Below are 57,223 nucleotides of genomic sequence, written 5' to 3' on the forward strand. Positions count from 1 at the left end.
GGCGGCGTCCCCGCGCAGGACGACGGCGAAGTCGAGGCGGCGGCCGACCCAGCTGCGGCTGGCTTGGGCGGCGAGGAGCACGACGGCGAGCACGCCGAGCTTGACCAGCAGGGTCTGGCCGTAGGCGGTGCTGAACACCCGGCCCACGCTGCCGATGGTCTGCCAGGCGAGCACGACGCCCGCGGCGACGACCACGGCGACCGAGGTCATGGCGAGCTTCGAGTACCGGGGGATCACCGTGGCCAGCTCGCCGGGGTCGCGGCGGGCCAGGACGCCGAAGAGCAGCACGGCCAGGCCGCCGATCCACGCGGAAGCCCCCGCCAGGTGCGCGAAGTCCGCGAGCTGCGTCAGCCACGGCGAGGTGCTCTCGACGGCGTGGCCGGTGAGGCCGGTCGTGCGCAGCAGCCCGAGCAGGACCGCGCCGGTGCCGACGCGCCAGGGCAACGCCGTCGCCGCGTCGTGGCCGCGTTGCAGCAGCCAGGCCAGCACGACGCCGCCGAGCAGCCACAGCAGGGCCCGGGCGAACCAGATCCGGCCGAACTGGCTGTCCAGGGCCTGGCCGAGGAGATCCCAGGCCAGGAAGTCGCCGGCGGGCCGCTGGGCGGCCCACGCTGCCTGCAGGCCGAGCCCGGCGAGGGTGCCGAGCAGGCCGAGGAGCCAGCCCGTCACCAGCACCGTCCGGGCGCCGCGGTGGCCGGCGCCCGCGGGCCAGAGCACGGCCAGGAACAGCAGCCCGCCGGCGAACAGGGTCAGGCCGGTGTAGTCGACGGTGCGCGCGAAGACGTACCACGCCTTGACGGTGTCCACTGTTCACCGTCCATTCGGGACGGTGCTGGAGGGATCCCGACGGTGCCGGCCGGGACCATCGCGGGTTCGAGGCCGCCGTCGGTGGTGCGGCAGTAGCCGAGGACGAGCGCGCCGACTCCGTCCGGGCCGGTGACGCCGAGGCCGGTGGTCACCGCACCCAGGAGCGGCAGCCCGCCGACGGTGTCGAGGACCTGTTGCGCGGCACCGGGTTGGCAGGCGGGCACGTCCGTCCCGGGCGGGGGGAGCGGCGGGGTCGTTTCCGGCGGCGTGGTCGGTGCGGAGGGGCCGGGATCGAGGGGCGGTGCCACGACGACGTCGCCGGGCATCGACGGCATCGACGGCATCGACGTGACCGGCTGGTCGCCGACCGGGACCGCGGGAAGCGGGGACACCGGGACGTCCGCCGGGGGAAGCGCGGACGGAAGGGGTTGCGTGGCGGGGGTTTCCGGGGTGACGGGGTGCCCGCCATCCGCGACTACGGGTGGGGTGGCCGCGTCGGCGGCGCCGCCGGGGCGCAGACCGATGCCGGACGCGTAGCCGACGACGATCACGACCGCGCCGGCCAGGCTCGCGGCGATGACGTGGTCACGGCGCAGTGCGGGTCCTCGCACGGTTTCGTCCTCCAAAGAACGGGAATCCACCCGCCGGGAAAGGGATTGCTGCGGAATGCGGGAACGGGATGTGGGGAGCAGAAAACCAGCTCTCACGTTTCCGGGCGTGGTCTTCACATGAAGGCTGGGTAAAGTCCGTCGGCCTCCGGGAGGCCCGGTGCGGTGAGTTGCTACGCTGGATGCCGATCCCGCTAGTACGGCAGCCGCAGTGTGTGACCTGGCGGCGTGTCGTGGTCATGAAGGCGGCCACCGCGTGATCGACTTCAAGGTGTGTTGGATCTCGAAGAAGACGCGGTGGCCGCGTCGAGAACTGTAGTTGATGATCGTCTGGCTCGGTGGCAGGCCGGGTTCGATGACGTGTTCGCGCTGGTCGCGGGGCGTTTCGCGCAGGCGGACTCACGGCGGCGGGCCCGGATGTATGTGCTGGGGCTGCTGTCGAAGGCGGAGCGGAAGAACTCGTGGACGATCGCTGAGCAGGCCGGCGACCTGTGCCCCGACGGTATGCAACGGTTGCTGAACTTCTACCGCTGGGACGCCGACGCGGTCCGCGACGATCTGCGCGGCCATGTGCTGACCCACCTCGGCGACCGCAGTGGGGTCGCAGTGGCCGACGAGACCGGATTCCTGAAGAAGGGCACCAAATCCGCCGGAGTGCAGCGGCAGTATTCCGGCACCGCCGGACGGATCGAGAACTGCCAGCTCGGCGTGTTCCTGACCTACGTCTCGGTCAAGGGACGCGCGTTGATCGACCGAGAACTCTACCTGCCCAAGTCGTGGACCGAGGATCCCGAGCGCTGCCGTGAGGCCGGGATCGCCGACACCGTGACGTTCGCGACCAAACCCCAGCTCGCCCAGCGGATGCTGGAACGGCTGCTCGACACCGGCTCCGACCTCGAGTGGTTCACCGCCGACGAGGCCTACGGCGACAACCCCGGACTGCGCAGCTGGTGCGAACAGGCCGGACTGAACTACGTCATGGCCATCTCGTGTGATCACCGCTTCGGCACCCCGGCCGGGACGTTGCGGGCTGACGAGCTCGCCGCTGCGGCACCGCGCAAGGGCTGGCAACGCCTCTCCGCCGGGATCGGCAGCAAAGGACACCGGCTCTACGACTGGCTGCTGCTCGACCCCGCCACCACCGGCGGGCATCAGCTGCTGGTTCGCCGCTCGATCAGCAAACCCACCGAGCTGGCCTACTACATCTGCCACTCCACCTACCCCGTCCCCGTTGCCGAGCTCGTCCGGGTCGCCGGATCCCGTTGGGCGGTGGAGGAAACGTTCCAGTTCGCCAAGAACGAGACCGGCTTGGACCACTACCAGGTCCGCAAATACCAGGCGTGGTACCGGCACATCACCCTGTCCATGCTCGCCGCCGCGTTCCTCGCCACCACCGCCCACGATGAACGGTCCCGCATCGAAAAGGGGGCACCTCCGACACTGCAGAACAGTTAATTCCCTTATCCTGCAATGAAATCAGACGACTCTTGGCCACCGGCACCGACCCCGTCCACCCACCAGAACACACCGATCACTGGTCACTGTGGCGACGACGCCACCAAACCCGCGCCCGCCACGGCCACTACCAGCGACAACGCGACAAACATCCCAGACTGCGGCTGCCGTACTAGGCCGTCCGGGTGGTCGACGCGGCAAACCGATGGAGCAGGTGACCGTTTTGCCCAGTTCGGCGTCGGAGCAGTGAGAATTGCTTTACGCAGCTGTTTCACGGTTCACGGCTGTGTGGCCGATTGTGCTCGCTACGGTTCGCGTGCCGCTCGAATTCTCGAGAACGCGAGGAAATCATGACTTCCCGGTTGTCTTTCCCCCTGCGGACCGCCGTGGTCCTGGGGGCCGCCGCGTGCGCCACCCTGCTGGGCGCGCCCGCGTCGGACGCGCACAGCGTCCTGCTGTCCAGCTCACCGGCCAGGGACGCGGCGATCGCCACGTCCCCTGCCGAAGCGGTGCTGGTGTTCAACGAGTCCGTCGAGAATTCCTTCACCGAGCTCGCGGTGCTCGGACCGGACGGCGGCTCGCACTGGGAGGCCGCGCCGGCGTCCGTTGTGGACGCCCGGGTTTCCGTGCCGCTGCGCCCACTCGGCCCAGCAGGGGCCTACACGATCCGCTACCGCGTGACGTCCGCCGACGGCCACCCGGTCTCCGGCACCGTCCCCTTCCGGCTCACGGCCGCCGGTCCGGGAGCGGCGTCGCCGCCCGCCGCGACGGCGGCAAGCCAGGGTGCCGACGGCACGGTACCGCTCTGGCCGTGGATCACGGGAGGCGCTGTCCTGCTCGGCACGGGCTTCGCGGTGGCCCGGCGCCTTTCCCGCGGTTGATCGACACAGCGTCCGTGGCTCGGGTGCATTTCCCGGTGCCGCCGAGTGGTCGTCGCGTCAGGCGGCACGCTCGTCGAACGGGGTGGCGTAGGAAGGGATGCGGGCCCGCAGGGCGAGCCGCAGGGTCAACCGGATCCGGCTGGACCGCGGCAGATCCACGCGCAGCCACGGGCCGTCGAGATCGATCGACGCGGACGTCACGACCGGTTCGCGGTGGCCGTAGTCGTACAGGTCGCCGATCCACGACGGGTCCTCGCACACGCTGTACTCCACGCTGCGGATGTGGTGCTCGGCGAACGCACCGGCCTGCACGACCACCGACCGCGGCTCCTGCGGGTCGAGGTTGACCAGGTCGACGACTGTCGCCTCGGGGTCGATGCCGGAAACCAGCGCCGCCACCGACGGCGGCAGGCCCGGCCGCCGCGCCTGCGCGTCGTAGTAGCGGACGCGGGCCTGCTGCAGCCCGCCGTTGTAGACGACCTGCGGAGCGCCCCAGGTGAGCTGGACGAGAGCTTCGGTGACCACGGGGTTGGACTGCTGCCACAGGTGGATGTCGGCCTCGGGCACGGCCTGGCCGCGGTACCGCTCCATGCGGGTCAGCCGGTGCCGCACCTGGGCCTGGGCAGCGGCCAGGACGCGTTCGGGGTAGTCCGGGTTGTCACCCGCGAGGTAGGCGAACCACGGCTCCTCGTGCCCGGCCTCTTCCTTGCTGCGGAACGGCCGCACGGTCCGCCAGTCGTGGCCGCCCGCCGCGCGCAGCCGCTCGAGGCGTTCGCGGTCTTCCGGCGCGGCCGTGTGGTGCCACAGCGCGACGGGGACGCCCATCAGCATCGGGTTGTAGTCGAACCACCCGCGGTCGTCGTAGCGGAAGGGGACGTGCAGGGTCGGGGTGTCCACGTCTTCCCGCAGCTGCACCGACCACTTGGAGGCGAGGCTGGAATCCGCCTCGGTGAACGCCATGACCTTGCCGTGGGCGAGGATTTCGTCCAGCGTGGGGCCTACCAGGTCGGTGAAGGTGTCGTCGCCGGTGGCGAGCGCGGCGGAGAGGGCGGCGACGACGGCGGCGTGTCCGACGCTGTACCAGCCGTGTGGCCAGGACCAGCCGTAGTGCCCGCCGTACCAGCGGCCCTCCAGCAGCCCGCCCACGGTGCCGTCGGGAGCGACGTTGTCGGGGAGGACGCCGCCGTTGGCGGCCGCGCGTTCCCGCCAGGCGCCCACGTACTCGGCGAGCCAGTCGCGGTAGCGCGGCTCGCCGGACAGCAGCAGGGCGTTGAAGACGAGCCCGGCGGCGGCCAGGTTGACCGCGGTGTCTCCCACGCCCGTCCGCCGCCGCATCTGCTCGCCCAGCCGCGGGTCGCGGTCTCGCGGCGGCTCCTCGGCGTCCGCGGGCAGCAGCCACTGCAGCGGGAAGCCGTACGTCGCGGCTTCGTGGGCCAGCCACGGGTACGAACCGCGGTCGAAGAGCCCCTCGCGTCCCGGATCGCTGCCGTTGTGCGGACGGCGGATGATGCGGTGCCCGGGGTCGTAGTTGCCGTGGGCCGGGTCGACGTAGAGCTCCGCGAACCGCAGCGCGCGCTCCCGCCACCGCCCGGGCGCGGCCATGCACAGGAAGTACAGCAGCAGCAGGCTTTCGCCCTGGTGGAACCAGTCGTAGCCGCGTTCGTACTCGTCGTGCAGCATGCCCAGCTCGGTCAGTTGCCGGGTGACGCCTGCCCAGTGCCGCTCCGACTCGGCGAGCAGGTCGTCGGCACCGCCGAGCAGGTACAGCTGAGGCCAGTTGAAGAACGTTTCGTAGAAGTCGTCGACGCCGTCGCGCGTGGTGAGCCCGTCGTCGTAGGCCAGCCGTCCGTCCGGGCCGGTGAAGTCGCGGGCGAACCGGCGCCACGCCTGGTCGAGCAGGCCGAACAGCTCGCGTTGGGCGATCGCCCAGCCCGGTGGTTCGAGCAGGGGCACCGAGGCCGTGATGACGGGGTACATCGGCTACTCCTTGGTCGCGCCGGCCAGCATCCCCGCGACCAGGAAACGCTGGGAGAAGAGGAAGACCACGAGGACCGGCGTGATCGCCAGCAAGGTGGCCAGCGCCAGTTCCGGACGCTGCACCGCCGCGGTGCCGACCGTCGGGTTGAACTGCGGCACCGAGTTCAGCAAGGTGCCCAGGCCCACCTGGACCGGGAACTGATCGCTTTCCGGCAGCAGGACGTACGGCAGGAAGTAGTTGGTCCAGTTGGCCACGAAGCTGAAGAAGCCGACGAGGGCGACGATCGGCGCGGCCAGCGGCAGTGCGACGTGGCGGAACGCCCCGAACTGGGAGCAGCCGTCGAGCTTCGCCGCGTCGATCAGGTCCCGCGGCACGGCGGTGCTGAAGTAGATGTAGGTCAGGTAGACGCCGAAGGGGTAGAACGAGTACGGCAGGATGATCGACCACATCGAGCCGATCAGGTGCACCGCGTTCACCTCGAGGAACAGCGGCACCACGAGGGTGGCGTTCGGCATCAGCATCACCACGAGCGTCGCGACCAGCAGCGTGCGCCGGCCGCGGAACTCGGTCATCGCGAGGGCGTAGCCGGCCGGGATCGCCACGCACAGCGTGATCGCGAGCGCCACGAACGAGTACACCGCGGAGTTGCCCAGCCACTGGAAGATCGCGTTGTCCTGGAAGGAGGTGAGCGCGTGCCAGTTGTCCGCCAGCGCGCGCCACGACCCGAAGGACAGGGGGTTGCCGTGCACGAGCTGGTCGTCGGTCTTCGTGGCCGCCAGCAGGAGCCACCCCACCGGGAGCACGAAGAAGACGAGGAACAGCACGAGCACCAGGGCCACGAGCGGGTTCGGCAGTGTCCACGAAGCGCGCCGCCGCCGTGGCGCGGCCGCGCGGCGCACCGGCTCGTTCACTCGCGCGGGCACGCGGATGTCAGTCGGCATCGAAGAACCCCGATCGGGCGACGAACACGCCGGCGACGACCAGCCCGACCACCAGCAGCTCCACCGAGATCGCCGCGGCGGTGTTCACGTTGTCGTTCTGGAAGGCGAAGTCGTAGGAGAGCTGGTTGAGCGAGTAGTCGCGTCCCGCCACGCCGACACTCGCCTGCGACAGCAGCTGCGGTTCGACGAACAGCTGGGTCCCGCCGGCGAACGCCAGGATGACCATGTAGACGATCCACTTGCGCAGCAACGGGATCTGGATGCGCCAGGCCGTCTGCCACACGCTCGCGCCGTCGATCCGAGCCGCCTCCAGCAGGTCGGGCGAAATGTTGTTCAGCGCGCCGTACACCACCACGATCCAGCCACCTGCCCCGGTCCAGAAGGCGATCAGGGTGAACAGGACCGGGAGGTGCTCCGGCGCGACGACCTGGCCGAAGGTGTCGAACCCGAACGCGCGCAGCAGCGCGCTCACCGGGCTCACCGACGGGTCCAGCATGAACAGCCACACCATGACGCTCGCGGCCCCGGCCAGCGCTCCGGGGATGTAGTACAGGAAGCGCACCGCCTTGCTCGCCCCGCTCGAGGTCAGGCGGTGCAGCAGCAGCGCCAGCCCGACCACGAACACCACCAGGGAAACCAGCCAGAACACCAGGTAGAGCGCGACGTGCCCGACGGCGGCGAAGTACCGGAAGTCGGTGGCGGCGTCGACGAAGTTCGACAGGCCGGCGAAGGTGTCCCCCGCGTCGGTGAAGGCGAAATACACCGCGTACACCGTGGGCACGACACCGAACGCGATCAGCAGCACGACGTAGGCGGTGACGAACAGGTGCCCGGCCCGGCCCGGCCAGAACACCCGCCGCCGCGACGGGCTCCTGGCCGGGGCGACGCTGGTCACTGGCTGACCTCGTACCCGTTGGACCGCGCGTAGTTCGTGATCGCGGTCTGCCACTCGGGGAGCAGCGAGACGATCGTCTTGCCCGCGGTCAGCCCCGGTGTCACGGTCGCCGCCCAGATCGCTTCCTGGCTGAACTGGCCGTAACCCCACCCCGGCCACACCTGCGGGGCGGCCGCCTGCAGCGGGCCCGCGATGTCGTTGGCGTAGTACTTGCCCGAGGACTGCTTCGCCAGCCAGGTCTTCGCCGCCGACTTGTAGGCGGGGTACCCCGGAGCCACGGTGCCCTGGTAGTCGTCCGAGGTGGTGACCCAGGTGAGGAAGTCGGTGGCGTCCTTGAGGTTGGCGCTGTGGGCGGACAGCAGCCAGGTGCCGCCGCCGACGTTGCCGACGGACGGGGACGGGTCCCCGGCCCACTGCGGCAGCGGGGCGGCGGCGATCCGGCCGGCCGGCGTCTTGAACGACTCCTGGAACACCGAGCCGCCGAACCAGGACGGCCCGGGCATCATGAGGATCTTGTCCGCGGCGTTCTTGGCGAAGTCGGAGCTGAACACGCTGCTGGTGGACATCGTGTGGTTCTTGACGAGCGTGTCGAGCAGGGTCGCCATCCGGGTGCAGGCCGGGCTGGTGGTGTTCACCTTGACCGACTTCGGGCCGGTGATCTCGTTGGCCCCGCACTTGGCGGCCCAGAGGTAGATCTCCGGGGTGAAGTTGTCGCCCGCCGTGCCCACGAGGTAGCCGGGGTGCTCGGTGGCGACCCGTCGGCCCAGTGCCTGGTACTCCTCCCAGGTCTTCGGCACCTGGTAACCCCACGACTGCATCAGCGGCGCGTCGTACCAGAGGACGGTCTGGGCGAGGTCGTTGCGCAGGCAGTAAAGCGTGCCCTCGACCGTGCACGGGTCGTTGGCCCCGGCGGTCCAGCCGCTCAGGGTGGCCTCCGGGATCTGCCCCTTGTTCAGCGGCGCGGTGAACCCGGCTTGCACCGCCCAGCTGGTCTCGTTGTTCTGGGAGCTGAACACCACGTCCGGCCAGCCGCTGCGGGTGCGGTTGAACAGGCTCACCTTGGTCTGCAGGTAGTTCGAGCCGTTGGCGTCCCCGTCGTAGGTGACGATGTCGATCGGCACCGACGGGTGCTGCTTCTGGTAGAGCTGGGCCGCGGGCAGCCGCGTGGAATCGACCCAGACGGTGATCTTCCCGCCCGTCTGCGGCGCCGGCTGGAACCCGCCCTGGGCACCACTGCCGCTTCCGCCGTTGCCGCAGGCCGTGACCGCGGCGAGGACGGCCGCGACGCCGAGGACCAGCCCCGCGTACTGCCTGCGGCGCCCGGACGACCCGCTGACTCCGGTGGCGCGCACATGAACTCTCATGAGGAACTCCACTTCGTCGTGGCACCCGCAGGTCGCACCTGATGAGGCAACGGCACCTCATATGTGTCATACACATTGCTGCGAGCTGTCTCTATCGTGCACCATCACATCTGGCTGCTGTCGCGCCGTCAAGGGGTCGAGGTGAGAAAATAAGTACTACACATTGTTGCCAGAGTGAGGCGGATGTGGGTTCATGGCCCTGAGCCGCGACGAGGGAGACAACTGGGTGGACGAGACGCGCGAGGCCACCTACCGGCCCGGGTACGAACGCGTCGCCGAGCAGGTCCTCGCGCTGATCGCCGAGCTGCGGCTGCAGGCCGGCGACCGGATGCCGACGGAGAACGAGCTCGCCACCCGGCTCGGTGCCTCGCGCACCGTGGTGCGCGAGGCGATCAAGATCCTCTCCGCCATCGGCCGGGTGCGCGCCCAGAAGGGGCGCGGTCTCTACGTGACCGACGACGAGGGGATGCTCGGCTCGGCCCGGTGGTCGGGCTTCTTCCTGCCGGCCGATCTGGACCACGTCTACCTGCTGTTCGAGTTCCGCCGCGTCCAGGAGATGGCCGCCGGCAGGCTGGCCGCCACCCGGGCCACCCCGGTCGAGCTCCGGACGATCGAGGCGGCCGCGGAAACCTGCCGCCAGGGACACTTGACCGGCGAAGCGCCGCTGTTCGACCGCGGGGACGAAGACTTCCACCTCGGGATCGCCGCGGCGTCCCACAACCAGTTCCTCCTGGCTGCCGTCCGCGAAGTCCGGCGGCTGCAGCACCAGTCCAGCACCATCGGGCTCCACGGCACCATCGGCGGGCACGCCGCGGAGGCGGTCGAAGAGCACGCCGCGATCTACGCGGCCATCCGTGACGGCGACCCGGAAGCGGCCGCCGAAGCCGCCGCGGTGCACCTCGACAACACGCTGGAGGGACTACCGCCGCGAAATCCAGCGACGCGTTTTCGGCTGACGCCCACTCACTTTCGCCGGTCAGGAGCCGTGCCCGGTCGAACCGCCGGCACCCTCGTTGCTCACCTCGGCGGCGGATCGCGGTGAGGTCGCCCGGCCCGCAGACCGAGTCCTGCGCACGCGACGATGATCGCCGCACCCAGCAGCCACCACGGCCAGAGCGTCGGGTGGGTGGCCGTGGCACGGGCCGGCTTGACCGCTTGCTTGTCTGCGTAGCGGTCGTGGACCTGGCGTTGGTAGTCGGGCAGCGGCACGAACGCTCCCACCGGGCTCTGCGGCAGGCTGGCACGCAGCAGCCGGACGCCGGTCGCGCCGAGTTCGTACCAGCCGTTGATCTGGGGTTCGTCGAGCAGCACCGTTCCCGGGTGCAGCTGCCGGGCCAGCTGCGTCTCGTCGTCACCGGACAGGACGCTGTCGACGCGCCAGCCGGAGTCCGGCCTGCCCGCCGTCGACGGGGCTGCTTGGATCGTGCTGGTGCGCCCGTCCGCGGTGCGCGCCACGACGGCGACGTACTGCAGGAGCGCGGTGGGGCCGGTCCCGTCGCGGACGAAGTCCGGCGCGAGGGTGTACGCCGGGATCCCCGTGTCCGCGACGGTGATCCCGGTGGGGTCCGGCCGGCCAGGCCTGCGCAGGTTGGTTCGCGCGTAGCTGAGCGCTCGAGGGGAGTGAGCCGTGCTCACGGCCGCCGAAAGCTGGGCACTCGTGGGCGGCTCCCACGCCGGTGCCGAGGCCGCCGCCGGGCTGACCGCGCCCAGTCCGAGCAGGGCCGCGGCCACGACGCACCACGCAGACCTGGTCACGGCTACCTCACCGGCCGCCGGCGATGCCGACCACCGTGTCGCCCCAGGTGAAATCGCTGTTCTGCAGGTAGCTGTCGTAGGACTGGGTGCGGTAGCGCTGGTAGGTCGGCCACGGGTCGCCGACGTCCATCGACTGGTTGGACGCGTCGTAGCCGTAGATCACCTCGGCGTGGCCGCCGCCCGAAGTCCAGTAGATCCCGGTCAACGCCGGATCGCCGGCGTCGATCTGCCGAGTGATCGTCGAGTACGACACCGCGCCCCCGGCGCTCTCGGCGGAGAAGCCGGTGCCGTGGAATCCGTTGACGATTTCGTCGATCTGCGCCGCCTCGTTCGGACAGTATCCGGGAGTGGTTCCCTTGCCCGCCGCGCAGAAGTCCTCTTGCGAGGTCGACGCGCCGTGGAACTGCTCGATGCTCGCGCCGTCGGCGGCCCAGCACCACTCGTCGTTCTGCTGGACCTGCTGGCTGTAGTCCAGGCTGACCGCGGCCCTCGCGGCCCGGACGCCGGCCGTGCCCAGCTTGAAGTGGCTGTTGTCGGCGAGCGGGTGGGTCAGGATCAGGCCGTTCGGCACCGGAGCGGCATGGCCGTCCATCGTCGCCGCGCCGGCTGCCGGGCACAGGGCCAGCGTGACCGTCGTGACGGCCACGCCGCACGTGAGCGCCATTCCCATCAGTTTCTTGTCGAGCGCGATGACCATGGATTTCTCCTTTGCGGCCAAAAGGGGGGAATCGATTTCAGGCGGGAAACCGTGTCCACCACCTTGCGACGCCGGGAAATCGCCAACAACCGACCAAGGTCGGTAAACGATGGGTAAAACAATCGTCCGATTGTCAGCAAAAGGCCAGGTCAGTGCGCTACTGGACGACCGTGGGCAAGCCGATGTTATGGCAGCTGTTATGGGCAAGCCGGCGCAGGTCGCCTATGCGGCACCCGAGTTCCGGCCCGGCTGCACCATCATGGTCGGCTGAGCGGGGCCAGTTCGGCGTAGGGCCGACGTACCCGGACTTCGGGGCCGGACAGGTCGATGTCTTCCCAATCGACGTAGCGGCTGTGCCGATGCAGCCAGCGGATGAGTGCGACCAGCGGCGCGGGACCGCGCTGGTCGTGACGCTGCAACCCGAACAGCCGTACCCGGCTTCGCCCGACGACCACGCCGCGCACGACGAGTTCGGGCAGTCCGTTGCTGTCCGGCGTCGCTTCGGCGCGGATGCCGCGAACGGCTCCGAGGTCGCGGCCGGTCGCGTCGCGGGCGGGCCGGCCGATCAGGTCACCGGCCCGCATTTCCGGCTCCCGGGATCCGGTCGATGATCTTGCGCCGCAGCCAGTCTTCGGACGGACTGCCGGTGGCGTGGGCGACGGCGGTGGTCACGACGATGGTGGGTTTCGCCCGGCGGACGGTGTTCATCGGGATCCGTTGCGGTGCGCCGGCGCGGAATCCGTGGCCGAGCCGGTGCAGCAGCCTGCCGACCGGGGCGCCGATGCGGTCGGCCAGTGCGCCGGGGCCGACCAGTAGTGCGTCGACGACTTACGTTCCGTCTCGTTCCCGGAGTTCGAGGTCGTCGACCTTGCCGACGACGGTGCCGTCCTCGCCGGTAATCTGCCGGTCGAGCAGCGAGTCGGCGAGCTCGATCGGGTGGGCGTCGTCCCAAGGGGTTCATTGGCCGACTCCGGTGAAGATCATCAGCGGGATCGCCGCGAGTGCGGCGACGGCGATGACGACGAGCATGCCGATGCCGAGGATGTTGCTGAAGTGGCGGTTGGCTTGCTCGCCGAGGTACTCGCGGTCGTTGGCGACGATGAGGACCGGCAGGTAGGTCAGCGGCAGCGTGACGGCGGAGAAGATCAGGGAAACCTCGGTCAGCTCGACCGGGTCGATCCCGGTCTGCACCACGAGCACCGCGAGCAGCAGGCCGGCACCCACCGTGACGTGGAACCGGGCGGCGTTGCGGGGCCGGCGGCGCTTGCCCCAGTCCCAGCCGAAGTACTGCGCCAGCATGTACCCGGACGACAGCCCGGTCTCCAGCGCCGCGCCGAAAGTGGCGGCGAAGATGCCGATCAGGACGATCACCAGCCCCGCGGTCCCCAGCGCGAGTGTCACCGGCAGCACGATCTGGCTGACCTGACTGACGTCGACCCCGGCCGGGAACAAGACCACCGCGGCGCAGGCCATCACGGCCAGCGCCAGCAGGCCGCCGAGCGGGAAGCCGAGCAGCACGTTGGCGCGCTGCACGGGAAGGTCCTTGACGGTCCAGCCTTCTTCGACGCCACCGGAGGAAAAGAAGAACACCTCGTACGGTGTCATCGCGGACGCGAACAGCGCCACCGCGTGGTAGGCGTAGGTCGGCAACGCCTGGTCCGGCGGCGGCGCGAACCCGGCGATCTGCGCGCCGAGGGAGGACCAGTCGGGGTGCAGGAAGAACACCGCGACGGCGAACACCCCGATCGCGAGGCCGGCGAGGCCGAAGCCGGTTTCCATCTTCAGGAAGCCGACCTTCCAGACCACCAGCCAAATGAGCACGCCGATCGGCAGCACCCAGACCAGCCGGTCCACCCCGGAGGCGAGCTCGATGGTGATCGCGACGCCGCCGATCTCCGCGCTCACCGTCAGCAGCGTGGTCAAGAACGATCCGACGAGGTTCAGCAGCGCCATGCGCGGCCCGAGGCGTTCGCGGATCAGATCGAACACCGGGCGCCCGGACACCGCGACGACCCGCCCGGACATGTCGGCGTAGACGCAGATGCCGAGCACGCCGAGCACAGTCACCCAGACCAGGGCCATCCCGTAGCGCGCGCCGACGACGCCGCTCTCGACCAGGTCGCCGATGTCGACGAACCCGCCGACGGCGGTGAGGATGCCGAGGGTGATGGCGAGGAACTTCTTGTTCACGACGTCACGCCCCAGCGGGCGAGCTCGCCGACGATGCCCCGCAGCTGGGCGTCGATCCGGTCGAGGCCGGCGTCGGTGCCGTCGCCGAGGCCGTCGTCGAGCTGGTGGGCCAGCCCGACGGCGCGGTCGGTGATCGACGCCAGCGCCGCACGAGCGCGGTCGTCGGTCAGCGCGCCGACGTCTTTCCCGGCGGAGCCGAGCTCGTCGGCGGCGTCGCGCACGGTGACCGAAAGGCTGGGCACGGGTGGCACGGAGTCGCGGTCGGCGGTGACGACGAGCCGCAGGAGTTCGATCTGGCCGCGGATCTCCCGGCCGGCGTGCACGGTTTCCGCCTCCGGGCTCGCGCCGCAGCCCGCGGCAACCGTGACCATCCCGATGATTGCGACCGCCGTGCGAAATCGGGCTGTTCGCGGCGGCCGGACGAGTTCACTCAGCGCAGGTATCCGCGCCGCGGACGCCCTAATCCCGCCGCGATGTCCACCGTGGACATAGGCACTGGGTTACCGAGTTTGCCCGATCCGGCGGAGGGTAGTCGTGATCCGAGTCCCCGCCGATCGAGAAGGAGACGTTCGTGTGCCGTCTGTTCGGGCTTTCCGCCGCGCCACACCGCGTTCACGCGACCTTCTGGCTGCTGGAGGCTCCGGACAGCCTCGCCGAGCAGAGCCGCCGCGAACCTGACGGGACGGGTCTGGGCACGTTCGACGCCGACGGCACTCCCCGAGTCCGCAAGCAGCCACTGGCCGCCTACGAAGACGAGGACTTCGCCCGGGAAGCCAAGCAGTGCGACTCCACGACCTTCCTGGCGCACATCCGTTACGCGTCCACCGGGGGCGTCGACCCGCGCAACACCCATCCGTTCAGCCAGGACGGGCGGCTGTTCGCCCACAACGGCGTGCTCGGCGACCTGCACCTGCTGGAAGAGGAGCTGGGCGAGTACCGCGAGCTGGTGTCCGGGGACACCGATTCGGAGCGGTTTTTCGCTCTGGTCACCAAGTACGTCGACGCCCGCGGCGGTGACGTCGGCGCCGGCCTCACCGCCGCCGCGCGGTGGGCTGCCGAGCACCTGCCGATCTACGCCCTCAACGTCATCGTCACCACACCCGGCGAGCTGTGGGCACTGCGCTATCCCGACACCCACGATTTGTACGTCCTGCATCGCGCGCCCGGCGGCCCCCACGGCGACCGGCACCTCGAACACGCCAGTGCCGCCGGACGTATCCGGGCGCGCTCCGGTCAGCTGGCCGATCACCCGGCCGTCGTCGTGGCCAGCGAGCGCATGGACGAAGACCCCGGCTGGCGCAATCTCGAACCCGGGCAGCTGCTGCACGTCGACGGCGACCTGGTCGCGACCCGCCGGCAGATCCTCGACCGGCCACCACGGCAGGCACTGCGGCTGGAAGACCTCGGCGGCCGGGCCGCCGCTTCGCAAACCGGCAAGTAGAACGATGGTGGCGGGCCGCCCGAGGTGAGACCAGGATTCACGTCGCCGTGGACAGGCGCGGCTCGGCGAACGCCTACCAGGGCAGCTCCCCGTTTTCGTCCTGGAAGGTGCCGGTGGGGCCGTCCGCGCCGAGGGTGGCCAGCCGCACGACAGTCCGGGCGCTCTCTTCCGGGGAGCGCCCGATGCCGAAGGCCGCGGTCAGGTCGGTGGCGGTGGTGCCGGGCTCGACGGCGTTGAACCTGATGTCCGGGTGGGCCTTGGCGTACTGGACGGTCAGCATGGTGGCCGCGGCCTTGGAGGCGGAGTAGAGGGCCAGCGGCAGCTGGTATTCCGGCCGGTCGGGGTTGTTCACCGCCCAGAAGGATCCGGCGCTGCTGGAAACCGTGACCACGGTGGGGTCGGGCGATTTGCGCAGCCAGGGGAGTGCGGCTTCGGTGACGCGCACGATCCCGACGGCGTTGGTGTCGAATGCGCGCAGGGCGGTGGGGCCGTCGAGCGCTTCGCCGGCGAGGATGCCGGCGTTGTGCACCAAGACGTCGAGCCGGCCTTCGGCCGCACCGACTGCGGCCAGCGCGTCGCGTACCGAGGCGTCGTCGGTCACGTCGAGTTGCACGAATCGCGCGCCGAGGTCGGCGGCGGCCTTCGCGCCTCGCTCGACGTCACGGGCGCCGAGGTAGACGTCGTGTCCGTGCGCCAGGAGTTGTTTCGCGGTCTCGAACCCGATGCCCTTGTTGGCTCCGGTGATCAGGGTGACGGTCATGGGTCTCTCCTTCAGGCGGTCAGCTGCCGGCGCAGTTCGCCGGCGTCGTGCAGGGCGGTCATCTGGCTGAACCGTCCATTGTGGACCTGGTAGCCGACGTGCCGGTGTTGGTCAGGCGGGCGGCAGCCGGTCGCCGTCGGACATGGCGCCCCAATCTCGTCGAGTTTCGCACCGATCGATGCATAATCCGACTGTAGCAGATTCCGCATCGACCGATGCGAAATATGGGCAGGGTTACGTGAGCGGCCAGCCGCGCAGGGCGGCGTCGGCCATCTGCTGGAGTTCCTCGCGGCCGACACCTCCGGCGGCCTGCACGGCGATGCCATAGCCCAGTGCGGTGACGTACCGGGCGAGCACGGCGGGGTCGGCGTCGGACGGCAGGTCGCCGTCGTCGACGGCTCGCTCGAACCGGGCGCGCAGGGCGGAGTAGCCGTCGTCACGCCAGCTGACGAGCAGGTCACGAGCCGCCCGGCTGGAGTCGCCGGTGGCCAGGGCGCCCTGGACGCCCAGGCACCCGTGCGGTCCGGAGGGCTGGGTGGTCGTCCGGATCGTGCCCGCGACGAGTGCGGTGACGACTTCCAGCGCGGTGGGCTTTTCCAGGGCGCGGGCGAAATAGGCGCTCGGCCCTTCGGTGTAGCGCTCCAGGGCCTTGCGGAACAGCTCTTCCTTGTTGCCGAAGGTCGCGTACATGCTGGTGGTCGAGATGCCCATCGCGTCGGTCAGGGTGGCCAGGCTGGCTCCCTCGTAGCCGTGCTCCCAGAACACCAGCAGCGCGCGCTCGAGCGCCTCGTCGGGATCGAACCCCCGCGGCCGCCCGGCGGGACGGGGCTGTTTGGTAGCCACTTCCGCAGTCTAGCCGTTCCGCAGCGATCGATACAGAACGGTTAAGCCCGTCCGGAAGGGGTAGGTCCGTGCCGGGTGGTGATGACGAACGTGTCCGACGGAGCGAATCTGCCCACGCTGAAGGATCTGGACGACATGGTCGGCCTGTTCGAAGCCGAGGGCGGTGAAGATCTCTACGTGCGGTGGTCGCGGGGACCGGACGTCGACTTGGGCGATGGGCTCGATCAGGCCAGCCGGGACGGGCTGACCGGCATCCGGCTGCCCGGCTTGTCCGCCAACTCGCTGAAGCGGGAGCCGTGGTGGCGGCCGGTCCGTGCGGTTGTGGCTCGCCCGTCGTCTCTACGACTACCAGCACCTGCGGGACCTTCGCGGTCCGGACGTTCGCCCGTGGGTCCTCCGCGGCCGGCTGATCGCGCGCGGGCCGGACAACGAGCCGCTGGTGCGGTGCGAGCGTCCGCTGGCGTGGGTCGCCGACGAGGTGTTGCACGAGGCTCGCAAGCTCGTCGACGAGCAGGGATCGGGCGAGTGGGGACCGATGGACCGGCGCTGACGGCTCAACGCACAACTGTGGACAAGTGGCTGACGATGTTGAGCCAGTCCAGTGCGTCCGGCAAGCGACGGTGGAGCGGCAAACTCAGGCCCAGTGCCCGGACCGGGCGGACCACCGCGCTGTGGTCGGCGACGATCGCGATGTGCACGCCGGTGGCGCGGCCGCGGGCGACTGCGCGCAGCAGTGCGCGAAGGGCGCTGGCCGCGCAGAACGACGTGCCGGTGAGGTCGATGATCAGGGCCACCGGGCCGAGGTGGAGTTCCTCGTCGACGCGGGCCGAGAACCGGCCGACGGTGGCGGTGTCCAGTTCGCCGGCCACGGTCAGCAGGGTGTGCTCGGCGGTCGCGGTGATCGTCAGGTTCAGCGGTGGCGGGCTGGGCACGCGAGCCTCCTGGTCCCGGCAGGCCTACTACCAGTGGCGATCGTCCCCGGTCTCACAACGGGACTACGACGACGCGCACCTGATCAACGCCGCGCTCGAGATCCACGCCGACGACCCGGCCGACGGATACCGGTTCATCGCCGACGAACTCGCCCGGCGGAGTTTCACCGCCTCGGAGAACCGGGTGTGGCGGATCTGCTCGATGCAACAGATCTTCTCGCTGCACGCCAAGAAGAAAGGACGTACCCGCAAGGCCGGCCCGCCGGTGCACGACGACCTGGTCCGCCGGGACTTCACCGCCGGTGCGCCGAATACCAAGTTGCTGACCGATATCACCGAGCATCCCACCGGTGAGGGCAAGCTGTACTTGTGTGCGATCAAGGACTGCTACTCCAACAAGATCGTCGGATACTCCATCGCCTCGCACATGAGAGCCTCACTCGCGGTCGCGGCGCTGCGCAACGCGATCGCGTTGCGCGACCCGCTCGGCGTCGTCGTGCACTCCGACAGGGGCGCCCAGTTCCGATCGGCGAGCTACCGGCGATTGCTGCGCAATCACGGGCTGACCGGTTCGATGGGCCGGGTCGGCGCGTGCGGTGACAACGCCGCCATGGAGTCGTTCTTTTCCTTGCTGCAGAAGAACATTCTCGACACCCGGCGATGGTCGACCCGCGAAGAACTCCGCTTGGCCATCGTGTCCTGGATCGAGACGAAATACCACCGCAAACGCCGCCAACGCGCCCTGGGCAAGCTCACCCCGGTCGAGTTTGAGACCATCTACACGACCGCAGCAGCGGTCTGAGAAACAGTCAGCTCCGGTGTCAATCGAAGTCTGGGCAGACCCCTGTCCGTCAAACCGGGTCAGCCCCATACATCGAGTGCGCGAGGTAGCTGCCGTCGAGGAAACCGCCGAACGTCTGGCTGAACCGGTTCCAGTTGGTCACCAGCACCGGCTCGTCCACCGGGCCGCGCTCGGCGAACCCGACGAACGCGGCCACCGCGGTGCCGACACCCTCGATCGGCTTCGACCCCGACGCCACCTCCTTGGCGTAGACGCCAGGTGACAGGTAATTCGCCATCCCAGTCCTCCCAAGGTTTTTCCTGCGTCAACTGTGGCCCGTTACGCGCCGCAACCGCAGAGGCGGGCGGTCCATCCATAGCGCAGCGAGTTGTCCGGATTCTTGTACCGTCGTCCGTTGCCCTCCCATGCACAGCACGGCGGTGGCCACGGGAACTCCCGTGACCACCGCCGTTGTTGCCGCGCGCGGTCAGCCCGCGCGGTAGAAGTCGCCGATGAGCATCAGCTTGGCGAACTCGTCCACCTGGTTACCCAGCTGGAACATCCGGCCATTCGGCCCCTTGGGCGTGTCCAGCCGGTGCGCCCACAGCGTCTTACCGCTGCTGTGCGGGTCGAAGGCGAGGAACTGCCACCCGTAGTCCGGGATGTTGACCTTGTACCACATGCCCTCGGTCTTGGCGCCGCCGACCTTCACGTACTTACGGGACACGGTGTAGTCCGGCCAGTTCGTGACGAACGAGTCGGGATCGACCCTACTCGCCTGCCACGTCTTGAGGACGGGGTCGTAGCGGCCCCATACCTCGACCCCTTCGAAGTCCAGCGACACGTAGTACGACTTGTTCTTGCCGGTCAGGACGCTGCGGGCCGCGTTGGTGCGTTTGACCTTGCGCGCCCCCACGCGGGTTGGCAGATCCGTGGCGCCCTCGATCGCCTTGGGTGGCTCGCCCTGGACGGCTTGGCCGAACAGCATGCCGGCCGGGACCTGGCTCATCTCGACGCCGTCCAGGATGCCGGCTAGCTGCCCGCCGTTGAGCACCTCGGCGGGCGGCACGCTGATGAACTTGAGGACCTGGCGCATGACCGGCGGCATGACCAGCCGGATAATCATGCTCTCCAGCGCGAGCAGGTTGAACTGCCAGCTCGCGCTGGTGCCCTCCGCGAACGACCCTGGGTCATAGGAGGTGCCGAGCACATCGGTCACGGTCTGCGGGTCGACGGCCCCGTCCACGAGTTGCCTGACCGTGGTCAGCAGCTCGCTCGCCGGTTCCTCGGCGGTCTTGCCCTTGTTGACCGCGCCCTTCGCCGGTTTGTGCAGGCCCTCGCTGACGGCGTTGCGCACCGCGTTCTCGACGCCGCTGTAGGCCTTCTTGTACAGGTCCTGCGCACTGGCCCAGAAGGACTCGCGCTGACCTTCGGTCTTCAGCGGCATGATCTTCTTGCCTTGCTTCTCAAGCTCCTCGACGGCCTTGTCCATCCGCGTCTTGAGCACCTCGCCGACCGCCGAACTGACGGCACCGGCAACGATGTCCCACACCTGCATGACCAACTCGGCCGCGCCCGGCGCCACCAGCAGCGACCCGGACAGGGTGAGGCCGAGGCTGTTGATCAGGATCTCCAGCGCCGCCTTCTGGTTGGCCTGCAACCTCGCCGACAACAGCGTCGGGTCGTTGTCGAAGCCCTGCAGCACATCGCCGAACGTCTGAGTGAGGCCGAGTTCCTTGCGCTTCTTGTACACGTCGGCTGCGGTGGCCGAGGTGGCGATGATGCTGCTGGCCAAGGACGCCAGCCGGACGAAGAACCCGGAGACGTTCGTCTTCTTCAGCAGCGACCCGGTGAGCCCGATCCCGGTGTCCGCGGCCTTCTTGAGCCCCTCGATGTCCTTGACGTTCGCGCTGGTGCCGAAGACGTAGGCGTTGATCGCCTCGGTGGTCACCTCGACGGTGAGCTTGTTGAGCGCGGACTCGATGGACCGCTGCAGCGTCTCCAGGTTCGGGAAGTACTTGTCGGTCAGCTCGTAGGTGCGGTTGACCAGGGCGCGCCGCTCCTGGTCGCGCCCGTCGCCCTCGCGGGCGTGACGCAGGCCGAACGCGATGTCCTTGGCCAGCTTGTCCAGGTGCGGCAGATAGGCGGCCAGCTGCTTGGAGAGCGCGGTGAGGTCGTTGGTGTCGCCGACGAACTTCAGCCCGCCCGCCTTGACGATGCCCTTGACGAACTCGTACTGCCGGATGGTCTCGATCTGCTCGATCACCTTCCGCAGGATCTCCCTGCGCGTCGGAATCTCCTTGACCATCTTGTCGAGGCCGTCCTGGATGACCTCGACCTTGTCGATCAGCGCCTGCCCGCTGAGGCTGTTGTAGACCTCGATGACCTTCTTCCGCATGAGCAGCTCGGCCTCGGCATCGGGGAGTCGCTTCAGCTGGTCCTTTTCCAGCTTGGCCATGTCTTCTTCGGACATGTTCAGCTGCTTGCGGCGTACGTCCTTCTGCAGCCGCTCCTTCACGACCGGCACCAACCGTCCGCGTACCCGGTCCTTGAAGTGCTTGTTGAGCGCGGTGTTCTTGTCCTTAAGGCCGAGCGCCGCGCCCATCAGCTTTTCCAGCGAGTCGAAGTTCTTGTCAAGGGCGAGGTCCTCCACGGCCGTGCTGAACTTGTCGAGGGCGTGGTCGAGCTGCTGCCGGTCCTTCTCGGCTGCGGTGACCTTGACCTGTCCCGATCCTTGTGGCCTGTTCTCCGTCGACGTCACGGCAGTTGCGCCTTTCTTGCTGATAGCGGCTGGGGTTCGGTGGTGCTCAGGCTGTGGCGGGGATGACGCCCACGGTCTCGACCACGTGCTCGATCTCCTCGTCGTCCAGGTCCATGACCGCGTCCAGTGCCGGGCTCGCGGCAATGCTGTCCGCGGCCTCGGTCAGCACGCGCTGCACGACCTCCTGGATCTGCGGGTAGTCCGCGATGATCCGGTCGATATCGGCGTCGGTCAGCTCGGCTTCCTCGTCGAACAGCTCATCGGGCAGGTCCTCGGTTGACGGCGGCGGCGGCAGTTCGATCTCGACGTTGTCCAGGACGCTCACCATGACCGGCGCCTCGGCCGGTTCGCTCGATGCGGCCGTGGGCGCCATCGGCTCGGCGGCCGGTGCCGCTGCCGCCGGGGCCGCCGCCTGCGCGACCATGGTGTTCTGGTCGACCCAGGTGTCGTCGCGGCGGTTGGAGCGGGCGAACTTCCAGGTGCTGCCGTCCAAGCGGCGCCACCAGCCGGCGTAGGCGCGCCACGCCGGGTCGGGGTCGGCGGCGAGTTCGGTCGCGTCGGCGTACACCGTAGGCTGCGCGGTTTCGGCCTGGGGCTGCGCCGGCTGTGCCGGTGCCTGCCCCGCCTGCGCGACCATCGTGTTCTGGTCGACCCAGGTGTCGTCGCGGCGGTTGGAGCGGGCGAACTTCCAGGTGCTGCCGTCCAAGCGGCGCCACCAGCCGGCATAGGCCTGCCACGCCGGGTCGGCGTCGCCGGCCAGATCGGTCGCGTCGGCGTAGACGCCGGTGTCCTTCGCGGTCTCCTGGGTGGCTGCGGTCGGACCGGCCCCGTCACCCGACGCGACCCCGCTGAACAGCCGGGTCAGCTCGGCGAGCTTCTCGTCCGGGGTCGCCAGGTCCAGCGCCTGGTCCACCTTGTCCCTGCCGCCGGAGTCCATCCGCTGGTAGGTGCGGTAAAGCAGGTCGCCTTCGTCGGACCGCCACGAGTCGGTGCCGAACGCCGCGGTCAGCGTCTGGACGGCTCCGCTCTCGTCGGCCAGCCAGCCGATGTCGTCCCAGAAGTCTTCCTGGTCGTTGTACATGGTGCAATACCCCAATTCTTCAGCCAGCCCGCAAGCACGACTGATGCTCGTCAGGTGTGAAATGGCCGGTCGCGGCCGGCAGCTGTGGGTGCAGGCCCATCGTCGGCCACCACCGCCCCAACCACGACGCCTCGCGGTACAAGAACAAGGGCAACGTCGTACCCGTTCAGGCAAGCCCGGCCACCATCACCCGACGGGTGCCTGCCGAGGGCTCCGTGCGGAGTCCACTGTGGACCGCTGTCGCCGGGGGCCGATCTTCTGGGATGCTGGCGGCCTCGACGTTGCACGGAGGTGGCCGGTGGGTGGGTGGTTCGCGACCTGGGCGCGCTGGCTGCTGGCCAAGGGGCGTCGCATTCTGGTGCTCACCGTGGGTGCGCTGGGTGGTGCTCGGCGTGATCATCGAAGTGCTCGCCGACCGCTCGTCGAGCTACCAGATCGTCGGCGCGGTCGGCATCGGGGCGCTGCTGTTCCTCGCCCTCGGCGTGCGGTTGCTGTGGGAGCTGCACAAGGCGCCGGTCAATCAGCGCGGCCGCGGGCAGCTGGCAACCGGGCTGGTGCTGATCGTGCTGGCCGCCGCGGTGGTGGTGCCGCGGGTGGTGCGCGGGCTGCCGGCACCCGCGGCACCCGCCGCGCCTGCCGCGGTCGCGCGGTCGGCGTTACCCGGCACGACCACGTCGACCAGCCGGCCCGCACCAGTGCCGACCGGTGTGCCGGTGTCCGGCGACGGGACTGCCCGCAGCACGACCCCGGAAATCCCGCACTGCCGGCCGTCGACGTCAAGGTCGTCTATTGGTGCAAGGGCGGCGTGCGCGCCCGCGACGGCCGGCCAGCCGCCCGCCTGTTGACGTTGCCCATGTTTTGTGTGCCCACGGCAGGATTCGAACCTGCGACACCTGCCTCCGGCAGGGTGGTCGGCAGCGGTACCTGACTCGGTCGGCTTCCCCATGAGATCTCACTCGCGGTCGCAGCGCTGCGCAACGCGATCGCACTCCGTAGCCCGCTGGCCGTCATCGATCACTCCGACAGGGCCCAGCCGGAGCCGTTGGCGGACCTGCTGGCCGATCTCGAGGACGACCCCGACCTGGAGCCGGAGACCGCCGAGGCGATCGAGCAGCGGCTGGCCGCCGGCGCCCGGTGGTCGGCTCGGTCCGCGAAGGGCCGGGTGCGGGCGCCGGCGAGGGTGAGGCCGTACTTGGCGAACACCGCGGGTTTGTCGGACGCGGCGTCCACTTCTGCGGGGCAGGAACGAGGACACGGCGTTTCTCGTCCAGGCACGCGGTCCGGGCAACGGGCGCTGCCCGGAGGTTCCTTCCCGTCCGGGCAGCGGGGTGCACGATGGATGGGCCGCCGGCTTCTGCACGGCAGCGGGGGCGCCCAGCCACAGTGGACGCCATCGAAACCCCTCGGGAGGCCGCGATGCCCAACTACCTGTCGCCTGGCGTCTACACCGAAGAGGTGTCCTCCGGCTCGAAGCCGATCGAGGGCGTGGGCACCGCGGTCGCCGGGTTCGTCGGGTTCGCCGAGCGGGGACCGGTCGACGAGCCGGTGCTGGTCACCAACTGGACGCAGTTCACCCAGACGTTCGGCGGCTTCGTCGACGGCGGTTACCTCGCGCACTCAGTGTATGGCTTCTTCCTGAACGGAGGCGGCGCGGCCTACGTGGTCCGCATCGGCGGGGACGGCGACGCCTCGGCGGAGGGCAACGGACAGCCGCGGCTGGAGGCCGGGCGCTCCGCCGCCGCAGAGCTCGCCGGCACCGGTGGGCGGCCGTTGATCGTGCGGGCCCGTGAGCCCGGGCCGGCCGGCAACAAGGTGGTCGTCGACGTGCAGGACGCCTCCGAGCCGGGGGAGGACACCTTCAAGCTCGTGGTGCGCGCGCACGGGGTGGAGGAGGTCTACGACAACGTCACCGTGCGGCGCGGGCCGGCCAACGTGGCCACCGCCGTCCGCCAGTCCCAGTTGATCACCATCGAGGAGACGAAGGGGGGTGCGCTGGCGGTGCCGGCGAAGGGCGCCGCGGTGACGCTCAGCGGCGGCGAGGCGGCCGAGCCAATGCGCGTCGGCCCCAACGACTACGTGGGCGACGCCGGGGACCGCACCGGATTCGCCGGACTCGAGGCGATCGACGACATCACCATGCTGTGCGTGCCCGACCTGATGAGCGCCTACCAGCGCGGCATCCTCGACGCCGAAGGGGTCAAGGCGGTGCAGCTGGCCATGATCGCGCACTGCGAGCTGATGTCGGACCGGGTGGCCATCCTGGACCCGCTGCCGGACCTGAAGCCGCAGCGGCTCAAGGACTGGCGGATGAACGAAGCCGGCTACGACTCCAAGTACGCCACGCTGTACTGGCCGTGGCTGACCATCATGGGGCACGACGGACGGCCGATGGCGGTGCCGCCGTGCGGGCACGTGGCCGGTGTGTGGGCCCGCAACGACGACACCCGGGGGGTGCACAAGGCCCCCGCCAACGAGGTGCTGCGCGGGGTGATCGACCTGCCGTCCGGGCTGACCCGCCGGGAGCACGACACGCTGAACCCGGTCGGTGTCAACTGCATCCGGTCGTTCCCGGGCCAGGGCATCCGGATCTGGGGCGCGCGCACGCTGTCCAGCGATCCGGAATGGCGGTACCTGAATGTGCGGCGGTTGTTCAACTACGTCGAGAAGTCGATTCTCAGCGGCACGAACTGGGTGGTCTTCGAACCGAACGACCAATACCTGTGGAGTGCGGTCAACCGGACGATCAACATGTTCCTGCGCCGGGTGTGGCGCAGCGGCGCGCTGTTCGGCGACACTCCCGAGCAGGCGTTCTATGTCAAGTGCGACGCGGAGAACAACCCGCCGGAGAACCGGGACGCCGGCGTGCTCACCGTGGACATCGGCATCGCTCCGGTGAAACCGGCCGAGTTCGTGGTGTTCCGGCTGTCCCAGTATTCCGAGGGCACCGCGCTGCAGGAGTGAAGGCTGTGCGATGGCAGAGCAGTACGTCAGTGCCGCGCGGTTCGTGATCACCTGCGAAGGCTGGGCGGTCGGGCTGGGATTCTCCGAGATGTCGGGGTTCAACTCGACCGTCGAGCATCAGGAGTATTCCTACAACGGCAGGATCGGAAACGTCCACACCAAACAGTTCGGTCGGCCGAAACCGCCGTCCGTCACATTGAAAAGAGCGTTGGACGCGGCTGGGTTCGGCCAGCTGTTCGCATGGCACGCACTGGCCAGAGCGAACAGTCCACTGGCGAAGGTGCCGGCCACCTTCACCATCATGGACGCCGCCGGCACGGTCACCGCCAACGTGCTCCTGGAAAACGCCTGGTGCGCGAAGTTGGAGCTTGATCCGGCGACCGCCGGCTCGTCCAACGTGGTGATGATGAAGACGACGATCGAATGCGATGCGGTCTTGCTGATTTGAGCGCCGCTGAAAGGATGGGTTTCCCATGACGTCCGCGACCACCCAGGCGCAGGTGATCTCCGCCGCCAGGTTCTACCTGAGCTTCACCAATCTCGGCACGATCGCGTTCTCCGAATTGCAGGGCATCACGTCGAAGGTGGGCTCACAGGAGTACATCTACAATGACGACAAGGGCAACACCGTCCACACCAAGCAGTTCGGCAAGACCGAGCCGCCGACGGTCACCCTCAAGCGCGGTCTGGACGCGGCCGGCAACGCCAAGCTGATGGCCTGGCACGCGCTGGCGCGCAGCGGCGATTCCACCGCCCGCGGTGACGGCACACTGACCATCATGGACGCCCAGGGGAAGGGACAGATCGTTTACACCCTGCACCACGCCTGGTGCTCGGAACTCGTGGTCAGCGGCATGAAGGCCGGTGACTCGGCAGTGGCCACCATCGAGTGCAAGGTCACTTGCGAGAGCATCGCGGTCAACCCGCCGGCCACCAGCTGATCGCTCGGCTCCTCAACGGAAGGGTTGCCACGCCGATGTTTCCCGTCGATACCTCGTTTGCCACGACACCGGAGCCGATGACCACCGGCGCCGGTCTGCGTACCGAGTTCCCGTTCGTGCTGCCCCGCGGCTTCGTCGACGAGCACGGTCGCGTGCACCGCGAGGGTGCCATGCGGCTGTCCACGGCACGGGACGAGATCAGCACGCAGATCGATCCGCGGGTACGGCAGAACCCCGCGTACCTGACGGTCCTGCTGCTGGAACGCACGATGGTCCGGCTGGGCAGTCTGCCGGTGGTGGATGCTCTGGTGATCGAGGGGTTGTTCTCCTCGGATCTGGCTTTCCTTCAGGACCTGTACCGGCGGATCAACCAGGAAGGTCACACCGAGGCCGAGGTCGCCTGCCCGGCCTGCGGCCACGAGTTCGCGGTGGACATCGCCGGTGATGGCCTGGGGGAATCCTGACGTACGGGCTCCCCCGGCTGTGGGAGGAGATCACGTACCTCGCTTACTACCTGCACTGGTCGTTCGGTGAGCTGGCCGACCTCGACCACCACTCCCGCACCCGGGTGATCACCGAAGTTGGCCGGGTCAACGAGCAGCTCAACGCCGGTGACAGCCCGCCGGCCAGATCCGACCCAACCTAGTGGAGGCGCGATGTGGTGGCCGTTCCGGAGGCGACACGGGCGACAGCCGACAGCCGGTGGCCGGCTGCCCGCCGCTCGGCCGGCGCGTCATTGGCGGGTGCTGCCGCCTCTTCGGCTGACGCTGGACAATCGGGCATCTGCGCTGGTGCCGCTGTTCACGCTGCCGCGGGTGGCCGGAACCCGGCGGCTGGTCCTCGACCAGCCACCTTTGCTGCATCGGCGAAACCGCCGGGCACTGCCGCCTCGTGTCGCGCCCGGCCGGGTGTCCGGAGTGGTCACTGTGCGATCGGAGGCACCGATCGAGTCACCCGGGTCGTTCGTGGTGACCGAGCCGGCCGAGCCGTCGGCCGAATCGGTGCGTGCGGTCTGGTCGGTCGGCGGACAGGTCGCGGAAGCCATCACCACCGCGCCGGACGAGCCCGACGCGGTCGAAGACTTTCCCGTGCCGGCGCAGCCGCGGCTGCTGCCCACGCTGCCCGTATCCGTGCCGGTCGCGCCGCTCACCGAGGCGAGCCCGGAGTATGTGTCCGAGCCGGTCGAGCCACAGACGCCGTTCCGGGGGGTCACCGAGTTCGACCGGCTGGCCGCGCAGTACGAGCAGCTCGACGTAGCCGCGGCGATGAGCCTGCTGGGGGGCGGTTTGGGCGACCTCGGCGGCCTGAGCGGCGGGTTGGCCTCGGTGGCCGAGCCCGCGCCGGTGCCGACGGCCGAGCCACCCACCGAGACGGCCGGGCGACCGGCGCACCGGCGGCCGAACCTGGCCGAGAGCCGACGGCGCGGAATCAACGTGGCGAGCATCGAATCGGATGAGCCCTACGCGTCCGACGTAGATGATGCGCCGGTGCCGCCGGCCGCCGCTGCGCCACCTGAACCGATGCTGCTCGCGCCGGCACCCGCCCCCGCGGCGGTGGCGCCCGAGCCGGTGTGGCGCCGGGAAACCCCGCCGGCCGGGCCGGGTCCGGCCGAACCCACGGAGTCGCCGACCACGGCGGTATCGAGCGCGGTGGCAGCGGCCGAGGCGCCGAGCATGCTCGGTCCCGATTCCACGGCGTTTCCCCGAGTATCCGTCCCGCCGGAACCCGACCCGTCTGAAGCCTCCGCCGCACCCGACGTCAAGCTGCCCCGAGGCGTCCCGGCACAACCGCGAACCACGCTGGCGCCGCTGTGGCCCCGGCCGGCACACCGCCGAACCGCGCCCGCTTCGGTACCACCGCGCACCCCGGAACCGACCGGCGACGGCAGCACGGAAAGCGCCATCGCGGAGCGCGTGGCGGACGCGTCGGACGTCTCGGCGGAACCGTCCACCACGGAAGAGCCAGCGCCTCGGGCGCCAATCCCCGAGCCGCCGGCGCCGGCCGGGCCGGTGTACCGGGCGGTACTCGACGAGCGGATGGCACCACCGCCACCAGCCGACAGCACCGCCCTGCCGGACACGGTGATCGTGCCGGTGCCGGGCGAGCTGGTCACGTTGTTCTCCCGCGAGCTCGGGGTGGACGTCAGCTCGGTGCCGGTACACCGCGGTCGAGCCGTCGCGGCACGGGCGCGGCAGCTGGATGCGCGGGCCTACGCCCAGGCCGGCCAGGTATTCCTTCCGCACCACGCCGGCGACGTGGCCGAGCCACCGGTGCGCGCGCTGCTCGCCCACGAACTCACCCACGCGGTCCAGCAGCGGATCCTCGGCGACACCCAGCCCACGCCGGAGTCTGCCGAGGGGCGGGAGCTGGAAGCCGCGGCGGGCCTTGTCGAACACTGGGTGGCCGGAAGCGGCCCGCGCCCGCCGGCCCTGCTGCACCGCAACGCTTCGAGCAGGCTGGACCCGGGGCGCCCGGACCCGGGACGGCCGCCCGGCTCGATCGTCCAGTCCGCCGAGGCGGCTGTCGCCGTACCGGCGGAACCGCCGCCGGCCGAGCCACCAGCGCCGGCCGGGGCGCTCGCCCCCGTCTCCTGGTCGTGGGAGACGGGGTTCACTGGGGGGCCACCGGCCGGCGGCCCCCCGCCGGTGCCGGGTGGACTGGCGCCCGGTGGACTGCTGCCGGGTGGCCCGATGCCGGCGACCGAGCCGGACACGGCGGTGGCGACGGCCTTCGAGCAGCTCGCCGATCTGCGTGCCTCGGTGATCGAGCTGCGCAACCGGGAGCCGGAACCGCGCCCGGTGATCGACCTCAATGACCTCGCCAGCCGACTCTACCAGCACATCCGGTCCCGGCTGCGCGCGGAACTGATCATCGACCGGGAACGCGCGGGAATGCTGGCGGATCTGCGATGAGAGGAGTTCGGACATGGTAGAGGTGGGCAAACTCAACGCCAAGCTGTCGGAGTTCCTCTTCGACCAGGTGGCCATGACGCACCGGTTCGTGGTGCAGATCGACATGGACGAGTACGACCTCGGGACCTGGACCAAGGTGGCCGGGCTGCAGGTCACCTGGAGCAAGCACAAGTACCGCCCGGGGGACAACAACGACGAGCTGATCTTTCCTGGCGACGTCGAGTATCCGACGATCAAGCTCAGCCGCGCGGCCAGCTCCAAGTCGGCCACCGTGCAGAAATGGCTGAAGCGGACGTCACGCAGTCACACGGTGCTCAGTGGTGGCATCCACATGCTCGACTATCTCGGCATTCCGGTGATCACCTGGGAGCTCAAGCGGTTTTTTCCCGTAGGCTGGTCCATTTCGGACTTCGACTCGACCAGTGGCAAACCGGCGATCGAGACGCTGGAGCTGGCCCACACCGGGTTCCTGGACGACGAGGCAGGGTTGTGACGCCATGACGATTCCGAACGTTCTGCAGGCGCCGATGGGCGCGCTCGGCGCGGCTGGCATGCGCAAGTCTGTGCCTGGCAACGCCTCGGCCTCCGGGGCACCGCGTTATGGCATGACCATGTGGTTCAAGGTGGTGGTCACCGACCCGGAGGGCGGCACCAGCCACCTCGGGCTCTGGTCGGGCTGCACGGGGCTGGCCGTCAACCTGGAGACCGAACAGGTGTGGGCGGGCGGGCAGAACCTGTCGCCCTATCTGACCCCCAAGCAGATCAGCTACCCGAACGTGACCCTGGAACGGGCGATGGACGACAAGTCCGCCGCCCAGGTCCGCAAATGGCTCAACTACGTCGCCAGCAGGTGGATCAGCGGCGACGAGGGCGGTGCGGGCATGATCAGGAGCCGGCCCGGGGGCAGTCCCGGCGGCCGGTCGTTCCAGGGAACCACGGTGACCATCTTCCTGTTCTCGGCGCTGGTGCCCGGAGGCAAGGCCGGGCCGGCCGGGGGCACCGAGCGCGAAGTGGCCAAGTGGGAACTCCGCGAAGCGATCCCAGTGTCTTGGGCGGGACCGGCACTGTCGGCAGGGGGCGGTGGTGTGGCGACCGAAAAGCTGGTCCTCATGCACCGCGGTTTCCTCGGCACCGCCGCCGCCGGAGCCAAGCTGAGGGGTCTGAACGGGCAGCACCAAGGGCAGCTCACTCTCGGTTACGAGGGCGAGGAACTCAAGTTCCAGTACAACCCGAAAGAGGTCGGCGAGGAGCGGACCACCCGCATCGGCAACGAGAAAGAAGGCCAGACCCTCACCATCAGCGGCGAGGAGCTGATCTACGACCGCAAGAAGCTGACTCTGTCGGCGCTGCAGATCGAGGGAGTGACCGCCGTCAAGGACGGCTGCCAGAAGCTGTGGGGTTGGACCGACCTCGACTACCGCAAGGACAGGAAGGGCGAGCCCAAGCGGGTGGGGCTGCGGATGGGCTCGGGCGCCGGCCTGGTGTTCGACGAGGAAGTCGTGATCAAGACGGCCAAGGTGTCGTACTGCCGGTTCACCGCGTCCGGGGTGCCGTCCCGGGCGATGGTCACGCTCACCTTGATCGTGGTGGAGACGATCGTGGCGGAGCCGCAAACCCCAGCGGGTAAGCGATGACCACGGAGTCCCCCTACTACCGCCTTGACGACCGGACCCGGGTGATCCCGCAGGTGCGGGCCGGTGGCCGACCGCTGTCCCAGGAACTGGCCGACCGGATCCAGCGGGTCATCGTCGACACCCACCAACTCCGGCCGGACATGTTCGAAATCACCTTTCTGGACCGGGACCTGACCGTGGCCCGTTCGTCCGGACTGTCTATCGGCACCGCGGTCAGCGTCAGCTCGGGGTCGGCGACCAGCGGCAGCCAGACCGAGCTGATCACCGGTGAGGTCACCGCGATCGAGGGCTCCTACGGCCGGGTAAACCGCACGATCGTGCGCGGCTACACCAAGGACCACCGACTGCAACGGTCCCGGCGCAACCGGTCCTTCCCCAACCTCAAGGACTCCGACGTGGTTCGGGACATCGCCCGGGAGTACGGCCTGCCGCTCGGCACCATCCACCCGACCCGGACCGTGCACGCCCACATCGGACAGGTGAGCCAAACGGACTGGGAGTTCCTGCGCGGCCGGGCCGACGCGCTCGGCTTCGACATGGGCATCGTGGATGGCAAGTTCTGCTTCACCAAGCCCGTCGACGTGCGCCGCGAGGAGCAACCGCTGGCCCTGGAGTTCCCGTTCGGCCTACGGGTGTTCCGGCCCCGGATCACGGCCGGCAACCTGGCGCCCACCACCGAGGTACGGGTATGGGATCCGGCAGCCCGGCAGGCCAAGACGACCTCGGTACCCACCAGGACCGCCTCGGTGCAGGTGCCCGGCGCGGACCCGGGCACGCTCACCAAGCCGTTCCAGCTGCCACCCACTCAGAAACAGTCCGCCAACCCGGCCCTGGGCGAGCTGGGACCGGCACCCAAGCCCAACGCGTTTGCGGTGACCACTGTCCCACCGGGCACCGGGAGCGGGATCGACGCCGCGGCCCGGGAGGCCGTGGCCGGTACGGCCGAGCGGCTGGCCAGCACGGTCGCCGAGGCGGACGGCGAGGCGGTCGGCGACCCGCAACTGCGGGCCGGGACGGTACTCGAGGTCAGCGGGGTCGGCCCGGCCTTCAACGGCCGCTGGCTGGTCACCCGTGCGGTGCACACCTACGACGTGGACGGCTACGTCACCGCGTTCGAGGTCAGTGGCCGGCACGAGCGGTCCATCCTGGGGCTGGCCTCCGGCGCCCGGCAGACCCCGCCGCAGATCATCCCCGGCGTGGTGTGCGGAGTGGTCAGCAACATCGGCGATCCCGACGGCCTGAACCGGGTGCAGGTGGTGCTGCCCTGGCTGTCGCCGTTGTTCGTCACCGACTGGGCGCCGGTCGCGCTGGCCGGCGCGAGTCCCGCCGCGGCCGCCTTGTTCCTGCCCGAAGTGGGCGACGAGGTGCTGGTCGGGTTCGAGTTCGGCGACCCGCGCCGCCCGTATGTCCTGGGTGGCCTGCTGCACATGAAGAGCAAGCCGGACCTGGGCGGCAAGCCGGTGCTGACCCAGGGCAGCACGTCCACTGTGGCGTGGCGAGGGCTGGTGTCCCCCAACGGGAACCGGCTGGCCTTCCACGACGAACGGACCCCGGGAGCCAAGCCGACGCCGACCAAGGGGGAGATCGTGCTGGGCACCCAGCGCGGGGACGTGGCGCTGATCATCGACCAGGTTGCCGGCACGGTCACGGTGAAGTGCAAGGACGGCGGCAAGATCGACATCCAGGCCGGCAAGGGTGGTGTGGTCAACATCGGCGGCGGCGCGCAGCTGAACCTGACCGCGCAGGCCTCGATCAAGATCGAGAGCCGCGGACCGGTGGAAATCAAGGGAAATCCCATCAAGCTCAACTAACGGGAGTGACGATGTCGACCGAGACGATCGGTGCGGGTTGGGGGTTCCCGCTCGGGTACACCCCGAGCGGCGGCTTCGACCTGGCTCGTGGCCCCCGCAAGCTGGAGCAGTCGATGCGGCTGATCCTGACCACCTACCCCGGTGAGCGGCTGATGCGTCCGGACTTCGGTTCCCGGCTGCGCGACTACGTCTTCGCCACGGTCTCACTGGACACTGCGACCGAGCTGTCCGGGGAAGTGCGCCGAGCGCTCACCCGCTGGGAGCCGCGCGCGGAGATCACCGACGTGGTCACCCTGCCCGATCCGGACGAGCCCAGCCTGCTCTACATCGACATCCGCTACCGGCTGGTGGACACCGGCGACGAGCGGAGTCTGGTGTTCCCGTTCTACACCGTGCCCGACAGCGAGGCTGAGTAGCGATGGCGCTGCCCGCACCGAACCTGGACGACCGGCAGTTCGCCGATCTGGTGGCCGACGCCACCGGCATGGTCCGCCAGCACTGTCCAGGATGGACGGACCACAACCCGTCGGACCCCGGTATCACGCTGATCGAGGCGTTCGCGTTCCTGGTCGACCAGCTGTTCACTCGGCTCAACCAGGTGCCGGACCGGCTGCACATCAAGTTCCTGGATCTGATCGGAATCCGGCTCTACCCGCCCACGCCGGCCCGTACCGACGTGACCTTCTGGCTGTCCGCACCGGCCACCGCCGCGCTGGTCATTCCGGCCGGTACCGAGGTGAGCACCCAGCACGCCGAAGCCTTCGACCCGGTGGTGTTCGGCACCGAAGCCGAATCCGTGGCGCTACCCTGTGAGCTGGTCGCGGTCCGCACCCGGGCGGCGGACGCCGAACTCGCCGTCGACCACACCACCGAGCTGCGCGCCGGGCCGGTGCCGGCCTTCTCCTCTGTCCCACAGGCCGGCGACACGCTGCTGTTCGGGCTGGACGTGGCCGTTCCGCGCGGCGCGGTGCAGCTCGATCTGGACAGCCGCATCGACGGCGTGGGCGTCGACCCGCGGCATCCGCCGCTGGTCTGGGAGGCCTACACCGGCGAGGGCTGGACCGGTTGCCGGGTGCTGCGCGACGAGACCGGCGGCCTCAACAGCGCCGGCGCGGTGGTGCTCGACACGCCCGCCGAGCACCGGGTGGCGCTGCTCGACGGCCTGCGCGCGGCCTGGCTGCGCGCCCGGGTGGTCGATCCGGCCCCGGACCGGCCCGGCTACCACGCCGCGCCGACGATCGCGCGGGCCAGCGCCTGCACGGTCGGAGTGAGCAGCCCAGCGGTGCACGCCGACCTGATCGGCGAGGAGCAGCTCGGCACCGCTAACGGCTCGCCGGGCCAGGTGCTCCGGATCGCCGCCGCGCCGGTGCTGACCGGCATCGGCACCCCGGTGGTCCAGACCAGCTCGGAGAACGGCTGGCAGGACTGGACTCGGGTGTCCGACTTCGCCGAGAGCACCGCGACCGACCGGCACTTCGTGCTCGACGGCTACACCGGCGAGGTCGTCTTCGGCCCGCTGGTGCGGCTGGCCGACGGCGGCACCGAGCAACACGGCGCGGTGCCCGAGCCGGGTGCGGCGACGCGCATCCGGAACTACGCGATCGGTGGCGGCACCGTCGGCAACGTCGCCGCCGGCACCATCACCACCCTGCGTTCTTCGATTCCGTTCGTATCCGCGGTGAGCAACGCGGTCGGTGCCCGGGGCGGCACTGACGCCGAGACTCTGGACCAAGCCCGCGACCGAGGCGCCCTCGCGCTGCGGACCCGGCGCCGGGCGGTCACTGCCGAGGACTACGAGGCGCTCGCCCGCGAGGCGGTACCGGAAGCGGCTCGGATCCGCTGCGTCACCGCCGGCGAGGCCGGGCTGCCCTCGGCCACGGTCAAAGTGCTGGTGGTGCCGGACGCGCCGACCGACGGCGGCCGTGTGCGACTTGCCGATCTGGTGCCGACCGACGAGCTGCTCGCCCGGCTGGCCGAGCACCTGGACACCGTGCGCCTGATCGGCACCACCGTGCTGGTCGAGCCGCCACGCTACCGCGGAGTGACCGTGGTGGCCCGGCTGGTCGCCCGGCGACGTCTCAGCCTGGCTGCGGTGCGGGAGGACGCGCTGCGGGCGTTGGCCGGCTACCTCAGCCCCCTGCCCGGCGGCGGGCCGGAGGGCACTGGCTGGCCGTTCGGCCGCGCCGTCCGGGTCGGGGAGATCCACGCGTTGCTGCAGCGGGTCGCAGGGGTAGAGACGGTCGAGGACGTCCGGCTGTTCAGCGCCAACCCGGTGACCGGCGAGCGCGGCGGGGAGACCAGCCGGGTCGAGGTAGACGCCAACAGCGTGGTGTTCTCCTTCGACCACCACGTCCGCGTCGAAGCCAACTGAGGCGGGAGGAGCACGCGATGATCGTCTGCAAGGAGTGCGGCCAGTCCAATCGGGACACCGACACGTTCTGCGGCTCCTGCGGCGGCTTTCTGGAGTGGACCGGTCAGAAGACGGCGCCGGCTGCCACGCCGCCCGCGGTCGTCGTGGAGGCTGAGGCACCAGGAAAGGTGGGCCTGCTGCGCCGGGTGGCTTCGGCCATCGTCGGTCCGCTCACGACGATCGACGGCAAACCGGTGCCGGACACGACCGCGGCACCGCCGGAGCCAGCGGCCGAACGGCCGGCCGATGCTTCGCCGCCACCGGGACTGGCCAAAGCGCCGCCGCCACCACCCCAATTCGACACGCCGCCACCCCCGCCACCGCCACCGCCACCGCCACCGCCGCCGCCACCCCCGCCACCGCCACCCCCGCCACCGCCGCCGCCACCCCCGTTCGGGGCGCCGGCGACGCCGCCGCCCTTGCGGGACGACATGCCACCCTCCGCGCCGCCCTTGGCCGGCGACGCACCACCGCCGCCGCTGGAGCTCGGCAACGGCCGGCATCACGGGCCGGATGATAACGGCGCGGACATGCACGGCCTGGTGACCCCGGTCGACCCTGCGACGGGCAGCATCGAGCCGGCCGAGGTGCTCCCCCAGGAGGTGACGCCGGCTACCCCACAGACGCACCGAGCGCCGCCCACCCGCAAGATCCAGCCCGGTGACCGGATCTGCGGCGAGTGCGGCGAGGGCAACCCGCCCACTCGCAAGTTCTGCAGCCGCTGCGGCGAATCCCTCACCAGCGCGGTGGTGCAGCGCTCGCCGTGGTGGCAGCGCGTCCGGCCTCGGCGCGGCCCGAAACTGGTGGCCGCGACGAAACGGCCCAAGACCGCCAAGCGCGGCGGCAACCGGCGGGTCGGCCACCGGGCAGTGACCAGTATCCGCCGCTATACGTTCATCGTGGTGCTCGCGTTCGGGTTGCTGGCCGGGCTCTACCCACCGCTGCGTACCTATGTCGTGAAGCAGGCCGACAACGTCAAGAGCTGGGCCACTGGGCTGGTCAGCGACGCCACAGTCAGCCCCGTTCGGCCGACCGCGGTGCAGGGCACCGACACCCAGTTGCCCGGCCATCCGGCCAACGCGGCCTTCGACGGGTTCATCAACACCTACTGGGCCGCGCCGTGGGTCCCGAACGGCAAGCCACCGCAGGTGACCATCGACCTGGGCAAGCCGACCGCACTGGCCAAGGTCGTGATCACGGGCGGAGCCAGCGACGACTTCGTCGGGCACGACCGGCCGTCGATCATCGTGTTCAGCTACTCCAACGAGAAGTCGGACACAGTGACCCTGCAGGATTCCAAGAGCCCGCAGACGTTCACCTTGCGAAACGGGCTGGCCGCCAAGCTGGTTCAGGTGCAGATCCTGCAGGTCAAGGAGTCGCCAGGAGGCAAGGACGTGGCCGTGACCGAATTCCAGTTCTTCAGCGTCGGGTAGGCCGGGCATGCGTGGGATGACCGCCGGGTTGCGCACGCCCCGGCCGATGGCCGCATTACTGCCCGCGGTGCTGCAGGAGGATCCGGTGCTGACCGGCCTCACCACGGGCCTCGACGAGGTGCTCGCACCGGCCTACGTCGCGCTCGACTGCCTGGACGCCTATTTGGATCCGGGCCTTGCGCCGGCCGACTTCCTGGCGCGGCTGGCCGCCTGGCTCGGCGTCACCCTGGACGAAAGCTGGGCCGACGACCAGCGCCGCGAGGTGGTCCGCCACGCCGTCGAGCTGCACGGCATGCGGGGCACCGCCCGGGGCCTGCGGTGGCAGCTGGAGCTGGCCATCCAGGGCCGGGCCGAGGTCGTGGACAGCGGCAGTGCGCGCTGGTCAAGCACCCCCACGTCGCCGGCGCCCGTGGAGCCGTCGCTGGTGGTACGAATCCGGCGAGGCAGCATGTCGGACACCGAGCTGGCCGCGGTACGTGACCTGGTGGCCGGGGCCAAGCCCGCCCACGTGCCGCACCGCATCGAGCTGGTCGGCTGATCCACGTCACGCCTGATCTATGGCGCCGGCGGCCGTACCGTGGGCGCGAAGCCGCGGTGTCGTGCCGCCGGCCCTGCGGCACGGCTGCCCGAAGCCGGACACACTTCGGGAAGACGGCACGCCTGCCGCAAGCCGGGACACCTGACCAGGCGGTCACCGCCTGGTTCACAGTCCGATTTGGACGGTGCTGGTACCCACGATGGTGCCGTTGGGAACGGGTACCGGGTCAGCGCAGGTGAGTACCTTGTCGCCGACCCGGGCGGCCGGCTTGCCGCCGATCAGCACGGTCTGGCTACCGCCGATGATCGTGCCGCGGTTGTCCGGCGGCTTGCTGAACGTGCCGGGGGCCGGCGGCACGTGCGGCGGCACGTTCAGCGCCACGGAGCCGGCGGTGGCCGCCGGCCGACCCGCGATCAGCACAGTCGCGCAGCAGCCCTGCACGATCTTGCCACTGAACGGGAGCGGGGTGGGCGTGGGCACCGGACCGCCCGGGGACGGCACCATCACGATGTGCGTGTCCACCCCAGTCACCTGGTCGCCTAGCTTCGCTGCCGGCTTACCCATCCGATCACTCCCGGATACGCCGGCTTGGCGGGTTGGCCGGCGCCGGTGGTTCCGGCTGCCGTGGCGGCCTGCCGCTCGCCCCCAGGTCCAGAGTGGACGGCGGCGCGGCCAGTGGGCCGATCACGGGCGGGGTCACGGTCACGGTCAGCACCACGTCCAGGCCGGCCCGCGGCGGCACCCCGAACGAGGCCCACAGATCGGCCGCCACGCCCGGCAGGTCCGGGTGCGCCACGTCGAGGTCGATCGCCGGCCCGGTGCGCAGCGGCGGCGGCAGGTACTGGGCGGGCACGTGCAGGTGCGGCGCCATTGCGGCAAGCACCGCACCGAGGCGGGCGTGCTCGGCGTCGCGGTCGGCTGCCCACGCGGTGATGAGATAGCAGAACCGGTAGCGGCGCGGCGGCAACACCCGGGCCATCACCCGGCCCTGCTGGTCCAGGTCGTCGGTCCACGCGGCCGCCCGCGCCGTCAGGTCTTCGACCACCCGGTGCAGGAATACGCTGAGCGCTTCACCGCCCTCGGCGAGATCCGGCCCCGGCGGATCGGACCGCAGGGCCATCCCCGCCGGCACCGCGGCCCGCACCAGCGCGGTCAGCGCGGCGTCGACGTGCTCCATCACCCGTCCAGTGTCCGCCTTGACGGCCCGCCCGGGCCCCGGGCGAACGGACAAGCGTGCGGGCACACCGCGCGGGGGCGAATCTGCGCGATGGACTGGCCGCAGGCGTGTTCTCTGGCGCCGCGCAGAGGCCGACGCTTGGACCATGACCGCGTTCACGCTGCTCGGAAGTCCGACGCTGTCCGTCGAGGCCGGCGAGGAGGCCTCCTGCGAGGTGCTGGTGCGCAACGAAGGCACCGTGGTGGACCAGTTCGGCATCGACGTCGTCGGTGAGACTCGGGAGTGGACTACCGCCAGTCCCGAGATCGTCAACCTGATGCCGGGTGGGGAAGCCACCGTGACGGTCCACTTCGCACCGCCACGCGGTCCCCAAGTGGCGGCCGGCAGCCATGCGTTCGGGGTGCGCATGCGGTCGCGGGAATACCCGGAGCGCTCCGCGGTGGTGGAGGGGAGTGTCGAGGTGGCCCCGTTCCTGGCGCTGGACGCCGAACTGCTGCCGGCCAAACGACGCGGCAGCCGCAAGGCCAGGTATCGCCTCGCGGTCGAGAACGCCGGCAACACTCCGGTTCGGATCGATGTCGAGCCGTTCGACCCGGAGGACGACCAGCTGCAGATCCGGCTGGACCGGACGTTGTTCACCGTCCCCCCGGCGACCGTGGCGCTGCTGCGGGTGCTGGTCCGGCCGTTCGAGCGGTTCATGCGCGGCGACCCGCAACCGCACCCTTTCGAGCTGAAGCTGCTCCACGAATCGGTGGACGGCACCTTGGTGGCTGATCCGCTGACGGCCAAGGGCCTGATGACCCAGGAGCGGATGCTACCCAAGTGGGTCCTTCCGTTGCTGGCGCTGCTGTCCGCGCTGGCCATCGTGCTGACCACGCTGTGGTTCACGGTCCTCGCGCCCAACGTGAAGCAGATCGCCAGCTCGGAGGTGGCCGGCCAGGTCAGTGCGGCGAGCAGCGCAGCGCAGGCGGCCGACGCCGCGGCCTCGAAGGCGAACGGCGCCCAGCAGGACGCCCACGCTGAGCTCAGCGCCGCGGCCGCCGCCAGCGCGGCGAACACGCCGACCTCCCTGGACTTCCGCATCGCCACGTTCGCCGGTCCGGTGACCGACAGCTCCTTCCAGCAGTTCAGCTACTCCTCGCCGGCCGGGCGGGCCATGGACATCTTCGCCATCACCCTGCAGAACCCCCGGCAGGACAAGGGTTTCATCCGGGTGTCCATCGGCACCAACGTGCTGCTGGAGTCCGGTCTGGCCAACTTCACCGACCAGCCGTACACCTACGCCAAGGGACTGCACGTGCCCAAAGGCGTGCCGGTGGCCGTGTCGGTCAACTGCGTCACGCCCGGCGTCGGCTCGGTGCGGTGCACTCCCTCCGCCTCCTTCTCCGCCCAGGTGCTGCCCGCCGGCGCCAACTGACAGTGACAATGGGCGGTGACGGGGTCGCCCGTCCGAGTTGACCCTTCGGCTGACCGACCTTGGTGTCTTTGCTGAGATCTGTCGCTCGGCGCGGGTGACCCCGTCGTGCACGTCACCTGCGTGAGCGGCGCGACCTCATAGGAGCCTGGCCAGAGGCCCCGTCACTACCTTGTCCGCCCGTTCGGTGGGTGCCGTGCCACCACCGGATGAGGGAGATGGCATGTCCACGATGACGAATCTCGGCACGCACGTCACGGTCGGCGTCGACACTCACCTCGACAGGCACGTCGCGGTGGCACTCGACCAGGTCGGGCGGGTGCTCGCTCAGGAGTCCTTCACCGCCGATCCGTCCGGGTATCGATCACTGCTGCGCTGGAGTCGCGCACTGGGCCAGGTCCACGCCTTCGGCATCGAAGGCACCGGCTGCTACGGCGCCGGCCTGGCTCGAGCGGCACGGCAGGCCGGGCACCAGGTAATCGAGGTCGACCGCCCAGACCGGCGGACCCGGCGAGCCCGCGGCAAGTCCGACCCGGTCGACGCCGAAGCGGCAGCCCGCGCCGTGCTGGCCGGCACCGCGACCGGAGTCCCGAAGAGCCGAGACGGCGACGTCGAGCCCATCCGCGCGCTGCGGGTCGCGCGCCGTGGGGCGGTCCGGATCCGGATCCAGGTCGCCAACCAGCTGCACGCCTTGGTGATCAGCGCGCCCGAGCTGTTACGCGAAAACCTGCGCCGGCTGTCCACCCGTGACCTCGTCGCCACCGCCGCCGCGTTGCGCCCAGGATCTGGTCTCGGTCCGACCGCGGCCACGAAACACGCCGTGAAAATCCTCGCCCGACGCCACCAGGACGTCGACCGCGACATCGCCGTTCTGGACGAGCTGCTTCAGCAGCTCGTGCCACAGATTTGTCCTCAGCTTCTCGGCTTGTTCGGCGTCGGAACCGACACCGCCGGCGCGTTGCTGGTGACCGCAGGTGACAATCCCGACCGGCTTCACAGCGATCCGGCCTTCGCCAACCTCGGCGGAGTGGCGCCGCTTCCTGCCAGCAGCGGCAAGACCACTGACCGTCACAGGCTCAACCGCGGCGGCGACAGGCAAGCGATGCAGCCCTCAACCGGATCGTCCTCTGCCGATTGCGTTACGCCCCGGCAACCCGCGCCTATGCCGCACGCCGCACCGCAGAAGGACTGACGAAACCCGAGATCATCCGTTGTCTCAAACGCTACGTCGCCCGCGAAATCCGACATGCCCTGCTGGCTTGACGATCCATAGGAGCATCTCAGGCGAGTCAGCCCCGTCGAGCCGACGGCCAGCGTCCGCGGGCCGTGGGTGACACCGGCCGCGCCCGCCACGGTGGGCGTTTCCACGCCGGTCCGGGTGTGTGTGTGGGTGAGTTGTGGCCAGGCTGGTCCCGGTGCATGTTCGGCGTGTTCTTCCCGCGCCTGATCAACTTGCCGACCAGCCGCCGCGCCACCGAGGGGCCGAGGGCCGAGGGGCCGGGCAGAGCGCCGCCACCGTCCATACGTGACGGTCCGGACAGATCGCGGTCAGAGGCAGAGCACACCCAGCACGATCACACAACCGGCAGTGGGCGGGGCGGTCGGGGCCGGGGTGCTGGTGGGAGCGCTAGTCGAGGTCGGGGTGCCCGGGTTGGTGTCACTCGGCGCGGGCGCGCTGGACGCCGGGGGGGCCGCGCTCGGCTGCGCCGGGGCGCTGGTCGGCCTCGGCGCGGCGGCCGTCGGCGGCGCGCTGTCGTGGCCGGAGGGGGGTGCGCCGGAGGCGGGCGCGCCGACAGCGGAAGCCGTCACGTCGTCCGGTCCGCCGGAGATCGTGGTGCCCGCCCGGTACCGTCCAGCCAGGGACAGCACCAGCGTCACGTAGCTGTCCGAATGGTTGTACCGGTACACCGCGGCCCGCGCCGCGGCCGGGACGGCCAGGTCCACCCCGCCACTGCACAGGTAGCTGCCGGCGGTCAGCGCGGCGTCGGCGATGTCGTCCGGGTCGGCCGTGCCGTCGCCGTTGGCGTCCGCGCCGATCGCCGACCAGGTCTGCGGCAGGAACTGCAGGGGTCCGACCGCGCGGTCGAACACCGGGTCACCGTCCAGCCGTCCACCGTCGGTATCGCGGATCAACGCGAACGCGCCGCCGTCCAGCCGGGGTCCGCGGATGGGCGGCACACTGCGGCCGGAGACCGTCAGCACCGCCCCACCGAACCGGCCGTGGTTGCTCTCGACCCGGCCCAGCGCGGCGACCAGCGACCAATCGAGATGGCAGGAGGGCCGCTGGCCGGCCAGCACCGCTGCCGCGTGCTGGTAGGCGCGCAGCGCGAGCTGCGGGATGCCGTTGACCGACAGGTCCGCGGCCATCGCCGGGTTCGCCGTGGGATCCGGGGCGAGCAGAGGGACGAGGGGCACCGCGAGCGGGAGCACCGCCGCGGGCAGTTCCACCGGTTGGTCGGGCACCGTGACGACGACCGAGCCGGCCGGGTTCGGCGGGCGGACCGGGCTGGTCGCGGCCACCGGCGTGCTCTGCACCGGGTGCGCGGTCATGACCAGGACGGCGGCCACCCACAGGCACGTGGCCAGGGCGGCGACCGTGGCGACCAGTGTGGTGTCCCGGGCCTGGGCGGTCGCCGCCATCCGGGCCCGTGCCTCGCCGATGGTGCGCATGGACGGTCTCCTCAAGTCGGGTCAGCTCCGCCGCCGGCGGCGGATCGTCGTCAACAGCAGCGCGGTCCCGACGCCGACCAGCAGGACGCCGGCCGCGGACAGGGGACCCACGCTCACGCCGGTGTAGGCCAGTCGCCCGGAACCGCCCGGCGGGCGGGACCCACCGGGTGAACCGGCGGTGGCGCCGGCCGTGGGACCGCCGGCGCTGCCGCCGGTGCCGGCCCCCGCCGGGGTGGCCTTTACTGGGGTGCTGAGCACGCTCGGCGTCGAGGTGACGGCGGCACCGGCCGTGGTGGTGCCGGACGCGGACGCGGTGGAGGTGACTGTGCCCTTGCCCACGTCCGCAGCGGTGATCAGGTAGGAGGTGGTGCAGGACATCTTGGCGGCCGGAGCCAGCGCCCCCGGTGTGCTGGGGTCGCAGGTCAGGCGCGGCGCTCCGGCCGCCGGGCTGGCCAGCGTCAACGCCGGAGCCACGTCGTCCACTGTCACGCTGCCGGTGTTGGTCACGGTGACCGTGTAGACCAGCACGTCGCCCTGGTCGGTGATGGTGTCGCTGTTGCGGTCCTCGATCGACGTCACCGCGCTGACCACGCTCAGCGCGGGCTTGCTCGACAGGGGGGTGGTCGCCTGGCCGGGCCCCGAGGTGACATTGTGGTTGCCCGGCGCCTTGGCGTTCGCCGTGGCGGTGTTGATCACGCTGCCCTTGTCCACGTCGGCCTGGGTGATCGTGTACTGCGCGGTGCAGGACAGCGTCTCGGTCGGCTTAAGCGTGACCGGCGGGTCGGCCGAGCAGTGCAGGCCGAGCGCGGGGCCGGCCGGCGGGGTCAGCTGGTCGCTGATCGACACCTCGCTTAGCGTCGTGCTGCCGGTGTCGGTGGCCACGATGGAGTAGCTGATCACGTCGCCGGCGTCGGTGACCGAGTTGTGGTTCTCGTCGGACACGCCGGTGACGGTCTTGCTGATGGCCAGCGCGGGCGCGCTGGTGAGCGGCTCGGTGACGATGGCCGGGTCCGAACTGACCGAATCGCCACCCGGGCCGGCTCCGGTGGCCGTGGCGGTGTTGGTCACTCCACCGCTGTCCACATCGGCCTGGGTGACCTTGTAGGCGGCGGTACAGGTCAGCACGGCGCCGGCAGCCAGCGTGGCCGGTTGCTTAGGCGCACAGGTCAGTGCCGGGTCGGGGCCGGCCGGGGAGGTCATCTGGTCGACCACCGACACCCCGGTCAGCGACACGGTCCCGGAATTGGTGACCGCGATCGTGTACTTGATCGTGTCGCCCACGTCGAGGTTGCCGTTGCCGTTGACGTCCGTGATGCCGGAGACCGACTTGCTCACCGTCAGCGCCGAGGACCGGTTGAGCGGAGTGGTCGCCGTGCTGGCCGGCGACGTCACCGCGGTGCCGCCGGACTTCCCGGTCGCGGTCCCGGCCGCGACCACCTCACCCTGGTCCACGTCGGCCTGAGTGAGCGTGTACGTGCCTGTGCAGGAAAGCTGCGCATCGGGCGCGAGAGTGGCTCCCGCACCCGGCGTGCACGTCAAGGTGGGCGCCGGCGCGGCCGGCGCGGTCATGTCCACCGTCACACCGACGTCGGTCAGCGTGACGCTGCCGCTGTTGGTGACCGTGGCCGAGTAGCTGATCGCGTCACCGGTGTCGATCCGGCCGTCGCCGTTCGTGTCGGCCGGCTTGTCCGCGGTCAGCTTCACCGTCAGGTCCGGGTGCTGGGTCAGCCGGGTCTTGGCCTCCACCGGGCCCGCGCTGGTCGGCGAGCCGTTGCCGTTCCGGCTGGTGGCGGTCGCGGCGGCCGAGGCGGTGATGGTCCCGCCGGGCGTGTCCACGTCACCGGCAGCGATCGTGTAGCTGCCGGTGCAGGTCATCGTGCCGGTGATGACGATCTTGCCCGGCATGGCCGGGTCGCAGTTCAGGGTCACCGGGTGGGAGGCCCCGCCGGTCACCTGCTCGGTGACGGTGGCGCCGGCCAGGGTGGAATTGCCCGCGTTGGTCGCCTCGACCCGGTAGTTGATCACGTCGCCGGCGTCGTTGAGCCCGTTGCCGTTGGTGTCGTCGATCCCGGACACCGAGTTGGTGAGGACCAGCTTCGGGGAGTCGACCAGCGTACTCGTCACCGCGGCCGTGTTGGTCACGAGCAGGCCGACGTCAGCACCCGGAAGGGCGGGCAGCCGGCCGGTCACGGTGACCCCGTTGCTCACCGAGCCGCGGTCGAGGTCAGCTGCCACCAGCGTGTACTGGCCGGTGCAGATCAGTTGGCTGCCCGGCTGCAGAGTGGTCGGCGGCTGCTGGGGAAGGCAGGACAAGTTGATCTGCACCCCGGACGGCGCGGTCATCGTGTCGACCACGCCGATGTCGCTGATCGCCACGCTGCTGTCGTTGCCGATCGTGACGGTGTACTGGATGGCGTCACCGGCGTCCTGCACGCCATTGGCGTTGTTGTCGATGACCGACGAGGCGGTCTTGGTGACCGTCAGCGCGATCGGGTCGATGGTGATCGTCCCGCTGCCGTTGTTGCCACTCCCCTCGTAGACAGTGTTCGTGGTGCTGCTGCACGAGCTGCCGCCGCCGCCGCCGCCACCACCACCACCTGAGCCACTGCCGCCGGTGGCGCCACCGCCACCCGCGCAGCCGCCGCCGCCGCCGCCGCCACCGCCGCCGTAGGAGCCGCCGCCACCGCCGTTCCCGCCGGGGCCCGAGGTGACGCCACTCTTGCCACCGCTGCCGCCTTTCTGCCCGGCTAGGGGGGAGCCGCCATCGCCCCCGGTGCCGCCCGTCTCGCTGCCGGCGCCGCCGCTCCCACCGGCGGCGTTACAGCCGCCGACGCCACCGCCGCCACCGCCACCGCCGGCCTCGACCAGAGTGCTCGAGCCGCGGATCAGCGCGCTGCTGCCGCCGCCGGCCGCGCCACTGTGGACTCCGTTCGAGCAGCCCGCACCGCCACCTGAGGATCCGGCGGCACCGCCGCGGTGATATCCGCTTTGGCTGCAACCCACGTAGACCGAGATCGACTGCCCGCCGGACACCTGGACCACCGCCGAGACGATCGCACCGACCCCGCCGCCACCACTGTCACCACCGCCGGCGTCGCCGCCTTTGCCCCCGGCAACCCGAACCAGGAGGTGCGTGGTGCCGGTCGGGACGAGGTAGCTGCCGCCACCGGTAGTGCAGTCGAACTTGCCCTGCGACGCGGCCAGCGCCACCGGGCCGCCATCACCCGCGAGGGGGAGCACGGCGCCGGCCAGCGCCACCACCCCACCGGCGGCCAATGCCCGCACCAACCGTCGTCCGTCCCACCGGGACGGACCCCGGCTTCCGCGGATCCGCTGAACCCGGTATGTCGTTGCGGACGCAGGACTTCCCATGGCAATCCCTGTTTCCTCGCTCGCAGAGCCGTCGGCGGAAGTCTCCTCTCGACGGTGAGCCGGTACGTACGACTCGGAGCCAATGGATCGGGCACACCGGTTGCGTCATCGGGCAGCCGGCACCGATGCCGCGGCCTTCTCGATGAGGCGCGCAACCTTGCACTAGGGGTACTCGTTACTGGACCGGTGACGCTAGGGAAGGCACTAGGGGCTGCTCCCCAGGGCTGCCCGTCGGGGTCGGAGGCAAGCTAGGCGGAGGGGGCCGCGAGGCGATCGTGAGGAGCAGCCACCATGGGCGAGGAGATCACTGTCTGGACCGAGGCGGACGATCAGGTCATCAGCTTCGGGGTGATGGCCCAGTTAGGTCAGTCGACCGAGCTGACCCTGGTCAGCCGGGACGCGATCACCCCGGACACGGTGGTCGTCCTCGCGGTCGACGAGATCAACGATCAAATCGTGCACCGGGCTCGCGAGCTCGGGCATGGTGGGTGCAGCCGGTTCATCCTGGTTACCGGCGCACTCGACGACGAGCAGCTGCGCGCCGCGGTGGAGATCGGCATCTGCGCGGTGATCGAGCGCAGGCACGCTACGCCGAGGCGGCTTGAGCAGCTCGTGATCAAAGCTACCCGCGGCGAGTCGGAGCTGCCCACCACAGTGCTGGCCCGCCTGTTCCGCCAAGTGTCCGAACACGAGCACAACAGCGTCTCACACCGTGCCCTGCCGTTTGCCGGGTTGACCACCCGCGAAACGCAGGTATTGCGCCTGGTTGCCGACGGGCTCGACACCGACGAGATCGCGGCCCGGCTGGCGTACTCCTCCCGCACCGTCAAGAACGTTCTGCACGCCGTCACCACCCGGTTCTGTCTACGCAACCGGTCGCACGCGGTGGCCTACGCCATGCGCGAAGGACTGATCTGAGTCAAGGGACGGCAATGAACCGGAGACGACGGCCGAACCGGCCTGCGGGGGGTGGGCGCGGCGCCCAGGACTCGCCGTGACCTCGGGCGAAGATTCATTCGATATCGGTGACTGGTCGGAGGACCGCTGGGATGTCCCTTCTGGACTGACCGGCCGGGACGGTGAACTCCGCGCCATCGCCCAGTGTGCCAAGGCGGCGATCAGCGGGCAGCCGGCTCTCGAGCATATCGAGGGCGAGCCGGGCATGGGCCGCAGCGCCTTGGTCAGGGCGGCGGTGGACCACCTGCCCGGCTTCCTGGTGGTGTGGATCGCCTGTCACGAGTCCGAACAGGACATCGAGTTCGGCGTGACCGACCAGACTATCTCGGGCCTGCGCCGGGTGGCCGCCACCCGTGGCGTCGCCATCCCCCGAGGGGACCTGCCGGAGCAGAGCCCGGTCGCAACTGGCCGCGGCCTACTGACCTTGCTGGACCGGATCCAGCGGGTGCACCCGACCATGATCGTGCTGGACGACGCGCACTGGTGTGACGAGCATTCGCTGGCGAGTTTCGGATTTCTGGTGCGCCGGCTGCGAGTGGGCCGGGTTCTGCTGATCGCCACCTCGGCCCTGCGCGGCTGCTCGGTGCTGGCCGCCGCCGGCCCCGCACCACCGCCTGGCAACCGGGTGCGTCGGTACCTGAACACGGCCGCCGTGGACGTGGTGACGTTGCGGCTGGGTGCGCTGCCGGCCGAGCACGTCCTCGCCCTGGCAGGGAAAGCCGTCGGGCGTCCCGTGGACGCGCAGCTGGCCGAGCGGTTGACCCGGTTCTCCGGTGGCAACCCGCGGGTCGCGATGCTGCTGATCGACGGAGCCGAGGCGGACCACGGCGCAAGTGGCCCGGTAGTGCCGCCGTCGCTGGTGGCCGCGCTGGGGGCCCGGCTGGGCACGCTGCCCGCGCACGCCCGGGACATGCTGGACGCACTGGCCGTACTGGGCAGCCCTGCCCGCATCGCCCAGGTGGCCCAGCTCGCCGGGTCCGCCGATCACGTGGCGTCACTGGAGATCCTGCTCAGCCGGGGCCTGGTCACCTGGTCGCCGCGGGACCTGCCGGCGGTGTTGGAGATCCCGGACCCGCTACTGGCCGACGGCGTCTACCAGCTGCTCGGCCCATCGCGCCGCCGCGACCTTCACTGCGCGGCCGCCGAACTGGTGGCGGACAGCCGGCGGTGGCGGCACCGCCGGGCCGGGGCGGTCGGCGTCAGCCCGGACCTGGCCGCCGAGCTGGAAGCGCAGGCGAGCACCGCGGTCTCCGAAGGGCGGGCCAAGCAGGCCGTCGAGTACCTGCGGTGGGCCGCGGACCTGAGCGAGACCAGGGAGGACCACCAGCGTGCCGTGCTGACCGCGGCCATGCTGGACCTGTGGTGGGATCGCGGCGACCTCGACGAGGTCCGGCGGACCATCCTCCGCACCGATCGGACCCCGTTGGGGCGCGCCGCACTGGGGTTGCTGCGCAGCCGCCAGGCCGACGGGCTGCCGGAAGCCGAAGCGCTGTTGCGGACGAGCCTACCGGCACTGGTCGAGGACTCGAAGGTGCCCGGCTGGCTGGCACTGCTGGTCACCTCGGCCCTCGCCCAGGTGCAGTTAATGCTGAGCCGGCCGGACGAGGCGATGCGGCACGCCCGGTTCGTGCTCGACCACGCCGCCCAGGCCGACCGCACGGTGCTGGTACGCACCGCACGGACCCTGGTCTTCGCGGTGCTTCGCCGGGAGGGCCCGGCGACCGCGTTGGCCGTGATGGAGCACGCCGAGGCGGAACTGCGCCGGGCCGGCGGGATCGGGACCGCTTCGGTGTTCGACTTCGACCGGGCCGCACTGCTGCTGTTCAACGGCCAGCTTGCCGAGGCGGCCAGCCGGGCCGAAGCCGCGCTCAAGGTGACCGACCACCCAGCGGGGGACACCGTGCACCACGGCGCCGCGCTGGTGCTCGCCGAGGCGCAGTACCAGCTCGGTGGGTGGGTCCGGGCCCACGAGGCGGCGGAGATCGCACTGCGCATGGTCAAGGAGGGCGGCCTGCCCACTTCGGCCGTCGCGGCCGCGCTGGTGCAGGCCACCCGGCTGGCCGCCGTGTGCGGGAGATGGAAGCGGGCCGCGCACCTCATCGCCCGGATCGAGGAGGCACCGGACGTGCGCAGCGAGCACCGGCTGATGTACTTGGCCATCGCCCGGGCGGCAGTGGCCTGGGCGCAAGGCGACCACCCGCTGGTGATTTCCACCTTCGCCGAGACCACGAACCTGTTTACCGACGACGCCACCGCCCACCTGCCGTGGGTGGTCGAACAGTCCTGGCGCCCCCTGCTGGCGGAGGCGCTGGTCGAGACCGGTGACTTCGAGCCGGCCCACGAGGAACTGGGGCGCCTGGGCCGACTCGCCGAGGACGCCGGCTACCTCCGGATCACCCGGCTATGGTTGTCCGGCCGCCTGGCCGAGCGCGCGGGTGACCCCGAGCGCGCCCGCTGGTTCTACGAGCAAGCCCTGACCCAGCCGGTGGAGCGCGACGACAACTCGCTGAGTCATGGCCAGGCCGAGCTCGCCTACGGGTTGATGCGGCACCGCCGTGGCGAAGGCCGCGCCGCATCGGTCTGGCTTCGCCGAGCCCACCAGCGCCTGGTGCGCCTGGACGCGGTCCCGTTCGTGGAGCGCTGCGACCAGGCGCTGGCGGCGCTCACCCAGGCGCCGCTGCTGCGCCACACGGAACTGACCGTGCGGGAACGCCAGGTGGCCGACCTGGTCTGTGAAAACCTGACGAACCACCAGATCGCGGCGAGGCTTTTCGTCAGCGAGAAGACCGTGGAGTACCATCTAGGTAAGGTGTTCGCCAAGCTCGGCATCTCATCCCGCCGCCAGCTTCGCGAAATGGACTCAGTGCTATAGGGCGCCGACTGCGGCCATTCTCGCAATCCTTCGACCGGTCCGTGATCGGAGGGCGTTTCGTGATCTGCGCAGCTTGTGCTTGGCTGCCTGGTCGCCAAGATGGCTTCGTTCGTCGAAAATAGGCGCGCTACCTCGAAATCTTCGTTGTTGACGCACCGATGCAGCTGAATTCGCCTCTATCGACGCAAGATCGCAATCCTGAAGAACAATTGGTTCGTGTAGTTGTGCGTATTTTAACTGGTCAGGTCGTTTGTAGGGCTTGGTTGTGTCCGTGAGATGATCTTGGGGTGCAGGCTGGGGATGGGCGTCCGTCGTATGACGAGCTTGCCGCTCTGTGGTGCAGCAGGCGGCGGTGATCGAGGGGTTGCGGGTCGAGGTCGCTGCGTTGCGGGCCGAGAACGCTGAACTCCGGCGGCGGCAGCCGGTATATCGGGCTTTCCAGCCACCGAGCGAACTCCAGATCGAGGCCCGCCAGACGCGTCGCGGGTGCAAGGACACATAGCAGTCGTGTGCACCTCGCGGCCGATGCCAGCAGCCGAACGCGCGGCGTGAAGCTCGTGGTCGTCACCATGAGCGCCGGAATTGTCGCTACGAGTGCCACGCCTGGTGGGAACAGAGCAGGCCCCAGGCCGGGCACGTCGAAGCCATACGAGCCACCGAGAGCGAACCCCCAGATCCAGAAGAGTGCCCCCTGCGCCCTGTGGGGTTCCAGAAGTCGGCTCATGTGTTCTGACCTGGGGCAATGGCACGCTCGGCGGGCAGGGCATGATCGGCAGCCATGGCGCTGCGTCTGTTCTATCTGATCTTCCTCCGGCTGGTGGGTCTGCTGGTGTTGCTTGGGCGCTCGTCGGCGTCCAAGGACGTCGAGTTGCTGGTGTTACGCCACGAGGTCGCCGTGTTGCGCAGAGGCAAACCGAAACCTCGTCTGGACTGGGCCGACCGGGCTATGTTCGCCGCGCTGGTTCGACTGCTGCCCAAGACGCTGCGGACACACCGGCTGGTTACCCCGGGCACGATCCTGCGCTGGCACCGTCGGCTGGTAGCCGCGAAGTGGACCTATCCACACCGGCACGGGCGTCCGCCCGTCGACGAGGTGATCGCCGGGTTGATCGAACGGATGGCCAGGGAGAACCGCCGTTGGGGCTACAAGAGGATTCAGGGTGAGCTGCTCAAGCTTGGACACCGGGTCGGTGCGTCGACGATCCGGCGGATCCTGAAGCGGGCACGCATACCTCCAGCGCCGGCTCGGCACACCTGTCAACACCGACACGACCTGGCGGCAGTTCCTGCGTACACAGGCCTCGACGATGCTGGCCTGCGACTTCTTCCACATCGACTGCGCGCTCACCCTCAAGCGGATCTAGGTGTTCTTCGTGCTGGAGGTCGGCAGCCGCTACGTCCACGTCCTGGGCACGACCACGGACCCGGACGGTAGCTGGACCACCCAGCAGATCCGCAACCTCGTGATGGAGCTCGGTGATCGAGCCGATGAGTTCAAATTTCTCGTCCGCGACCGGGCTGGCCAGTTCGCGGCCTCCTTCGATGCCGTCCTGGCCGACGTGGGCATTGAGACGATCAGGATTCCGCCACGTTGCCCACGGGCGAACTGCTACGCCGAGCGGTTCGTGCTCACCGCCAGAACCGAACTCACCGACCGAATGTTGATCCTCAGCGAGCGGCATCTGCGGGCCGTGCTCGCCGAGTACGTCCGGCACTACAACGGTCGACGGCCGCACCGTTCCCGCGAGCTTCGCCCACCCCGGCCGACCCACCCCGCGGCAGACCTCAGCTCTCAGCGGATCAAGCGACAGCGGCTTCTCGGAGGCCTGATCAACGAGTACGAACGAGCTGCGTAAAGCCACTGGTCAGCGCCGGTGACCGACTTTTGGAACCCCACACCATGACTACGGTCCTGAACCCCATATCCGAGGAATGTCCATAAGGGACAGTCTTTTTTAATACGGCACGGTTGGCCCCGGTGCACGTGGGGAGCGCGGACGGGCGGCGGATCCACCGGCTGTTCGGTGAGGTCAGGAACAGGTGGTGGGTGCGGGTCGCCCGGCGAAGCGGTCGCCCAGCCAGGCGAGCGCGGTAGGCAGGCCGGCGGTCTCGCCGGCGATGTGGTCACCCGGCACGAGCGCGAACACGGTGCGGACGCCGGCGGAGCACCAAGCGCGGTTCAGGGCCTGTGCTTGGCCGAGCGGCACGATTTCGTCGAGGGCGGCGTGGTACTGGAACACGGGCACGGTCGGCGCCGGTCGAGTCGTCAGGTTGTTCTCCGCGTACACCGCGGCGACGTCCGGACGTGCGTCGAACTGCCGGATCGTTTCGCCGGTGGAGTAGTCGCTGAACTTCTTCAGCGGAAAACCGGCGAGGGTCTGCACCACGCACTGGGTCTTCAGCGCCGCTTCGGTGGCTTTGCCCGCCACGCTGAGGGAGTCATCGAGCGGGAACCGGCCGGGGTAGGCCTGCTGCAGGCCGATCAGGGCATACAGCTGCAGGCCCTCGCCGATCAGGCTGCCGTCCAGTGATTCGGCGACGTTCGCGATGTCGGCCGGCACACCGCCGGACACGTCAGTGATCAGCTGCAGGTCAGGCGCGTAGGCCGGGGCCAGGGACGCGGCCCAGCTCGACGCGCCGCCACCTTGGGAGTAGCCCATGGTGGCCCACCTCGTCGCCGGGGAAATGCCCGTTCCCGGAACGGAAGCGGCCGCTCGGGCCATGTCCAGCACGGAATGCGCCTCGGAGACCCCCGCAACGTAGGTCGGGGTGGAACCGGTGGTGTAACCCTCGTAGTCGATCACCACGACGCCCCAGCCCCGGGCCAGCAGCAGCGAGACCGGTTCCAGTTCCTGCTCGGTGGAGGTGGCGAACTGCTTGGACGGCGCGCACTGCGGCCCGAGACCCTGGGTGCCGACCGCGAGGTCGACCCACGGCCGCGAACCGGCGCCGAGCCAAGGCAGCCGAGGGGTGAACACCGTGCCGGTGACCGCGATGTCGGCGTTGCGGGCGTCGCGGGAGTGGTACATGACCGTGGTGGCCGTCGCGGTCAACGCGGTCGCCAGGGCCGGCATCGGCTGGGTGCGGATGATGGCGCCGGGCGGCCCGGCAGGCAGCGGCGACGGCGGCTGGTAGAAGTCCGCAGGCGCGGCGGAAGCCGCGGTCGGTGCCACCACCGCCGCGACCAGCGCGGCGAGGCTGAGCAGGCACGTGACAGCAGAACGACGCAACGTATCCCCATCTCACTCAGTTCGACCGGTGCCGACGTTCCCGGCTCGGGACACCGCTACAGCATCATGCGCCACGTCGGATCCGATGTCGCGCCGGGATGCGTTCCCTCTGCTGCACGGTCAGTGTCACACTGCCGCGCGACGAAAGGGCGGAGCTTGCTCTTCAAGGTCCCGACGGCGACCTGGCTCAGGAAGAGCTGCTGCGGGCGCGGGTATCGGCCGGGGTCCGGGAGGGGGCCCGAGAGCGTCGAACCCCCTCCGCGCTCACGGCCGGTACGCGGGCATCATGCGGATTCGAGGGGGCCCAGCAGCCAACTGCCCGCGGAGCCCGGTGCGTCGTCGAAGTAGTACTCGCGGATTGCCGCCAGGAGGTCGTCGGTGGTGATGAAGCCGTCGGCGTCCCCATCGAGCCGGCGGAACGCCTCCCGGGCGTCCGGTTCCGGGAGGTTCATCAGCGAACCGGTCCACCGCACGTGCTCGTCGGCGACCAGTTTGCCGTCGTCGTCGACGGCGGCGATCTCCATGATCACGTCGAGGAACGGCCGGTACCCCGCGTCGAAGGACTCCAGGGTTTCCAGCATTCCTGCCGCGAAGGCCGCCTTGTACTCGGCCGGGCTGATCCGGCCGTCGCGGTCGGTGTCGGCGACCGTGGACAAGTGTTCCCACAGACCGAGGCACAACTCGACCAGCCGCTGCCGGACGGGGGAATTCGGGCCGTGACCGAACTCTTCGGCCAGCCGGGTGGCTGCCGCGACGAAGTCTGCCCGCGCGACGAAACCGTCACCGTCGGTGTCGTAGGTATGGAACCGCCGAGCCAGTTTCCGGTCGAGAAACGCCGAAATTTCCATGGTCTTCCCGTCCGGAGCGCCGAGACATGATCAGGACGCGTCACAGCAAAGCCGAGCCCTGTGGCTGCGGGCAAGAGGCCAATCCGGCGATCTTGCCCACCCGGTACGACCGTGTCCTGGTGCCGGCGCACTTGGACCTCGCAGCCGTTCGTGCCGGCTGCGCCCAGGCCGCGCGCTCGTCGCTTTTTACCGTCGGTGTCCGCGATGCGCCGCAGCGCAGGCCGAGTCGCTGCGCGACCGCGACCGCTACCCCTGCATCTGGTCGAATCGTTGCTCGAAGCAGGCGTCGCGCAGGGTACCTTCGGCAGGGAACGCGACGTCCGGCTCTCCGCACTCGCCCTGTTCGGGATGACCAACTGGTCGTACCAGTGGTACACCCCGGGCGGCGAATACAGCTACCACCGCGTCGCCGACGAGCTGCTTGACATTTTCCTGCACGGGGTCCGGCCCCGCTGATCCGTCGCGAAGCGGTCGAACACCTGGACGATGCTCATGCGCAGGCGACCGCCACTCGATCCGGTGATCATCACGCCTGGCCGTCACGACGGGGCGGCCGGGCCCTCTTCTTCGGTGCTGAGGTGATCGATGCGGCACGCCCCCCGACCGTTTCGATCACATCAGCCGGCTCGGCGGCAGGATCCCCCCACTTGCCGCCGAGCCACCGCGCCACAGCTTGTGCCTGGATGAAGGTCGGCAACACCGGCTTGGCCGATCGAATCAAGCGACGCGAGAGAGAAGGTGAGGCACCGTACTATCCGTGCCCCCGGTTGCCGCAGCTCGACCCGTGCCCCCGAGCAGGCGGCACTTCTGGGCGTCCGCGATGTTGCTGAAGGGCGCGCGCGAAGCTGGCACGCTTCGCCAACCGGAGCGGGTCTCGGCTCCCACTCGGGTTCCCGAGAAAGGTACAGGCTAAGTGGGCACGGCATCGCGCCGGCCCTTGGCTGCTACGGCGAAGCGTAGGCGTCGGCTTGAATCAGTTCAGTGGCGTCGCCGAAGAAGACGCTGACATTTCTCCAAGCAACTACGATGAGTAACAAATCTTGGATCGTCGATCACACTTTCGTGTCGCAACCGGCGTAGTGCCAACCACTAGAATCCCAGCCGGACGCAGACGCGGTGAGGTTCACATCCGGAGGTGGCATGACGTTGGCAGCCGGCTCCGGCGTATCCATTGACCTGTCGCGGGACCACACCGTCGCCTCCCCGGCCCGGATCCGCGACGCGGCGCTCGGCGGCAAAGACAGCTACGCGGCCGACCGAACTGCCCTCGACGCCCTGGAAGCCGCCGCGCCGGGGTTCGCTGCCCTGCTGCGTACGACCCGGGCATGGCATGTCCGGATCGTGCGGCTGCTGGCCTCCCGCGGATTCGACCAGTTCCTGGATCTGGCGGCCGGATTGCCCACGGCCCGCGAGAACACCCACCAGACCGCCCAGCGGCAGAACGCCGAGGCGAAGGTCGTCTACACCGACACCGACCGCCTCGTCCTGACCTACGGTCGGGCTCTGCTGACGGACAACGACCGCACGCAGGTGGTGCACGCCGACCATCTCGACCCATTCCGGCTCCTCGATCTCGAGCAGGTGAACACCGCCCTGGACCTCACCCGGCCGGTAGTCCTGCTGATGACCACCGGCGCCCAGCACGACCCGGACGACGACCGCTTGGCCGCGGCACTGGCCGGCTACCGCCAGCTGCTGCCTCGCGGCTCAGTCCTCGCCCTCAGCTGCTGGTCGCCGCCCACCGGCTCGTCCGCGGCCGAGCTGCTGGCTCAGGGAATCGAACGCAACTGGGAGTTCCACTGCCGTCGCGCGGTCCGCTATCGCAGCCACGCCGGCGTCCAGCAGCTGTTCGCCGGCTTCACCCTGCTCGAACCGGGCCTCATCCGGCTGGACCACTGGTGGCCCGACGGACCGGCGCTTCGGGCGCCAAGACCTGCCCAGCAACTTGCCTTCGGCGGTGTCGGCACCAAACATTGACAGCGGCGTAGGCGCCCACGCCGGGAAGCGAAACGTCGTGCACTCCATCACAGCGCCGATGTCATGGAGCCGGTATCGAACCGCCTGCCGACCGCCCGGGCAGGTCGGGAGACGGCAAGCAACCGTCAAGCTCGTATGGTTCGCATCGGCTGAGCAGTTGCCCGACTGCCGAGGTCCTTCCCATTCTCCGAAGATGAGCGATCATCCCGCGCAGAGCGGATTCGGCGCGGCTTGAGTGCAGAAACTGGTACTCGTCGAGAAACCGGTTCCAGTAATAGAAGGCCGCCTCGTTCCGGCCGCCGTTCAGTTGACACTCGGCCAGCATCGCCGTAGTGAGGATTCGCGCCCGGCGTTGCCCGGAAGGGAGGTCGCGCAGGCAACGCAGCAATGATTCGGTCGCCAGTGGGAGGTCGTGCACCTTGACATACGCCTGTGACGTCCGGAAGTCGAGCACGGCCGCGCCGTAGGCACTCACCGGATCGGACCGCTCGCCGGTGCGTGATCTCCTCAGGAAGCTGATCTCGTCGAGTAACCCCAGGGCTTTGCCGGCGCGACCGAGTTCCGCATACGCGACCGCCTCCTGCGCCTGCAGCAAGAGCGCCATCCCCGGCGGTTGCGTGATCGATTCGCCCGCCAGCTTCTTTGCGTTCGCCACGACTTTCAACGCATACTGAGGATGGCCGAGCATGGTGGCCTGGTTGGCGAGATCACCGAGTATCTGGAGGGCGAAGCCGTAACTGCGCGCCGCAGTGGAGATACGCAGCGCTACGAGGTAGTAGCTTTGCGCAAGGCCGTGCTCGTGGCGATCGACGTGCTTGATGCCGAGGCGTTGCGCGAGCCGGGCGGCACAGTGGACAAGGCGCGGCCGGTTGCCACCTTGGCCGGTACGTGAAAGCATTTCCAGGATATCGCCTGCCAAGTAGGCCGTGGTCGCCCGGCACGCATGACCACCACCGAAGAGATCATCCATATTGCCCAGTAACGCAGTCGTTTCTTCGGCTGCTTGGATCTGCGCCGTCGTGAAGGCTTTCAGCCTTTTTCCCGTAACCGGCGGTACGAGCAGAACGTTGCCCTGCTCGGCCAGCCCGTCCCAGGAGAAGTCCGCAGTCCGGTACGCAGTGCGGTGCACCTGTGCGCGGGACCGGTGGTCCAGACAGGCCTCCGCCAGTCTCTCGAGCCCGGTCAGCGGGTCTCCGCAGAGGTCATGGCCGACCTCCTGGTCAGCCTCGTCGGGCCGGGTGAATCCGGCATCGACCGGAGTCAGGCTCTTGCCCAGTTTGGCGCTCAGTGCATTCACGATCAGCGGAATGACCGGCGTGCGCGGCATCGAGCCGGCCAGCCAGTGCGACACCGAAGATCGGTCGTAACGCAACTCGATCCCCAGCCGAGAGCCGAGACGGTTGACTTCAGAAGCTAAGGCCGAATTGCCCAGACTCGCCTGCTCCATCAGCTTCCGCAGCTGATGATTGGGATTCTTTTTCGGCATCACATCCTCGACGTGTCCGCTCCGTGAAGAGCACCAATGGCAGTTTGAGGCACAGAACGGCCCCTCGCCAGCCAGCGTTTGAGTGACGACGAAAGTCATCCGGATCAGTAGATCCCTGACCTACTGCGATCGCGTCGAGACTATCCCCCACGGTTGGTGCAAAAGTATGACCGAGCGGGTGTACGAGCGGTTCACTGGCCGAATACCGGAAGCCGGCGGCCACTGGGCACCGGATTCAACCTGTTCAACGCAGCTGCGTCGGCCGCCGTGGTCCGGGTATCAAGCCGGTGACCGTTGTTGCACCGAGAGGGGTTGTTTCCATGACTGTCGAAGGAGCGGAAACGCCGGGAAACCCGGCCCGAACCACACCCGGAAATCCGACGTACCGGACGGAGCTGACCAGGTCGTCG

The 57,223-nt window shown here is 69.7% G+C and carries 51 protein-coding genes and 4 pseudogenes (1 of these 55 cut by a window edge); 29 read left to right on the forward strand and 26 right to left on the reverse strand.

The genetic code is table 11. From position 1 onward, the window contains the following. Together OG738_RS21340 and OG738_RS21345 are read right to left on the reverse strand one after the other, a co-directional pair. Positions 1-807: the 5' portion of a copper resistance D family protein gene (locus OG738_RS21340; RefSeq protein ID WP_329056160.1), read on the reverse strand. 102 nt of this gene lie to the left of the window's left edge; only the first 807 of its 909 coding nucleotides appear in the window; the start codon lies at positions 805-807; the stop codon falls past the left edge of the window. Further along, the gene (locus tag OG738_RS21345; protein WP_329056161.1) at positions 750-1,418 is read right to left on the reverse strand and encodes a hypothetical protein; all 669 of its coding nucleotides are present in this window, start codon (positions 1,416-1,418) and stop codon (positions 750-752) included. Before OG738_RS21345 ends, OG738_RS21340 begins: the two co-directional genes overlap by 58 nt. 327 nt (positions 1,419-1,745) lie before the next feature. Between OG738_RS21345 and OG738_RS21350 the strand changes: the two genes are divergently transcribed. Then, positions 1,746-2,870: an IS701 family transposase gene (locus OG738_RS21350; protein ID WP_442875948.1), complete on the forward strand. Its 1,125-nt coding sequence runs from the start codon at positions 1,746-1,748 to the stop codon at positions 2,868-2,870. Between the two features lie 350 nt (positions 2,871-3,220). After that, positions 3,221-3,751 carry a copper resistance CopC family protein gene (locus OG738_RS21355; protein WP_329056162.1) on the forward strand — a complete coding sequence of 177 codons (531 nt, stop codon included), beginning with the start codon at positions 3,221-3,223 and terminating at the stop codon, positions 3,749-3,751. Positions 3,752-3,808: 57 nt separating this feature from the next. Here OG738_RS21355 and OG738_RS21360 read toward each other — a convergent pair whose 3' ends face one another. Genes OG738_RS21360 through OG738_RS21375 form a run of 4 tightly spaced genes read right to left on the reverse strand, consistent with a single transcriptional unit; the run spans position 3,809 to position 8,929 of the window. After that, positions 3,809-5,728 carry a hypothetical protein gene (locus tag OG738_RS21360; protein WP_329056163.1) on the reverse strand — a complete coding sequence of 640 codons (1,920 nt, stop codon included), beginning with the start codon at positions 5,726-5,728 and terminating at the stop codon, positions 3,809-3,811. Positions 5,729-5,731: 3 nt separating this feature from the next. Beyond that, entirely contained in the window at positions 5,732-6,670 is a 939-nt protein-coding gene (locus tag OG738_RS21365; protein ID WP_329056164.1) for a carbohydrate ABC transporter permease, read from the reverse strand. Further along, positions 6,660-7,565 (reverse strand): carbohydrate ABC transporter permease, encoded by a 906-nt coding sequence (locus OG738_RS21370; RefSeq protein ID WP_329056165.1) that lies wholly within the window; start codon positions 7,563-7,565, stop codon positions 6,660-6,662. The genes OG738_RS21365 and OG738_RS21370 overlap by 11 nt, the downstream gene beginning before the upstream one ends. Then, positions 7,562-8,929, reverse strand: coding sequence for an ABC transporter substrate-binding protein (locus tag OG738_RS21375; protein ID WP_329056166.1), 1,368 nt, complete (start codon positions 8,927-8,929; stop codon positions 7,562-7,564). Before OG738_RS21375 ends, OG738_RS21370 begins: the two co-directional genes overlap by 4 nt. 193 nt (positions 8,930-9,122) lie before the next feature. On the opposite strand from OG738_RS21375, the gene OG738_RS21380 reads away from it, so the two are divergent. Continuing rightward, positions 9,123-9,971, forward strand: a complete 849-nt coding sequence (locus OG738_RS21380) for a FadR/GntR family transcriptional regulator (RefSeq protein ID WP_329056167.1) — start codon at positions 9,123-9,125, stop codon at positions 9,969-9,971. Here OG738_RS21380 and OG738_RS21385 read toward each other — a convergent pair. Together OG738_RS21385 and OG738_RS21390 are read right to left on the reverse strand one after the other, a co-directional pair. Beyond that, a complete protein-coding gene (locus OG738_RS21385) occupies positions 9,947-10,684 on the reverse strand; it encodes a hypothetical protein (protein WP_329056168.1) in 738 nt (245 codons plus the stop codon). The two genes, OG738_RS21380 and OG738_RS21385, sit on opposite strands and share 25 nt — an antisense overlap. A gap of 7 nt (positions 10,685-10,691) precedes the next feature. Then, positions 10,692-11,381: a papain-like cysteine protease family protein gene (locus OG738_RS21390; protein ID WP_329056169.1), complete on the reverse strand. Its 690-nt coding sequence runs from the start codon at positions 11,379-11,381 to the stop codon at positions 10,692-10,694. A gap of 109 nt (positions 11,382-11,490) precedes the next feature. Between OG738_RS21390 and OG738_RS21395 the strand changes: the two genes are divergently transcribed. Continuing rightward, a complete protein-coding gene (locus OG738_RS21395) occupies positions 11,491-11,652 on the forward strand; it encodes a hypothetical protein (protein ID WP_329056170.1) in 162 nt (53 codons plus the stop codon). On the opposite strand, the gene OG738_RS21400 is transcribed toward OG738_RS21395, so the two are convergent. The 4 genes from OG738_RS21400 to OG738_RS21415 all read right to left on the reverse strand — a co-directional run bounded on the left by OG738_RS21400 (position 11,639) and on the right by OG738_RS21415 (position 13,942). Then, positions 11,639-11,965, reverse strand: a complete 327-nt coding sequence (locus OG738_RS21400) for a hypothetical protein (protein WP_329056171.1) — start codon at positions 11,963-11,965, stop codon at positions 11,639-11,641. The genes OG738_RS21395 and OG738_RS21400 overlap by 14 nt on opposite strands. After that, positions 11,952-12,089: a hypothetical protein gene (locus tag OG738_RS21405; RefSeq protein WP_329056172.1), complete on the reverse strand. Its 138-nt coding sequence runs from the start codon at positions 12,087-12,089 to the stop codon at positions 11,952-11,954. The genes OG738_RS21400 and OG738_RS21405 overlap by 14 nt, the downstream gene beginning before the upstream one ends. A gap of 249 nt (positions 12,090-12,338) precedes the next feature. After that, positions 12,339-13,571, reverse strand: a complete 1,233-nt coding sequence (locus tag OG738_RS21410; RefSeq protein WP_329056173.1) for an NRAMP family divalent metal transporter — start codon at positions 13,569-13,571, stop codon at positions 12,339-12,341. Beyond that, positions 13,568-13,942, reverse strand: a complete 375-nt coding sequence (locus tag OG738_RS21415; protein WP_329056174.1) for a hypothetical protein — start codon at positions 13,940-13,942, stop codon at positions 13,568-13,570. Before OG738_RS21415 ends, OG738_RS21410 begins: the two co-directional genes overlap by 4 nt. A 200-nt stretch (positions 13,943-14,142) precedes the next feature. On the opposite strand from OG738_RS21415, the gene OG738_RS21420 reads away from it, so the two are divergent. Then, on the forward strand, positions 14,143-15,012 hold the full coding sequence (locus OG738_RS21420; RefSeq protein ID WP_329056175.1) for a class II glutamine amidotransferase: 870 nt from the start codon (positions 14,143-14,145) through the stop codon (positions 15,010-15,012). A gap of 73 nt (positions 15,013-15,085) precedes the next feature. Here OG738_RS21420 and OG738_RS21425 read toward each other — a convergent pair whose 3' ends face one another. Next, the gene (locus OG738_RS21425) at positions 15,086-15,772 is read right to left on the reverse strand and encodes an SDR family NAD(P)-dependent oxidoreductase (RefSeq protein ID WP_329056176.1); all 687 of its coding nucleotides are present in this window, start codon (positions 15,770-15,772) and stop codon (positions 15,086-15,088) included. Between the two features lie 234 nt (positions 15,773-16,006). Then, on the reverse strand, positions 16,007-16,615 hold the full coding sequence (locus OG738_RS21430; RefSeq protein WP_329056177.1) for a TetR/AcrR family transcriptional regulator: 609 nt from the start codon (positions 16,613-16,615) through the stop codon (positions 16,007-16,009). A 135-nt stretch (positions 16,616-16,750) separates the two neighbouring features. On the opposite strand from OG738_RS21430, the pseudogene OG738_RS21435 reads away from it, so the two are divergent. Beyond that, a pseudogene (locus OG738_RS21435) lies at positions 16,751-16,855 on the forward strand (DUF6098 family protein); the annotation flags it as partial. 73 nt (positions 16,856-16,928) lie between these two features. Next, the gene (locus OG738_RS21440) at positions 16,929-17,165 is read left to right on the forward strand and encodes a DUF6098 family protein (RefSeq protein WP_329056178.1); all 237 of its coding nucleotides are present in this window, start codon (positions 16,929-16,931) and stop codon (positions 17,163-17,165) included. A gap of 4 nt (positions 17,166-17,169) precedes the next feature. On the opposite strand, the gene OG738_RS21445 is transcribed toward OG738_RS21440, so the two are convergent. Beyond that, entirely contained in the window at positions 17,170-17,547 is a 378-nt protein-coding gene (locus tag OG738_RS21445; protein ID WP_329056179.1) for an STAS domain-containing protein, read from the reverse strand. A 10-nt stretch (positions 17,548-17,557) separates the two neighbouring features. On the opposite strand from OG738_RS21445, the pseudogene OG738_RS21450 reads away from it, so the two are divergent. Next, positions 17,558-18,349 (forward strand): annotated as a pseudogene (locus OG738_RS21450) (IS3 family transposase); the annotation flags it as partial. A gap of 64 nt (positions 18,350-18,413) precedes the next feature. Here the strand turns inward: OG738_RS21450 and OG738_RS21455 are convergent. The 3 genes and pseudogenes from OG738_RS21455 to OG738_RS21465 form a co-directional block, all read right to left on the reverse strand. Next, a pseudogene (locus tag OG738_RS21455) lies at positions 18,414-18,626 on the reverse strand (phage tail sheath family protein); the annotation flags it as partial. Between the two features lie 189 nt (positions 18,627-18,815). Beyond that, entirely contained in the window at positions 18,816-21,089 is a 2,274-nt protein-coding gene (locus OG738_RS21460; RefSeq protein ID WP_329056180.1) for a hypothetical protein, read from the reverse strand. Between the two features lie 46 nt (positions 21,090-21,135). Further along, positions 21,136-22,170 (reverse strand): hypothetical protein, encoded by a 1,035-nt coding sequence (locus OG738_RS21465; RefSeq protein WP_329056181.1) that lies wholly within the window; start codon positions 22,168-22,170, stop codon positions 21,136-21,138. Between the two features lie 371 nt (positions 22,171-22,541). Here OG738_RS21465 and OG738_RS21470 point away from each other — a divergent pair, with 371 nt between their 5' ends. Then, positions 22,542-23,015, forward strand: coding sequence for a hypothetical protein (locus tag OG738_RS21470; protein ID WP_329056182.1), 474 nt, complete (start codon positions 22,542-22,544; stop codon positions 23,013-23,015). 18 nt (positions 23,016-23,033) lie between these two features. Here OG738_RS21470 and OG738_RS21475 read toward each other — a convergent pair. Beyond that, positions 23,034-23,108 (reverse strand): annotated as a pseudogene (locus OG738_RS21475). A gap of 478 nt (positions 23,109-23,586) precedes the next feature. On the opposite strand from OG738_RS21475, the gene OG738_RS21480 reads away from it, so the two are divergent. The 13 genes from OG738_RS21480 (at position 23,587) to OG738_RS21535 (ending at position 36,810) form a co-directional block, all read left to right on the forward strand. Then, positions 23,587-25,131 carry a phage tail sheath family protein gene (locus tag OG738_RS21480; protein ID WP_329056183.1) on the forward strand — a complete coding sequence of 515 codons (1,545 nt, stop codon included), beginning with the start codon at positions 23,587-23,589 and terminating at the stop codon, positions 25,129-25,131. A gap of 10 nt (positions 25,132-25,141) precedes the next feature. Further along, positions 25,142-25,579 carry a phage tail protein gene (locus OG738_RS21485; protein WP_329056184.1) on the forward strand — a complete coding sequence of 146 codons (438 nt, stop codon included), beginning with the start codon at positions 25,142-25,144 and terminating at the stop codon, positions 25,577-25,579. A 25-nt stretch (positions 25,580-25,604) separates the two neighbouring features. Further along, a complete protein-coding gene (locus tag OG738_RS21490; RefSeq protein WP_329056185.1) occupies positions 25,605-26,072 on the forward strand; it encodes a phage tail protein in 468 nt (155 codons plus the stop codon). Positions 26,073-26,107: 35 nt separating this feature from the next. Then, positions 26,108-26,536 (forward strand): phage tail assembly protein, encoded by a 429-nt coding sequence (locus OG738_RS21495; RefSeq protein ID WP_442875949.1) that lies wholly within the window; start codon positions 26,108-26,110, stop codon positions 26,534-26,536. Between the two features lie 17 nt (positions 26,537-26,553). Continuing rightward, a complete protein-coding gene (locus tag OG738_RS44690) occupies positions 26,554-26,718 on the forward strand; it encodes a DUF6760 family protein (RefSeq protein ID WP_442875950.1) in 165 nt (54 codons plus the stop codon). A 271-nt stretch (positions 26,719-26,989) separates the two neighbouring features. Beyond that, entirely contained in the window at positions 26,990-28,984 is a 1,995-nt protein-coding gene (locus OG738_RS21500; protein WP_329056187.1) for an eCIS core domain-containing protein, read from the forward strand. A 13-nt stretch (positions 28,985-28,997) separates the two neighbouring features. Further along, positions 28,998-29,477 (forward strand): phage tail protein, encoded by a 480-nt coding sequence (locus OG738_RS21505; RefSeq protein WP_329056188.1) that lies wholly within the window; start codon positions 28,998-29,000, stop codon positions 29,475-29,477. Between the two features lie 4 nt (positions 29,478-29,481). Then, entirely contained in the window at positions 29,482-30,618 is a 1,137-nt protein-coding gene (locus tag OG738_RS21510) for a phage tail protein (protein WP_329056189.1), read from the forward strand. Continuing rightward, entirely contained in the window at positions 30,615-32,429 is a 1,815-nt protein-coding gene (locus tag OG738_RS21515) for a phage baseplate assembly protein V (RefSeq protein ID WP_329056190.1), read from the forward strand. The genes OG738_RS21510 and OG738_RS21515 overlap by 4 nt, the downstream gene beginning before the upstream one ends. Positions 32,430-32,440: 11 nt before the next feature. Further along, positions 32,441-32,845, forward strand: coding sequence for a GPW/gp25 family protein (locus OG738_RS21520; protein ID WP_329056191.1), 405 nt, complete (start codon positions 32,441-32,443; stop codon positions 32,843-32,845). Positions 32,846-32,847: 2 nt separating this feature from the next. Further along, positions 32,848-34,800: a putative baseplate assembly protein gene (locus OG738_RS21525; protein WP_329056192.1), complete on the forward strand. Its 1,953-nt coding sequence runs from the start codon at positions 32,848-32,850 to the stop codon at positions 34,798-34,800. Between the two features lie 17 nt (positions 34,801-34,817). Continuing rightward, positions 34,818-36,272 carry an NADase-type glycan-binding domain-containing protein gene (locus OG738_RS21530; protein WP_329056193.1) on the forward strand — a complete coding sequence of 485 codons (1,455 nt, stop codon included), beginning with the start codon at positions 34,818-34,820 and terminating at the stop codon, positions 36,270-36,272. A gap of 46 nt (positions 36,273-36,318) precedes the next feature. Next, positions 36,319-36,810, forward strand: coding sequence for a phage tail protein (locus OG738_RS21535; RefSeq protein WP_329056194.1), 492 nt, complete (start codon positions 36,319-36,321; stop codon positions 36,808-36,810). A 165-nt stretch (positions 36,811-36,975) separates the two neighbouring features. Here OG738_RS21535 and OG738_RS21540 read toward each other — a convergent pair whose 3' ends face one another. Next, entirely contained in the window at positions 36,976-37,332 is a 357-nt protein-coding gene (locus tag OG738_RS21540; protein ID WP_329056195.1) for a PAAR domain-containing protein, read from the reverse strand. A 46-nt stretch (positions 37,333-37,378) separates the two neighbouring features. Further along, on the reverse strand, positions 37,379-37,987 hold the full coding sequence (locus tag OG738_RS21545; RefSeq protein ID WP_329056783.1) for a Pvc16 family protein: 609 nt from the start codon (positions 37,985-37,987) through the stop codon (positions 37,379-37,381). Positions 37,988-38,132: 145 nt separating this feature from the next. Between OG738_RS21545 and OG738_RS21550 the strand changes: the two genes are divergently transcribed. Continuing rightward, positions 38,133-39,404, forward strand: coding sequence for a COG1470 family protein (locus tag OG738_RS21550; protein WP_329056196.1), 1,272 nt, complete (start codon positions 38,133-38,135; stop codon positions 39,402-39,404). 220 nt (positions 39,405-39,624) lie between these two features. Beyond that, positions 39,625-40,593: an IS110 family transposase gene (locus OG738_RS21555; protein WP_329056197.1), complete on the forward strand. Its 969-nt coding sequence runs from the start codon at positions 39,625-39,627 to the stop codon at positions 40,591-40,593. Between the two features lie 356 nt (positions 40,594-40,949). On the opposite strand, the gene OG738_RS21560 is transcribed toward OG738_RS21555, so the two are convergent. Continuing rightward, complete coding sequence (locus OG738_RS21560; RefSeq protein WP_329056198.1) at positions 40,950-42,071, reverse strand: hypothetical protein; 1,122 nt, start codon at positions 42,069-42,071, stop codon at positions 40,950-40,952. A 21-nt stretch (positions 42,072-42,092) separates the two neighbouring features. Continuing rightward, positions 42,093-45,356 carry a DUF7507 domain-containing protein gene (locus OG738_RS21565; RefSeq protein ID WP_329056784.1) on the reverse strand — a complete coding sequence of 1,088 codons (3,264 nt, stop codon included), beginning with the start codon at positions 45,354-45,356 and terminating at the stop codon, positions 42,093-42,095. 378 nt (positions 45,357-45,734) lie between these two features. Here OG738_RS21565 and OG738_RS21570 point away from each other — a divergent pair, with 378 nt between their 5' ends. From OG738_RS21570 to OG738_RS21580, 3 genes are all read left to right on the forward strand, one after another. Next, on the forward strand, positions 45,735-46,361 hold the full coding sequence (locus tag OG738_RS21570) for a helix-turn-helix transcriptional regulator (protein ID WP_329056199.1): 627 nt from the start codon (positions 45,735-45,737) through the stop codon (positions 46,359-46,361). 76 nt (positions 46,362-46,437) lie between these two features. Continuing rightward, positions 46,438-49,272, forward strand: coding sequence for a helix-turn-helix transcriptional regulator (locus OG738_RS21575; protein ID WP_329056200.1), 2,835 nt, complete (start codon positions 46,438-46,440; stop codon positions 49,270-49,272). A gap of 1,364 nt (positions 49,273-50,636) precedes the next feature. Beyond that, entirely contained in the window at positions 50,637-51,128 is a 492-nt protein-coding gene (locus OG738_RS21580; RefSeq protein ID WP_329056201.1) for an integrase core domain-containing protein, read from the forward strand. A 174-nt stretch (positions 51,129-51,302) separates the two neighbouring features. Here OG738_RS21580 and OG738_RS21585 read toward each other — a convergent pair whose 3' ends face one another. Together OG738_RS21585 and OG738_RS21590 are read right to left on the reverse strand one after the other, a co-directional pair. Continuing rightward, entirely contained in the window at positions 51,303-52,502 is a 1,200-nt protein-coding gene (locus OG738_RS21585) for a lipase family protein (RefSeq protein WP_329056202.1), read from the reverse strand. A 284-nt stretch (positions 52,503-52,786) separates the two neighbouring features. Continuing rightward, positions 52,787-53,350: an EF-hand domain-containing protein gene (locus tag OG738_RS21590; protein ID WP_329056203.1), complete on the reverse strand. Its 564-nt coding sequence runs from the start codon at positions 53,348-53,350 to the stop codon at positions 52,787-52,789. A 204-nt stretch (positions 53,351-53,554) separates the two neighbouring features. Here OG738_RS21590 and OG738_RS21595 point away from each other — a divergent pair, with 204 nt between their 5' ends. Both OG738_RS21595 and OG738_RS21600 read left to right on the forward strand, forming a co-directional pair. After that, the gene (locus OG738_RS21595) at positions 53,555-53,806 is read left to right on the forward strand and encodes a hypothetical protein (RefSeq protein WP_329056204.1); all 252 of its coding nucleotides are present in this window, start codon (positions 53,555-53,557) and stop codon (positions 53,804-53,806) included. A gap of 684 nt (positions 53,807-54,490) precedes the next feature. Then, entirely contained in the window at positions 54,491-55,327 is an 837-nt protein-coding gene (locus OG738_RS21600) for an SAM-dependent methyltransferase (protein ID WP_329056205.1), read from the forward strand. Between the two features lie 61 nt (positions 55,328-55,388). Here OG738_RS21600 and OG738_RS21605 read toward each other — a convergent pair whose 3' ends face one another. After that, on the reverse strand, positions 55,389-56,912 hold the full coding sequence (locus OG738_RS21605; RefSeq protein ID WP_329056206.1) for a hypothetical protein: 1,524 nt from the start codon (positions 56,910-56,912) through the stop codon (positions 55,389-55,391). Positions 56,913-57,223 lie beyond the last annotated feature (311 nt).

The sequence above is a fragment of the Amycolatopsis sp. NBC_01488 genome (assembly GCF_036227105.1).
Taxonomy (GTDB): Bacteria; Actinomycetota; Actinomycetes; order Mycobacteriales; family Pseudonocardiaceae; genus Amycolatopsis.

Coding starts and splice junctions, on each gene's coding strand:
- OG738_RS21555 (WP_329056197.1), top strand. CDS start 39,625: ATGTCCACGATGACGAATCTCGGCACGCACGTCACGGTCGGCGTCGAC.
- OG738_RS21515 (WP_329056190.1), top strand. CDS start 30,615: ATGACCACGGAGTCCCCCTACTACCGCCTTGACGACCGGACCCGGGTG.
- OG738_RS21510 (WP_329056189.1), top strand. CDS start 29,482: ATGACGATTCCGAACGTTCTGCAGGCGCCGATGGGCGCGCTCGGCGCG.
- OG738_RS21520 (WP_329056191.1), top strand. CDS start 32,441: ATGTCGACCGAGACGATCGGTGCGGGTTGGGGGTTCCCGCTCGGGTAC.
- OG738_RS21530 (WP_329056193.1), top strand. CDS start 34,818: ATGATCGTCTGCAAGGAGTGCGGCCAGTCCAATCGGGACACCGACACG.
- OG738_RS21490 (WP_329056185.1), top strand. CDS start 25,605: ATGACGTCCGCGACCACCCAGGCGCAGGTGATCTCCGCCGCCAGGTTC.
- OG738_RS21600 (WP_329056205.1), top strand. CDS start 54,491: ATGACGTTGGCAGCCGGCTCCGGCGTATCCATTGACCTGTCGCGGGAC.
- OG738_RS21505 (WP_329056188.1), top strand. CDS start 28,998: ATGGTAGAGGTGGGCAAACTCAACGCCAAGCTGTCGGAGTTCCTCTTC.
- OG738_RS21425 (WP_329056176.1), bottom strand. CDS start 15,772: ATGACCGTCACCCTGATCACCGGAGCCAACAAGGGCATCGGGTTCGAG.
- OG738_RS21525 (WP_329056192.1), top strand. CDS start 32,848: ATGGCGCTGCCCGCACCGAACCTGGACGACCGGCAGTTCGCCGATCTG.
- OG738_RS21480 (WP_329056183.1), top strand. CDS start 23,587: ATGCCCAACTACCTGTCGCCTGGCGTCTACACCGAAGAGGTGTCCTCC.
- OG738_RS21400 (WP_329056171.1), bottom strand. CDS start 11,965: ATGCGGGCCGGTGACCTGATCGGCCGGCCCGCCCGCGACGCGACCGGC.
- OG738_RS21485 (WP_329056184.1), top strand. CDS start 25,142: ATGGCAGAGCAGTACGTCAGTGCCGCGCGGTTCGTGATCACCTGCGAA.
- OG738_RS21390 (WP_329056169.1), bottom strand. CDS start 11,381: ATGGTCATCGCGCTCGACAAGAAACTGATGGGAATGGCGCTCACGTGC.
- OG738_RS21415 (WP_329056174.1), bottom strand. CDS start 13,942: ATGGTCACGGTTGCCGCGGGCTGCGGCGCGAGCCCGGAGGCGGAAACC.
- OG738_RS21360 (WP_329056163.1), bottom strand. CDS start 5,728: ATGTACCCCGTCATCACGGCCTCGGTGCCCCTGCTCGAACCACCGGGC.
- OG738_RS21590 (WP_329056203.1), bottom strand. CDS start 53,350: ATGGAAATTTCGGCGTTTCTCGACCGGAAACTGGCTCGGCGGTTCCAT.
- OG738_RS21545 (WP_329056783.1), bottom strand. CDS start 37,987: ATGGAGCACGTCGACGCCGCGCTGACCGCGCTGGTGCGGGCCGCGGTG.
- OG738_RS21570 (WP_329056199.1), top strand. CDS start 45,735: ATGGGCGAGGAGATCACTGTCTGGACCGAGGCGGACGATCAGGTCATC.
- OG738_RS21495 (WP_442875949.1), top strand. CDS start 26,108: ATGTTTCCCGTCGATACCTCGTTTGCCACGACACCGGAGCCGATGACC.
- OG738_RS21380 (WP_329056167.1), top strand. CDS start 9,123: ATGGCCCTGAGCCGCGACGAGGGAGACAACTGGGTGGACGAGACGCGC.
- OG738_RS21605 (WP_329056206.1), bottom strand. CDS start 56,912: ATGACTTTCGTCGTCACTCAAACGCTGGCTGGCGAGGGGCCGTTCTGT.
- OG738_RS21395 (WP_329056170.1), top strand. CDS start 11,491: ATGGGTAAAACAATCGTCCGATTGTCAGCAAAAGGCCAGGTCAGTGCG.
- OG738_RS21405 (WP_329056172.1), bottom strand. CDS start 12,089: ATGAACACCGTCCGCCGGGCGAAACCCACCATCGTCGTGACCACCGCC.
- OG738_RS21365 (WP_329056164.1), bottom strand. CDS start 6,670: ATGCCGACTGACATCCGCGTGCCCGCGCGAGTGAACGAGCCGGTGCGC.
- OG738_RS21375 (WP_329056166.1), bottom strand. CDS start 8,929: ATGAGAGTTCATGTGCGCGCCACCGGAGTCAGCGGGTCGTCCGGGCGC.
- OG738_RS21465 (WP_329056181.1), bottom strand. CDS start 22,170: ATGTACAACGACCAGGAAGACTTCTGGGACGACATCGGCTGGCTGGCC.
- OG738_RS21355 (WP_329056162.1), top strand. CDS start 3,221: ATGACTTCCCGGTTGTCTTTCCCCCTGCGGACCGCCGTGGTCCTGGGG.
- OG738_RS21595 (WP_329056204.1), top strand. CDS start 53,555: ATGCGCCGCAGCGCAGGCCGAGTCGCTGCGCGACCGCGACCGCTACCC.
- OG738_RS21535 (WP_329056194.1), top strand. CDS start 36,319: ATGGCCGCATTACTGCCCGCGGTGCTGCAGGAGGATCCGGTGCTGACC.
- OG738_RS21550 (WP_329056196.1), top strand. CDS start 38,133: ATGACCGCGTTCACGCTGCTCGGAAGTCCGACGCTGTCCGTCGAGGCC.
- OG738_RS21560 (WP_329056198.1), bottom strand. CDS start 42,071: ATGCGCACCATCGGCGAGGCACGGGCCCGGATGGCGGCGACCGCCCAG.